Raw genomic sequence first — 57,671 nt, forward strand, 5'->3', positions numbered from 1 at the left:
GGAGTTGCCGATGCAGGTGGTGCAGCCGTAGCCGACCAGGTGGTACCCCAGCTTCTCCAGGTAGGGCCACAGGCCCGCCTTCTCGTAGTAGTCGGTGACGACCTGCGAGCCCGGGGCCATCGAGGTCTTCACCCAGGGCTTGGTCTGCAGCCCCTTGTCCACGGCGTTGCGGGCGAGCAGCGCGGCACCCAGCATCACCGAGGGGTTGGAGGTGTTGGTGCAGGAGGTGATGGAAGCGATCACCACGGCACCGTGGTCGAGCTCGAACTCGCCCCGCTCCTCCGAACTGACCTTGACCGGTTTGGAGAACCGGCCGTTCGAGCCGTCGGCGGCCGAGACCAGCTTGGGCCTGTCACCCTCGTCGTGGTGGGTCACGGCGGGCGAGTCGCTGGCGGGGAACGACTCCTCACCGGCCTCGTCCAGGGCGCTGTCGTCCGAGCTGACCGAGACGTACTCGCGCAACGAGTTGCGGAACGAGCTCTTGGACTCCGAGATCGCGATCCGGTCCTGCGGGCGCTTGGGCCCGGCGATGGAAGGAACCACGGTGGAAAGATCAAGCTCCAGATACTCGGAGTACTCGGGCTCGTGGTTCGGGTCGTGCCAGAGCCCCTGCTCCTTGGCGTAGCTTTCCACCAGGTCCAACTGGTCCTGCGGCCGACCGGTGAGCTTGAGGTAGCGCAGCGTCTCCTCGTCGATCGGGAAGATCGCCGCGGTGGAGCCGAACTCGGGGCTCATGTTGCCGATCGTGGCGCGGTTGGCGAGCGGGACGGAGGCGACTCCGGAACCGTAGAACTCGACGAACTTGCCGACCACGCCGTGCTCGCGCAGCATCTCGGTGATCGTCAGCACCACGTCGGTGGCGGTGGCCCCGGGCGGGATGTCGCCGGTGAGCTTGAAGCCGACGACCTTGGGGATGAGCATCGACACCGGCTGGCCCAGCATCGCCGCCTCGGCCTCGATGCCGCCGACGCCCCAGCCGAGCACACCCAGGCCGTTGACCATCGTGGTGTGCGAGTCGGTGCCCACGCAGGTGTCGGGGTAGGCCTGCCCGTTGCGGGCCATCACGCCCCGGGCCAGGTGCTCGATGTTGACCTGGTGGACGATGCCGGTCCCCGGCGGGACGACCTTGAACTCGTCGAAGGCGTTCTGCCCCCAGCGCAGGAACTGGTAGCGCTCCTTGTTGCGGCCGTACTCGAACTCGACGTTGCGCTCGAAGGCGTCCGGTTTGCCGAAGACGTCGATCACCACCGAGTGGTCGATGACCAGCTCGGCGGGAGCCAGCGGGTTCACCGAGGAGGCCTGCCCGCCCAGCTCGACGACCGCCTCGCGCATGGTGGCGAGATCGACCACGCAGGGGACACCGGTGAAGTCCTGCATGATCACCCTGCCCGGGGTGAACTGGATCTCGGTGTCCGGCTCGGCCGCGGGGTCCCAGTTGCCGAGCGCGCGTACGTGATCGGCGGTGATGTTGACACCGTCCTCGGTACGCAGCAGGTTCTCCAGCAGGATCTTGAGGCTGTACGGCAGCCGCTGCGCACCGTCGACCGCGTTGAGCCGGAACACCTCGTACGAGGAGTCGCCGACACGCAACGTGTCGCGGGCGCCGAAGCTGTCCTTGCTCGCAGGTGCAGTCACGTTCCACTCCATCTCGTGACGGGCGTGCGCAAGTTCGGGAACGGCACGGGTCCGTGGAAGTCTCGCGCACTTCGGTGTTCCGTGCGCGCGGACCCTTGCTTCAGGTTAAACAGTACGCTTGTCCTGTATTCATGCTCAAGGCAGGGTCGCCCGGAACGAAGGCCGGAATGTGACCGCACGCTCAATCTCGCCGATTTTTCCGGTGAGGCGCCGCCCGTTCGTGACTCCGTCCGGCGGGCGGGCTTCTCCGGGAGGCTCCGCCTCGGGTGGAGAGGCCGCCCCGGGGTCGATCTTGTGGGGCCGGTGCCGAACGGAGGCCCTCGTTCAGCAGTCCTCGTCCTCCTGTTCCTCCTCGGTGGTCGGCAGCTCCGCGAGCTGGGCACGCAGGGTCCGTGACCACTCCAGGTCCCTGGCGAACGTCGCGTCGTAGTGATCGATTCCGTGCGGCGAATTCATATCGTTGCTCATCCTGTGCGTTGCGTGTTTTTCTCTCACTCTTGTGAGGGTGGGGCGCGGTAGAGCTGTTTGCTTCCAGTGCGGGACTCGTTCGAGGTTACCGGGGCGCACTCGTGGGTAAACCCCTGACGTGCGAAGACTCATGGATGCGGTGGCGGAGGAAGGCGTTTCGAACTCACCGGGCGGCGTGGCCGGAAAACTCACCGGGCGGCGTGGCCGGAAGCGACGGTCGGTGAGGCGGGGCCGGCCCCGTATTCCACAGGAGCTCGCGACGACAGCGGCCTCTCGACTTCGGAAGGTGGGGCGACGATGAAGGCAGTCGTTTACCGGGAACCCTTCTCGGTGGAGATCTCGGAGGTGGCCGAGCCCCGGATCGAACACCCCAACGACGTGCTCGTCAGGGTGACCTCCACGGCGATCTGTGGTTCGGACCTGCACATGTACGAGGGCCGCACGGCGGCCGAACCCGGCATCGTGTTCGGGCACGAGAACATGGGGGTGATCGAGGACGTCGGCAGCGGGGTCGCTTCGTTGATGCGCGGCGACCGCGTGGTCATGCCGTTCAACGTGGCCTGCGGGTTCTGCCGCAACTGCATGGCGGGCAACACGGCGTTCTGCCTCACGGTCAACCCCGGTTTCGCCGGGGGTGCCTACGGCTACGTGGCCATGGGGCCTTACACCGGAGGACAGGCGGAGTACCTGCGCGTTCCTTTCGCCGACTTCAACTGCCTGAAGCTTCCGGCCAACGGGGAGCACGAGACGGACTTCGTGCTGCTGGCCGACATCTTCCCGACCGGGTACCACGGTTGTGAACTGGCGCAGGTGAGCCCGGGTGACACGGTCGCGGTCTACGGTGCCGGTCCCGTGGGACTGATGGCCGCCTATTCCGCGTTGCTGCGGGGAGCCTCCAGGGTCTTCGTGGTCGACCGGATTCCCGAACGGTTGACCAAGGCCGCCGAGATCGGCGCGATCCCGGTGGACTTCACCCGTGGCGATCCGGTCGAGCTCATCAGGGATCAGACCGAGGGGGCCGGTGCCGACAAGGGAATAGACGCGGTCGGTTACCAGGCTCAGGTCTCCGATGCCTCCAGGGAGGAACCCGCCACGGTGCTCAACTCGTTGATCGAGAGCGTCCGTCCCACGGGGCGACTGGGAGTACCGGGGTTGTACGTTCCGTCCGATCCCGGTGGGCCCACCGAGAACGCCAAGCACGGCATGCTCTCGGTGGAGATAGGGCGCATGTTCGAGAAGGGTCAGGTCATGGGGACCGGGCAGTGCAACGTCAAGCGCTACAACCGACAACTGCGGGATCTGATCATCGCCGAGCGGGCCCGACCCAGCTTCGTGGTCTCCCACGAACTGCCGCTGGGGGAGGCTCCCGGTGCCTACGACAAGTTCGACCAGCGTGTGGAGGGCTACACCAAGGTCGTGCTGCACCCCTGAGCACCGTCGTTCCCGATTCCTCCCGACGGGGCGGACTCTCGGGAGGGCGTGACAGCGGTGCCGGTCCTCGGTGGCGGTGAGCACGGTCGAGCGCCCGGCCGGATGCTTCGCGTGGCCGGCGGTCGAGTCCGGCGGCGATCACGTCGAATCGGTTCGCGCCGAAAATTCCGTTCCGCACCACGTGCCGCCGCGGTTTCGCGAGAATCCCACGGGGGCGATCGCCGTAGGGCCGCCCCGGCGGAGAGGCGAGATCGGGAGACTCCACCTTGGACGACATCGCTGACTGGGTCGACGATCGGATGCACTGGCACGCCTATGTCGAAGCGGATGATCCCCGCGGCGGACGCAGCGATCGCACGGAGCGGCTGGCGCGTAGGCCGGATCGCGTGCTGCACACGCCCGACGACGCCGCGGAGTGGGTGGCCGAGATGACCCGTAAACACGCGCTGCGTCGTCGAATACGGTTGCTGGGCGAGCGCGCGTGGGCGGAACTGGCCGATGAGGACCAGATCAGCCGGGACCTCGAACGTGACCTGGAAGTGCTGTGCCACGGTCATTCGCTGCACACCGACGTCCCGCGCGAGAGCGACTGGCTGCGGCTGCACGTCGAGGCGGTCGACGACGGTGAGTGCGGACTCACCTGCCGGTGACGGTCCGACTTCTCGGTGGACAATCCCAGCGCCTCGGCCACGAGCGGCCTCGGTCACCTTCGCGGTCGAGAACCGGGCCTTCCTGCGACGGGTGGTGCGTTACCTGCTCGACGCCGGCATCGACCAGTTCCTCGATCCGGGCTCGGGTGTTCCACGGCGGGCAATGTCCACGGGATCGCCGGTGAGCGCGATCCGCGGGTACGAATGGCCTACGTGGATCACGATCCGGTCGCCGTGGCACACGCCCAGCGGCTGCTGCCGGACTCGCCCAACGTCACGATCACCCAGGGCGACGCGCGGGACGTCACGACGGTGCTGAACGCGCCGGGCGTCGCCGGGCTGCTCGACTTCGACACCCCACCCCGCCGCTCACGCCAACGGTTACGCGGTCGTCGGGTGATGCTGAGACCGGCGCGGTGCGCGGCCCGGAGAGCCACGGTTTCGGGGCCAACCTGGTGTCGTCCCTCGTGGGCGTGAATCGGAACCGCTGGTTCGCGGGCGGCGTGGAGCGGTCTCAAGGCCGCCCGGTACGGCCACCGTTTCTCAGGAGGAGAAGGGGACCGTCGACGCCCGTGCCGGATCGGCGCGACACGCGTCGAGATAGCGGCGAGCGATCAGTTCCACCACTTCGGGGGCCTCCGCCAAGGGTTCCGCCGTCGCCCTGGAGGGCATCTCCCGCAACCACCGGTGGAACAGGCCGGGAGCCAGCAGGTAGGGCGCGACGAACTCCCCGCCGGCCCCCGACGCGCACACTTCGGCCGTGCGCGGGTGCGCCGACGTGACGTAGGTGGCGCGCAGAGGCTCCCCCGCGGGGTGCACCAACCGCCCGAGCAGATCGGCGGCGCGGTCCACGTCCTCGAGCGCGCGCTCGTCGGAGGACCCGGCGGCGGCGAACACCACGGGGTCGCCGGAACGCCAGCCGGCTTCCCGCAACCTGCGCAGCATCGCCCGCGCCAGCTCGGGTGCGGGTCCCAACGGCTCGGCAACCACCACCTCGGCTTCGTGTCCGCTCTCGGCGAGTTGGGCGGGCAGGTCGGTGCGCACGTGGTAACCGGCGGCCAGGAAGGCCGGGACCACGACGACCCGTCCGCTCATCCCGCGCAGTGCTTCGGGCACCGTGGGGCCTACGACATCCACGTTGGCCGTCCTTACGCTGGTTCCCAGCGTTCGCCCGACGGCGTGCGCCAACCGCCGGACCACTCGGCCGCCGCGTGGATCGCGGGTACCGTGTGCCACCAGCAGCAGACCGGCTCCGGTGCTCGGTTCCCCGGCCTTCCGGTGATCGGTGGGGTGGAGGGTGTGCTCGCCGCTCAACCGGTGGCCACCTCGACCACACCGTCTCGGCACCGCACGGGGTAGGTGGGCAGCCGTGTTTCCGGATCGTCCAGACACTGCCCGCTGCGTAGCGAGAACACCTGCTTGTGCATGGGGGAGGCCACCGTCGGTTCTCCCTGCCTGTCGCCGACGATGCCGCGACTGATCACGCCCGCCCCGCTGAACGGGTCCACGTTTCCCAGCGCGAACAGCTCGTCGTCGCCGGTGCGGAACAGTGCCACGGGGTGACCCCGGACGAGAGCCGCGACTCCGAACTCGGTCGGTACCTCCGGTTCCCGGCAGACAGCGTGCCACCTCATGCCGAAACCTCCTCGGTGACGGTTTTCCGCCCGGTCGTCGGGACCGGCATGGGCAGATCGGTCGGTTCCGGTCGGATCTGCCCGCGCTCCTCGGTGAAGCGGATCGTGGGGTCGGGGGAGTCCGGCGCGTTGACGAACGAGACGAACCGCGAGAGTTTCTCGGGGTCGTTGAGCACCGCCCCCCACTCGTCGGTGTAGTTCTCGGTGTGGCGCGCCATGGCGGCCTCGAGGTCCGCCGCGATTCCCAGGCTGTCCTCGACGACCACCTCGCGCACGTGTTCCAGGCCGTTGTCGAAGGACTCGATCCAGCCCGCCGTCCGTTGCAGACGCTCCGCGGTGCGGATGTAGAACATCAGGAATCGGTCGATGACCCGGATCAGGTCCTCGTCGGTCAGGTCGGAGGCCAGCAGCTCGGCGTGCCTGGGGCTGAACCCGCCGTTGCCGCCCACGTAGAGGTTCCAGCCCCGCTCGGTGGCGATCACCCCGAAGTCCTTCGACCTCGCCTCGGCACACTCCCTGGCGCAGCCGGAGACCCCCGCCTTGATCTTGTGCGGGGCTCGCAACCCCCGGTAGCGCATCTCCAACCTGATGGCCATGGTCACCGAATCCTGCACCCCGTAACGACACCAGTCGGTGCCCACGCAGGACTTCACGGTTCGCAGGGCCTTGCCGTAGGCGTGGCCGGACTCGAAACCGGCCTCCACCAGCCTGCGCCATATCTCGGGCAGCTGCTCCACCCTGGCCCCGAACATGTCTATGCGCTGACCTCCTGTGATCTTGGTGTAGAGACCGAACTCGGTGGCCACCTGCCCCAGCGTGATCAGCTTGTCCGGGGTGATCTCGCCACCCGGCACGCGTGGAACGACGGAGTAGGTGCCGTTGCGCTGCATGTTGGCGAGGAAGCGGTCGTTGGTGTCCTGCAACCCGGCCTGTTCGTCGTCGAGGATGTGCGAGGTGGTCGAACCGGCGAGGATGGAGGCCACCGCGGGCTTGCAGATGTCACACCCCCGCCCGGTGCCGTACTCGGCTATCAGCCGGGAGAAGGTCGTGATCCCGGTGGCACGAACGATCTCGAACAGCTCCGAACGGGACTGCGGGAAGTGCTCGCACAGCGCGTCGGAGGTCGCCACGCCCGCTTCGTCCAGTAGGTTCTTCAGCATGGGGACGCAGGACCCGCAGCCGGTGCCCGCTTTGGTGCACGACTTGATGCCGGCCACGTCCTCGACGGCTCCGGAGGAGATGACCTCGGTGATGTCCGTTTTACGGACGTTGTGGCAGGAGCACACGGTCGCCTCGTCCGGAAGTGCTCCCGCCGTCGGCCCGCCGGACTGGGACGCCGGCAACAGCAGCTGCTCGGGTGGCCCGGGAAGGGGACCGCCCGTGAGCGGTCGGAGAACGTCATAGGCCCCGGCGTCACCGACCAGTACGCCACCGAGCAGGGTGGTGGCGTCGTCGTCCAGCACGAGTTTGGCGTAGGTGCCCTGCGCGTTGTTGGCGTAGACGACCTCCAGCGCGCCCTCGGAAGTCCCGTGGGCGTCACCGAAGCTGGCCACGTCCACGCCGACGAGCTTCAACTTGGTCGCACCGTCGGCGCCCTCGAACTCGGCGGTGCCTCCTCCGGTCAGTTGTTCGGCCACCGCCGTGGCCATCCGGTAGCCGGGGGCGACCAGTCCGTGGCACTGCCCCCGAACCGCGGCGCACTCCCCGATGGCCCAGACGTGTGGATCCTCGGTCCGGCAGCCACCGTCCACGAGGAAACCACCGCGTTCACCGCGAGGTAGCCCGGAGGAGTCGGCGAGTTCGTCGCGGGGCCGGATTCCCGCCGAGAACACCAGCAGCCCGGTGTCGATCTCGGTGCCGTCGGTCAGCTCCACCGAGCCGACCCCACCGTGTTCTCCGGCGTGGACGCTCGCGGTGGCCACCCCGGTGTGCACCTCTATCCCCAGGTCACCGACGAGTCGGGCCAGCACCGCTCCGCCGCCCTCGTCGACCTGGACCGGCATGAGTCTCGGCGCCACCTCCACCACGTGGGGCCGCATCCCGAGGGTCCGCAGCGCGTCGGCCGCCTCCAGCCCCAGCAGGCCACCGCCCACCACCACACCGTCGGTGCCGGGCGAGGCCGCCGCGCGGATCCCGTCGAGGTCCTCCAACGTGCGGTACACGTGGCACCCCGGGAGGTCGGCGCCCGGTACCGGAGGCACGAAGGGGCGTGATCCGGTGGCGAGCACCAGCGCGTCGTAGTGCAGGGAGTCGCCGGTGGTGATGCTGACCCTGCGCTCGGTACGGTCGATGGCGGTGGCCCCCACCCCGGTGAGCAGCTCCACCCGCCGATCCCGCCGTGTCTCCGGGGTGAGCAGGCTCAGACCCTCGGCGGTGGTCTCGGCCATGTACGAGGACAGCGCCACCCGGTCGTAGGCCGGATGCGCCTCCTCGCCGAGCACCACGATTCGCCAGTTCTCCGCCGTGTCGCGTTCGCGGATCTCCTCGATCAGTCGGTGGCCGACCATGCCGTGACCGATGATGACCAGTGTCTTGTTCATGCCGCACCCTCCTGTGTCGGGGAGTCGGTTCCGGTGGGGACGTGTCCGCTCGACGAGGCGGCCAGCGCCCCGCAGAGCTCGCGCACGGCACCGACGCAGCTTCCGCAGCCGGTGGTGGCACGCGTGGCCGAGGCCAGCGCGGGCACGTCTCTGGCTCCGTCGTGGAACGCCGCCGTCAGCGCGGAGCGGGAGACGTTGTTGCAGTGGCAGAGCACCGGGTCGAGCGTCGTGTGTCCCGCGGCCTCGAAACGGGTGGGTGAGCCGAGCAGCGTGGCCAGCCGGTCCGGGGGGACCGGCATGCCGGTCTCGTAGAGCTGGCTCAGCTTGGCGATCGCCTCCGGCAGCCCGACCAGCGTGGCGGCGAGGACCCGGTCCTCCCGCAGCGCCAGCCGTGCGTAACGGCGGCGCTTCGGGTCGTTGATCGTGACGTGCTCGACCCGCCGGGACTCCCCGGTGAGCAGTTCCGGATCGCCGATACAGGCCAGTTCGAGGCCGGCGCCACGAGCGCGCAGGAGCTCGCCGCCTCCCCGGTGGGAACCGGCCCGACCCGTCAACAGGATCCCGGCCAGGTTCTCGGCCTGCTCCCAGTGGCCGTCGAGCGAGTTCGCGTCCCCTCCGGAGGGTTCGGCGCAGCTTCCCAGCGCGTGAACACGCGGGTCGCTGCTTCGCAGTTCCGCGTCGACCACGATTCCCCGGGAGATCCGCAGCCCGGCCTCGTTCGCCAGTGTGGTATCCGGTCGCGTTCCGGTGCGCGGCACCAGCGCGTCGGTGGAGATCGCCTGTCCCGAGGCGAGCACCAGTTTGCCGGGCAGCAGCTCGGCGACCGTCTCACCCGTGAACACGTTCACGCCGTTGTCACGCAGCGTGCTCGCGACGATGTCGGCCGCGGCCCGGTCCACCCGGCTCCGCATCAGATGCTGCCCGCGATGTACCAGGGAGACTTCGTAGCCGCCGAGGGCCAGCGCGTGTGCCGTCTCCACCCCGCTGGGGCCGCCGCCGAGTACGGTCACCACCGCGTCCGATGCCAGTTCGCGGTGCAGCCGGTGGCACTCGAACGGATCGCGCAGCCACCGGATTCCCCTCGTGGCGGAGCCGGTGGTGTCCCCGATCCCCGGCAGGTCCGGTGCCACGGGGCTGGTTCCGGTGGCAAGCACCAGGGTGTCGTAGCCGTGGACCCGTCCGTGCTCGGTTCGCACCACGCGTCGCTGCCGATCGATCCCGGTGACCCGCGTGCCTCGGTGCACCCGCACTGGTTCGGGGTGAGTGGGCAACGCCGCGAGCTCCGGTTCGAGCCCGGCGGAGAGGACGGCGGGCAGCAGGACTGGGTTGTGGGGAGCGTGCTCCCGTGCGTCGAGGACGGTGATGCTTCCGGGGTACCCCTGCTCCAGCAGTCGTTGGACCAGTCGGTGGGACGCCGGGCAGTCTCCGATGATCACCAGCCGGCTCATGTGTCCACCTCCTCGACACCGGAGATCGAAACGGCCGCGACCTTGAACTCGGGAATTCCGCTGCGTGGGTCCAACACGGGGTTCGTGAGCAGGTTCGCGCAACCCGTGCCGGGGTAGTGGATCGGCAGGAACAGGGTGTCCTGCCGCATCGAGCCGTCCAGCCTCGCGCGGGCGAGGGCAGTGCCGCGAGCGGAGCTCACGCGTGCCAGTTGTCCGTCGTGGACCCCGGTTCGGGCCGCGGTGTCCGGATGCAGTCGTACGAACGACTCGGGTTCCGCCTCGGAGAGTTCCTCGACACGGCGGGTCTGCTCGCCGGTCTGGTAGTGCCCGGATGTCCTGCCGGTGGTGGCGACCAGCGGGTACTCGTGGTCGGTGGATTCGGCGGGACCGTGCCAGTCCACCGCCGTGAAACGCGCCCTGCCGTCCGGGTGCGCGAACGAGTCCAGGAACAGCCGGGGGGTTCCCGGGTGTGGCGAGCCCCCTTCGGGCTCGGCCGGGCACGGCCAGTGCAGTGGCTCCCCCGAGTCGAGGCGCTCGTAGTCGATGCCCGAGTAGTCGGCGGGACCGCCTGCCGAGGCCCGCGCCAGTTCGTCGAAGACCGCGCTCGCACGGGTCGGGAAACTCGTCTCCGATCGCCCGAGGCGGACGGCCAGCCCGCTGAGGACTTCCAGGTCGGACCTCGCCCGGCCGGGTGGGGGAAGCAGTGCCCGTCTGCGCAGCACTCTTCCCTCGAGGTTGGTCATGGTTCCTTCCTCCTCGGCCCACTGCGTGACGGGCAGCACCACGTCCGCCATTCGAGTGGTCTCGGAGGGAAGGAAGTCGGCGACCACGAGCAGGTCCAACCTCGACAGCTGCGCTCGTGCGAGTCCGGCGTGCGGAGCGGAGAGCACCGGATTGGCGCCGAACACGAGAAGCGCCCGGATGCCTCCCGCCGTTCCTGCGGATTCCAGCAACCGGGTGGCCGGTATCCCCGGGCCGGGCAGGCTCTCCTCAGCGACCCCCCACACTCCGGCGACATGCGCGCGGGCACCGGGGTCGGTGATGAGGCGGTAACCGGGCAACTGGTCGGCCTTCTGCCCGTGCTCCCTGCCACCCTGTCCGTTCCCCTGGCCGGTCAGGCAGCCGTACCCGCTGCCGGTCACACCGGGCAGCCCCAGTGCGAGCGCGAGGTTGATGAACCCGGCCACCGTGTCGGCACCGTCGCCGTGCTGTTCGGCTCCCCTGCCGGTGAGCACATAGGCGCGCCGCGCCCCGGCCAGCATCCGAACGGCCTGCCGCTGCGCGGAGGCGGGAACCCCCGTCACCCGTTCGACCCGTTCCGGCCACCAGCCGACCGCTCGGGCCCACGCCTGTTCGAAGCCGGTGGTGCGGCGTGCCGTGTACTCGGCGTCGTGCCACCCTTCGCTCACGGCGATGTGCAGCAGTCCCAGCGCCAGCGCCAGGTCGGTTCCGGGGCGCGGCCGCAGGTGCAGCTTCGCCCGTTCGGCCGTGGCGCTGCGACGCGGATCGATCACCACCAGTTCGGCCCCTTCGAGGTGCTGCATCAGCGGCGGCATGGTCTCGGCGGGATTGCCGCCCGCCAGCAGGATCACCTCGGCCTCGTCGAGGTCGGTGACCGGGAACGGTAGTCCCCGGTCCACCCCGAAAGCGGCGTTGCCCGCCGTCGCCGCGGCGGCCATGCAGAACCGGCCGTTGTAGTCGATGCGGCTGGTTCCCAGCGCCAGCCGCGCGAACTTCCCGAGGGAGTACGCCTTCTCGTTGGTCAGTCCCCCGCCGCCGAAGACGCCGACGGCGTCCGGGCCGTACTCGGAGGCGAGGTCGCGGAGCTTCGCGGCGACCAGGTCGAGAGCGTCGTCCCAGTCCGTGGCAACCAGCTCGCCGTGCTCGTTGCGCAGCAGTGGTTCGTACAGCCGGTCGGCACTCCCGAGTACCTCGGGGGCGGTCCAGCCCTTGCGGCAGAGACCACCGCGGTTGACGGGGAACCACGAGGGGGAGACCGACACCGCGCCCGTGTCGCCGGTCAGTTCCGTGCCGCACTGCAACGCGCAGTACGGGCAGTGAGTAGCCACGTGGTGTTCGGCCATTCGCCGCCTCCCGTTCTCCCCGCACGGTCGCCGTAGCCTGCGGATTCGTTGAAGGAGTCTAGGAAGACAGTGTTTCCTCGCCCCGGGATTCCTGTTGCGCTTCGGAAAAGGTGAGTTACCCGAAGTTCACGGCGCCGGACGGAGGTTGTGCGTTCGAGTCGACCGGTGCGGTGTCGAGAGAGGGGCGACCTGACGGCGCCCCCGGAGAGAGACGTGGGACCGTGGTGGACGTGGCCGAGTGGAACGAGGAAGACGCGGCGGCTTGGCAGCGGGCGTGTGAACTGGTCGCGGCCGCGCGCAGGATCACGGTGTTGACCGGAGCGGGTATCTCCACCGGGGCCGGCATCCCGGACTTCCGTGGCCCCGACGGGGTGTGGACGCGCGATCCGGAGGCGCAGCGCCTCAGCGACATCGACAGCTACCTGGCCGACCCCGAGGTCCGCCGTGCGGCCTGGCGTAGTCGTGCGCGGCATCCCGCTTGGGAGGCCGAGCCCGGACCGGCTCACCACGCTCTCACCGGGCTGGCGAACTCGGGGAGGCTCCGTGCGCTGCTGACGCAGAACATAGACGAGCTCCACCAGCGTGCCGGCCTCGATCCCGAGCTCGTGCTGGAGCTGCACGGCTCGATGTTCGGCACCGTGTGCCTGGACTGCTCCGAGAGGGGAACCATGCGTGCCGCGCTGAGCCGGGTGGCGGCGGGTGAGCAGGACCCGCCCTGCCGAAGTTGCGGCGGTATTCTCAAGTCGGCGACCGTCTCCTTCGGGCAGGCCCTGGACCCGGAGGTGGTTCGGGCGGGGCAGCGGGCCGCGATGGACTGCGACCTCTTTCTGGCGGTGGGTACCTCGTTGACGGTGCACCCCGCGGCCGGTTTCGCCGAACTGGCGGTACGGGCGGGCGCGGACCTCATCGTCTGCAACGCGGAGCCGACCCCCTACGACGGTCAGGCGGCGGCCGTACTGCGCGGTGACCTCGACGAGACACTGCCCCGGTTGCTCTCCGTTCCCACGGTGCCTAACTCCCGCCCACTGCGTACCTGGGCCGATCCCAGCACCTGGTGATTCCCGGGGCGGTTCCGGAAGAGCCCTGGTAGGGCACTGCCGTGTGCCGACCGCTCACGTGCGGTCTTCCGCCCACGCTTTCCCACACATGAGCGGTGGGGCCCTTCGCCCCGCCGCCCCCTCTTCTCCAGGCTTGTTCCGCGGGGTTTCCGCGTGACGGGGCGCTGGTGTCCCACTCGCGGGTGAGTACGGGCGTGTCGCTCCGCTTGATCCGAATCAGACTCGGGTGCTCGTGGCATATTCCGTGATCGAACCCCCGCTCGGTGCGGTGGTTCCCATCGTCGAACGGATGTCCTCGACTCCTCGGGAGGGAGCGGCCATGATGCGATCCCGCGGTGGTGGTAGTCCTGCGGGAACCGGTGCTGCCGGGAGGCGCGGCGGCTCCCGTTCGGGGGCGTCCGTGTCGTGCCGTGTCCTCGTGCCGCTGTTGGTCCTCCTGCTGGGGGGAGCCGTGCCCGGCACCGGGCTCTCGGAGCCTCCGCGACCACCGGATCAGGAGCGGCAGCGGCTCCGGGAGGAACGTGCCGAGGTACGCCACAACGCCGACCGGGTGCGCGAATTGGCGGTCAGACTCGCCGAGGTCGAATCCGAGTTGGCCGGACTCTCCGCCGAGGTCGAAAGTGCTCTGGAGCGGGCGAACAAGGCCCGGGTGGATCTGCGGCGTGCCGAGCGTTCTCTCACCCGGTCCGAGGGAGCGGCGCGGGCCGCCGAGGCCGCCTCCGAACTCGCCGCGCGACGTCTGGTCCGGCATCGCGAGCGAGTGGACGAGTTCATCGAGGGCAGTTACAAGCAGGGAAGCCTGGTGGGATCGATCCCCGCGTTCGTGGGGGCGGACAGTGCCGGTGAGGCACTCGATCGGGCGAGTTTGCTCCGGGCATTGGCCCGATCTCAGCTGGATGTCCTGGAGGAATTGCGCGAGGCTCGCATAGCCAGGGCGAACAGGGACGCCGCCACGCGGGACGCGGTTCGTACGGCCGAGCGAAAGCACCGCGCGGCGGAGCGGGCCCGTGTCGCGGCCGAAGCGGCCCGTCGCAGGGCGGTGGCCGCTCGTAACGCCCGGCGTGCCGACCTGGCCGAGCTGCGCGCCGAACGCCAGCGGGCCCGACGTCGCCTGAACGCCGCGCGCGCCGAGGTGAGCACGCTCGAGGAACGCCGCGACAGGCGTCTCCGTCGTGGGCGGGCGGGTGCCGACGGGGCGCCGGCGTCACCCGGGGCCACCTCCTCCTCGAGCGGAGACGGGACCGAGGAGCCGAACACCTCGCCACGGGTGGAAACGGTGGTGTCGAGGGCGCTTTCCCAGCGGGGGGTCACCTACGCGTGGGGTGGTGGCAGTGCCGACGGGCCGAGCCGGGGGATACGCGACGGTGGTGTGGCCGATGCTCACGGGGACTACCGCAAGGTCGGGTTCGACTGCTCGGGGCTGATGGTCTATGCCTTCGCCGGGGTGGGGATACGGTTGCCGCACTACAGCGGTTATCAGTACCGAGCGGGTACTCGCCTGCCGCTGGCCCGTAAACAGCGCGGGGACATGTTGTTCTGGCGTGACGAGGGCGGTGTGCACCACGTGGCGTTGTATCTGGGTGACGGGCGGATGGTCGAGGCGCCCCACTCGGGTGCTCACGTCCGGGTGACCGGGGTGAGGTATTCCGGGATCGCGCCCTACGTGGTGCGCTTGCTCTGAAGCGGCGACCGGCCGTTTCCCGGACTCGGGGTGCGACCGGTCCCGATGAGGCGAGTCGGATCGTTCCGTGGCGGTGGGGCGGTCTCGACGGCCGCACGCGACGAACGGGGACACGCCGCGTGGCCCTCCGGTCGGGGAGCCGCGTCGGAGGCGTGCCCCGATCCTTACTCGTCCGCGTTGGCCGTGCGCAGCGTCCGCATCGCGGCGGCCAGTTGTTCGGAGGCCTCGGGGCCGAGCGGCCCGAGAACGGTGCGGCGCAGGATCTCGGCGCAGGCGTGTTTCGCCGACTCCGCGGTCACGCGGCCGTGGTCGGTCAGCGCCACGTAGGTGACGCGACGGTCGGTGTCGCAGGGCTGTCTGCGTATCAGGTCCGCCGCTGCCAGCCGGTCCGCCACCTTGGTGAACCCGCCGCTGCTCAGCGCCGCCTCCTTGGCCAGTTTGGTCATCGGCATGCGGCAGTCCGGTGAGCGCACGAGCCTGAGGAGGATGTCGAAGGCACCCGGGGTGAGCCCGAACCGTTCGCCGATCTCGGACATGATCCGCTCCTGCGTCACGTGATACCCCTCGATCACGAGCCCCCACCAGGTGACGATCTCGTCGTCCCGCGTCTCCTGGCCCGCCGTGTCGGGACTGGCGGCGGTGATGTCCTCGGTTCCCACCTGGCTGCCTTTCTTCGCGTATCCGTTTCGCCCCGCAGTCTAGCGGTCTCAACGGTAAGTCTCTCTAAAAAACTTCTTGCATGGAAGATGTTTTATGGTAGTATTCTTCTTGGAAGAAGATAAAGCGTCGGGCGGGTCCCGACGTCGGAGAGTGAAGGAGTCCTGCCGATGAGCAGTCCGGTCAAGCTGGCGGTCGTCTACTACTCGGCCACCGGTGTCGTCGCGGAGATCGCCAACGCCCTGGTGTCCGAGGCCGAGGCGGCCGGCGCCGAGGTTCGGCTGCGACGAGTCGCCGAACTCGCCCCCGAGGAAGCCATCGACTCCAACCCCGCCTGGCGTGCCAACCTCGAGGCGACCCGCGCGATCGCCGAGGTGACCCCGGACGATCTGGTGTGGGCGGACGCGGTGATCTTCGGTTCTCCCACGCGCTACGGCAACATCGCGGCGCAGTTGAAGCAGTTCATCGATTCGCTGGGGCCGCAGTGGCAGCAGGGGCTGCTCGCGGACAAGGTCTACAGCGGGTTCACCTCCACGTCGACCAAGCACGGTGGCCAGGAATCCACCCTGCTGGCGTTGTACAACAGCGTGCACCACTTCGGCGGCATCCTGGTCGGCCCCGGCTACACCGACGGGTCGAAGTTCGTCGACGGCAATCCCTACGGGACCGGCCACGTCGACGGGCAGGGCCAGTTCAAGGTCGACGGCGAGACGCGGCAGGCCGCGGCTGTGCAGGCGCGCCGCGTCGTCAACATCGCCCGTGCCCTGCGGGACGGTGCGGCCTGATTCTCCGGCCGAGAAGCTCCCGGGAACCGGGACGAACCGGAGTGACGCGGTGTGTTCGTGCCGGTCTCACCGGTTCCCGGAGGTAGTCGGTAGCCCCACACCCCGACCTCTTCCCCGTCCGGAGGGACGAGATGAGCATCGTCACCAGCGGGTTGCACCACGTGACCGCCATCGCGGGCGATCCGCGGCGCAACGCGGAATTCTACCTGCGCACCTTGGGGTTGCGGATGGTCAAGATCACCGTGAACTTCGACGATCCGGGCACCTACCATCTCTATTACGGTGACGAGTCCGGACGTCCGGGGACGTTGATGACGTTCTTCCCGTTCCACGGGGCGCCACCCGGCAAGCAGGGCAACGGCCAGGCGACCGCGACCGCGTTCTCCGTGCCCGAGCACTCCATCGGTTGGTGGCACCGTCGGCTCAACGAGGCCGGAGTGGAGATCGACGGGGTGGGGCAGCGACCGGGCGAGGACGTGTTGACCTTCCGGGACCCGGACGGTCTGACCCTGTCACTGGTCGCGCGCCCGCAGCCCGATCCCCGGGAACCCTGGGAAAACGGTCTCGTGCCTCCCGAACACGGCATTCGGGGGCTGCACTCCGTCACGCTCTCCGTCGACAGCGAGGACGCCACCGTGAGCATGCTTACCGAAATGGGGCTGTCTCTGGCCGAGCAGCAGGACAACCGCTTCCGGTTCGCGGCGGGGGAAGGTGGCCCGGGGCCTACGTGGATGTGCTGGTGCGTCCCCGCGCGGAGCGCGGTCTCGTAGCGGCCGGTACCGTGCACCACGTCGCCTGGCGAGCGCCGGACGAGGCGACGCAGGCGGCTTGGCGTTCGGAACTGGCCGACAACGGCGTTTCGGTGACTTCCGTGCTGGACCGGCAGTACTTCCGGTCCGTCTACTTCCGGGAACCCGGTGGGACGTTGCTGGAGATCGCCACCGACGAGCCCGGGTTCACCGCCGACGAGCCCCTGCTCGAACTGGGGCGAGCCCTGAAGCTGCCTCCCTGGCTGGAACCCAGCCGGGAGCAGATCGAGGCCGCCCTGCCCGGCCTCGACCTGCCGAGCGAGAACAATCCGCGAAGGTCGGCCCCGTGATCGCCGGTGAACTCCCGTTCCCCCACGAGCTCGTGGAGGGGATTCGGGTTCGCCCGTGCTGCTGATGCCGCACGGTACCGGTGGGACACCGCACGAGATGCTCGCGCTGGGGCGCGGGCTCCACCCCGACGCGGCGTCGCTGGCCCCCGCCGGGAGGGGCTCGGAGAACGGGACCGCGCTGGTTCCGCGGATACGCCGAAGGGGCTTCGATGAGAGGGACATCCTCGTCCGCGCCGAGGAGCTCGCCGGGTTCGTCGAACAGGCCCGCCGCCACTACGGGACGTCCGGTCTCGGGGGCTGGTCGCGGTCGGGTCTCCAACGGAGCCAACATCGCGGCCGCGTTGACCGTGCTGCGTCCGGACGTGCTGACCGAGGCCGTGCTGTTCGCCGGGATGCTGCCCCGCGGCGATCCGCCCTTCTCCCTTTCGGCAGCCGGGGGATGTCCAACGGTGACCACGACCCCATGGCGCCGTCGCCTCGGTGGACCGCCTCGCGGGCACGTTACGCGCGCGTGGTGCCGGGGTGACGGCGCACCACCACCCCGGAGGGCACGAGATCACGGCCGAAGCCCTGCGGCCGGCCGCCGACCGGCTGCGCGAACCGCGCTGAAGCGGGAGAGGCGGATCGTCGCGGTGGTCGATGGGTAATCCCGTCGGTGCCTCCTCGCCCGTGGGGTCCGTCTGACCGGGACTTTCGGGCCGGTGCCGGGGACGGAGCCCCCGGACGGGGCGGCGTGGAGTCACCCCTTTCCGCTAGAAGCGGACAATCGTTGAAGAAGTCGTTTGCCCCGGCGGTACGCCTCCAGGGCCGCGCGCGACGCGGCGTGTCGGTCACACGCCCGCACCAGGCTCTCGCGCACCCCGGGAACCGGAGGGTGTTCCGGAGGGTGCTGCTGCCGTGGTGGTCGCGCGACGTCGTTTCTGATCAGCTCCGCCAGGGCCTCGAGCGCGACCTCGGTCAGTTCTCCGGGCTCGGGGTGGTCCGGATCCACCGCGGCACCTCCGGTGGCAGCGGGGCGCAGTTCGTCGAGGGCCCCCACCACGTGGTAGCCGCGTTCCGCCAGCGCCGAGACGATGCGTTCGGACTGCCCGTCCAGCCATTCGAGGTGCTGCTCCGGTACCTCGAGCGGGCTTCGGGGGCTGCGGTCCCCGAAGATCTCCTCGGCCACTCGCCGTTTCACGTGCTGGTCGTGGGTGGGCCAGTCGATCCGGCCGTTGAGTCGTTCGTTCAGCCGCCGGACGAGTTCGGTCTCGGCCACGCCGAGTGAGCGGTTCCGTTGCCTCACCCTGGTGTCGTAGTCCTCGGGGCGTACTCCGATGAGCTCGGCGAAACGGTGCCAGACGAGGTCCGGGGCGCTGCCCGCAGGCGGTACCGTCACCACGTGCACTCGTTCGGCCGGAATGTCGCGGCCCCATCTGGCCAGGATCTCCGGGACGTCCTGACGGTGCCAGAACAGCTTGCTGAGCATGTCCGGCTCGGCCACCGTGCCCCGCACCCCGGCCACGAACTCGCCGAACGAGATGGTGTGCCGGTTCTTGACGTCCTCCTGCCAGACGGCGGGCAGCTGGCGCCGCAGGTCCCGCACGGTGCAGACCAGGTGTATCTCCGCGAAGGACAGGTCGGCCATCGCGCGTTCGACCTGTTCCGGGGTGGCGGTGCAGAACAGCTCGTGCGAGATCACGACGGTCGAAGTCCCCGCGGCGGCCTGTTTGACCAGGCGTTCCCAGGCGTTCGGCACGTTGTCGTCGAACCAGTCCGCCTGGAACTGCGTGTGCTGCAGATCCATGGCAGCGTGAAAGTGCGCGTCGGGGCGGTCGCCCGGATAGTTCACCCCCGCGCCGCGCAGGGCTTCTCTGTTGTTCCAGAGGATCTCCTGCAGGTAGGTGGTTCCGGTCTTGGGGGAGCCGATGTGTACGTAGACTCGATTGCCGTCGGTATCGTTCATGTGATCATCTTTCGTGCTTTTCTGGAATTGTGGGACAAGCACCGGCAGCATTCGGCACGACCCCGACCCCGGCCAGTGAGGAGATTCGGTATGGGATCCTTGGGAGCTACGATCTGGTTGACCGGACTGCCCGGTGCCGGAAAGTCCACCGTCGCCCAGGCGGTGGCCGAGTACCTGCGGCGGCGCGGTGGACGGGTCCAGGTCCTCGACGGGGACCAGCTGCGGACCAACTTATCGGCGGACCTGGGGTTCAGCCCTGCCGACCGGAACACTCACGTGCGCCGTGCCGGGTTCGTGGCCCAGCTGCTGGCCGCGCACGGTGTCACCGTGCTGGTCCCGGTCATCGCGCCCTACAACGCCGCCAGGGACGACGTGCGCGCCCAGCACGACAGCCTGGGCTGCCCCTACTTCGAGGTGCACGTGGCCACTCCGGTCACCGAGTGTATGCGTCGTGATCCGAAGGGGCTCTACGGCCGTGCGGCCGCGGGAGAGCTGTCCGGTCTCACCGGCTACGACGCCGTCTACGAGGATCCGGTGGCCCCGGACCTGTGGCTGGACACCAGTACCACCGACATCACCGGTGCGCGGGACGCCGTGCTCGAGCTGCTCTCCCGCAGGGTCGGACTCCCGCTGCCCGGATTGGAGACGGTGGGCGAGCGCTGATCGATCCCGGTATTCCGTCCGGTGCCCGGTGGTCCGTCGACCACCGGGCTTTTTCGTGTGCTCACGCTCTTCCCGGCGGACACGGGAGTTCGTCCCCGGCCGGATATTGACCGGCGCTCGTCGCTCGATTATGTTCGCAGGAAGCACGGACGTTCTCTTTGCGAACAATACGCGGGTATCGTGCTGTTCTCCGGTACCGCGCGAAACCGCTGAACGGGGTGGCCAGTGGCACGCATACTGCAGCTCGACACGGCCGTGGCCGAGCTGGTCAACGACGGTGACACCGTCGCGATGGAAGGTTTTACGCATCTCATCCCGATGACGGCCGGGCACGAGATCATCCGCGCAGGCAGGCGGAACCTGACGCTGTGCAGGATGACTCCCGATCTCATCTACGATCAGCTGATCGGTGCCGGGTGCGCGCGCAAGCTCGTGTTCTCCTGGGGCGGAAACCCCGGTGTCGGGTCGCTGCACAGGTTCCGGGACGCGATCCAGAACTCCTGGCCCGTGCCGCTGGAGATCGAGGAGCACAGTCACGCCGGGATGGCCAACCGTTACGTCGCGGGAGCCTCCGGCCTGCCGTTCGCCGTGCTGCGTGGTTACGCGGGAACCGACCTGCCCGCGCACACCGACACGATCAGCACGGTACGCTGTCCGTTCACCGGGGAGGAGCTGGCGGCGGTCGCCGCGCTCAACCCCGACGTCGGCGTCATCCACGCGCAGCGCGCCGACCGGGCGGGCAACGTGCAGTTCTGGGGTATCACGGGAGTGCAGAAGGAAACCGTGCTGGCCTCGGCTCGCTCGCTGGTCACCGTCGAGGAGCTCGTCGACGAACTGCCGGCGCAGCCCGGTGCCGTGGTGCTGCCCAGCTGGGCGGTCACCGCCGTGGCCGAGGTGCCGGGTGGGTCCCATCCCTCCTACGCCCAGGGGTACTCCGAACGGGATAACACCTACTACCAGGACTGGGACGCGATCAGCCGGGACCGCGAACGGTTCCGGCAGTGGCTGGACACCGAGATCCACGGGTCGGAGAGGAGCCCCCGATGAGCGACGAGCTGTCCGAGGTCCCCGCCGCCTCGGAGTTCACCTCGGACGAGATGATGACCGTGGCCGCCTCGCGTTCGCTGCACGACGGGGCGGTGTGCTTCGTGGGGATCGGGCTGCCGAGCACGGCGGCGAACCTGGCACGCCGTACCCACGCCCCCGGTCTGGTTCTGATCTACGAGTCCGGGACGTTGGGCACCAAACCACAGCGGCTACCGCTGTCCATCGGGGACGGAGTACTGGCCGAGACCGCCGATTCCGTGGTCGGAGTCCCCGAGATCTTCAACTACTGGTTGCAACCTGGCCGGGTGGACGTCGGGTTCCTGGGGGGCGCTCAGGTCGACCGGTACGGCAACATCAACACCACGGTGATCGGTGACGACTACGACTCCCCCGAGGTTCGGTTGCCGGGAGCGGGCGGCGCTCCGGAGATAGCCACCTCGTGCGGTGAGGTGCTGATCGTGATGCGGCACAGCCCGCGCGCTTTCGTGTCCGATGTGGACTTCATCACCTCGGTGGGACACGGCAGGGACGGCGGGGCCCGCGCGGAGCTGGGGCTGCCGGGACGCGGTCCCGTCAAGGTCATCACCGACCTCGGTGTCCTCCAACCGGATGAACGGACCAACGAGCTGACGCTGACCGATCTGGCTCCCGGAGTAGAGGTGGAGCGGGTTCGCGCGGCGACCGGATGGCCGCTGCGCGTCGCCGAGGAGCTCGGTGCGCAACAACCCCCCACGGATCGGGAACTGCGGATTCTGCGGGAACTGAAGGCAACCCTCGGGAACGGAGAGTCGTCGTGAGCAACGAGGTGTACGTACTCGAAGCGGTCCGCACCCCGGTGGGCCGTTACGGCAAGGGGCTGGCCGAGGTGCGCCCCGACGACCTGGCCGCCCACACCATCAGGGCACTGCTCGACCGGCTCCCCGGGCTGGACCCGGCACGCATCCACGACGTGCTGTTCGGCGACGCCAACGGTGCGGGGGAGGACAACCGCAACGTGGCGCGGATGGCAGGCCTGCTCGCCGGGCTGCCCACCAGCGTCGCGGGAGCCACGGTCAACCGGCTGTGCGGATCGGGCCTGGAAGCGGTGATCGAGGGCAGCCGGATCGTGCAGACCGGTGACGGGGACATCGTGCTGGCCGGGGGAGTCGAATCCATGAGCCGTGCTCCCTGGGTGCTGCCGAAACCGGAACGTGCCTATCCGCGCGGCCACGAGACGTTGCACTCGACCACCCTCGGGTGGCGGATGGTCAACCCCGAGATGCCCTCGGAGTGGACCATCTCGCTCGGCGAGAGCGCGGAACTGCTGGCCGACAGGTACGGGATCGGACGTGCAGAGCAGGACGCCTTCGCCGTGCGCAGTCATCGACGAGCCGCGGCCGCCTGGGAGCGGGGACTCTTCGACGATGAGGTGGTACGGGTTCCGGGGACGGAACTCACCAGGGACGAGGGGATTCGGGCCGACACCTCGGAGGAGGCACTCGGCAAACTCGGTCCCGCTTTCCGCCCGGACGGGACGGTGACCGCCGGGAACTCCTCACCGCTCAACGACGGCTCCGCCGCGGTGCTGCTCGGCAGCCGCGCGGCTGCCACCGAGATCGGAGCCGAACCGCTGGCGCGGATCGTCAGCAGGGGAGTCGCGGGGGTCGACCCGGATGTCTTCGGGATCGGTCCCGTACAGGCCGCGCGCACCGCGCTGGAACGCGCGGGCATCGGCTGGGGCGATCTGACCGCCGTCGAACTCAACGAGGCGTTCGCCGCCCAGTCGTTGGCCTGCCTGGCCGAGTGGCCGGAGCTCGACCCCGAGATAGTCAACCAACGTGGCGGTGCCATCGCTCTCGGACACCCGCTCGGTGCCTCCGGAGCCCGAATCCTGACCACGCTGGCACACCAGCTACGCCGGGCAGGGGGCGGTTGGGGACTGGCCGCCATCTGCATCGGGGTTGGCCAAGGCCTCGCGGTCGTTCTGCACGCGTGAACCGGTAATCATCAGGAGCGAGCATGCCCACCGACTCGATCGGAAAACCGGCGGATCGGTTGATCCTGCCCGAGTACGAGCGCGACGATGCGAGCCATCCCGCGCTGGACACCGAGGAATACCACTCGACTTCCCTGCGCAGCCCGCGTCGCCCGTTGCAGTTGCTGCCGCAGAACCTCACCGAGATCACCGGTCCCGTGCTCGGGCACGAACGAGTCGGTGACACCGACCACGACCTGACCGTGCAGCACGCGGGTGAACCGTTGGGCGAGCGAATCGTGGTCAGTGGTCAGGTGCTCGACTCCGACGGCAAGCCGGTGCCGCACACTCTCGTGGAGGTCTGGCAGGCCAACGCCGCGGGGCGCTACCGGCACGCCGGTGACCGGCACCCGGCCCCGCTGGATCCGAACTTCTCCGGCGCCGGCCGCTGCATGACAGACGAGAACGGCCACTACCGGTTCATGACCATCAAGCCGGGCGCCTACCCGTGGCGCAACCACGACAACGCCTGGCGCCCCGCCCACATACACTTCTCGCTGTTCGGTCGGGCCTTCACCCAACGGCTGATCACTCAGATGTACTTTCCGGGCGATCCGCTGTTCTACCAGGATCCGATTTTCCAGTCGGTACGGGATCCGAAGGCACGGGAACGGATGATCTGCGAGTTCGACCTGGACAGCACGATTCCCGAGTGGGCGCTGTCCTACCACTTCGACATCGTGCTGCGGGGAAGGCACGCCACCCCGTTCGAGGAGGACGAGGACGACGAGGACTGACCGCCCTCTCGTTACTCATCCGGTGAACGGAGGCGCCGAGGTCTCACTGGTCGGACCGCGATGTGGGGTGGGGGGCACGCCACGGTGAAACCTCCCCGCCGGGCACGGCAACCCCGGCGGCCTCCGGCCGCTCGCGGTGGAGCCCGCCCGTCACGTCGAACGAGGCCACCGTTCGTCCGACGAGGTCGGGAAAGCCCGCCCGACCACTTCGAGACGAGTCCCGAGAAAGGCACTGAGCACACCTGCCCGATCCGTCCCATCGGACTCGGCCGGGCAGGCCACTAGACTTTGGAGGTGGTCATGGACCACTCGAACCGGCGTTCGGAGGCGGCGTCCGTCGTACACCCCGCCACGACCCCCTCACAGACCGTCGGGCCGTTCTTCGCGCTGCCCGGCGCCCTGCCGTGGCCCGACGGTCCCGAACTCCTGCCCGCGGGCAGCCCCGGGGCGACGTTGCTGCGAGGCAGGCTGCTGGACGGGATTGGGGACCCCGTGCCCGACGGATTGATCGAGATCTGGCAGGCCGATGAGCGGGGTCGGTTCGCGCACCCGGACGACCCCAGGGGAACTTCCACCGACTTTCCCGGTTTCGGGCGGTGCGCCACCGGCCCGGACGGCGAGTTCTGGTTCCGCACCGTCAAGCCCGCCTCGCTGCCCACACCGGATGGAAGCGAGGAGGCGCCCCACGTCAACGTCACCGTACTGGCCCGCGGGTTGTTGGCCCGGGTCGTGACCCGGATCTACTTCCCCGACGAACCGACGGCCAACGCCGCCGACCCCGTGTTGTCCGCTGTCGATCCGGCTCGCCGGGATACGCTGGTCGCGACGGCAGAGGCCGACGGCTACCGCTTCGACATCCGGTTGCAGGGTGATGACGAGACCATTTTCTTTGCGGTCTGAGACCGCCACTGGACTGTTCACCCCCACGTTCGTCACCGAACGCTTCGGGGAGAGTGCCGGGGCTCGCGCCTGGCTGGCCGCCATGCTCGAATTCGAGAGCGCGCTGGTGCTGGCCCAGGCCGACGTGGGGCTGATCCCCACCCGGGCCGCCGAGGAGATCTCCCGTCGGTGTGTGGTCGAGGAGTTCGACATCGACTCGATCGCGCGACGCGCTGCGGAGTCGGCGACCCCCGTCATCCCACTGGTCAAGGATCTCACCGACCGGGTCGATGCGGAGGCGGCCAGGTACGTGCACCGGGGCGCCACCAGCCAGGACGTGGTGGACACCGCCGCGATGCTGGTGGCCCGCGACGCGCTGCGGCTGTCACTGGACGAGTTGCGCGTCGTCGCGGGGGAGTGCGCCCGCCTGGCCGAGGAGCACCGCAACACCCTGATGACCGGACGCACGCTGCTGCAGCAGGCACTGCCGACCACGTTCGGCCGGAAAGCCGCAGGGTGGTTGACGGCCGTGGTCGAGGCGGCGGAGGGGCTGGACCGGGTGCGGAGCGATCGGCTGGCCGTGCAGTTCGGGGGGCCGGTCGGGACCCTCGCGACCCTCGGTTCCCACGGCACGCGGGTGGCCGCCGCGCTGGCCGGACGGCTCGGCCTGGCCGAACCCACCCTGCCGTGGCACACCGATCGGACCCGGGTCGCGGAGCTCGCCACCTCGTTGGGAACGGTGGCGGGCACGCTGGGCAACATCGCCCTGGACATCGAGCTGGGAGCCCAGACGGAGGTGGGGGAGTTCACCGAGGGGCGCTCCGGCGGTTCCTCGGCGATGCCGCACAAGCGCAACCCCGTCCGCGCCGTCCGGGTCACCGCCGCGGCCCGCAGAGTACCGGGGCTCGTGGCGAGTCTGCTGAGCGCGGTGCCGCAGGAGCACGAGCGGGCGGCGGGAGCCTGGCAGTCCGAGTGGGAGCCGTTCGGCGAACTGCTTCGACTGGTCGGTTCGGCCGCTTCGACCACCGGCGAGATGCTGGGCGAGCTCAGGGTGGACGAGGACAGGATGCGCTCCAACCTGGAACTCTCCGGGGGACTACTGCTCGCGGAACGGGTTTCCACCGCGCTTTCCGAGCACATCGGCCCCGGTAGAGCCGCGGAACTGGTGAGCGAGCTCTCCGGGCGAGTCACCCGGAACGGCACCACCCTGCGTGCCGAGCTGTTGGTGGACGAGACCACGCGTGCCGTGCTGTCCGAGCGGGAAGTGGTGGAACTGACCGAGCCCGGTGACTACCTCGGTTCGGCCGACGAGTTCGTGGATCGGGCCCTCGCCGCTTACACGAGCTGGAAGGAGAAGACTACCGGTGATTCCGGACTATGAACTGACGGGCCCGCCCAACGCCCCCGTGCTGGTGCTGTCCAACTCGTTGGGAACCGACCGGACCATGTGGGACGAGCAGCTGCCCGAACTGTCCTCCCGCTTTCGGGTGCTGCGTTACGACCAGCGCGGGCATGGCAAGACCCCCGCCACCCCGGGTCCCTACGAGCTCGAAACGCTCGGCCGGGACGTGCTCGACCTGCTCGACCATCTCGAGATCGTCCGGGTGCGCTTCGCCGGTGTTTCCCTCGGCGGTATGACAGGCATGTGGTTGGCCGCCAACGCCCCGGAACGGATCGAGCGGCTCGCCCTGCTGTGCACTTCGGCCGCGCTCGGCACGCCCGAGGACTGGCGCGAGCGAGCCGCGTTCGTGCGTGCCAACGGCACGGGGGCGATGGTCGACTCCACCCTCGGCCGCTGGTTCACGGCGGAACTGTCCTCCAGGCGGGACGTGGTGGCCAAGTACGGCGGAATGGTGGCCACCACCGACGACGAGAGCTACGCCGGTTGCTGTGAAGCCATCGCCGGGATGACTCTGGAGGGGCGGCTCGGCGGGATCACCGCTCCCACCCTCGTGGTGGCGGGATATGATGATCCGGCGACACCGCCCGAACACGCCGAACGCATCGCGGCCGGCATCCCGAACGCGCGGCTGGCGGTGCTGGAGCGCGCCGCGCACCTGGCCAACGTCGAACAGGCCGAGCGGGTCAACCGCCTGCTCGTCGAGCACTTCGCATCGGAGGGCGAGCCCATGTCCACCGCCAGCGGCGAAGCCGCCACCGCTCGCACTGGTACGGGTATGGCGGTGCGCAGACAGGTGCTGGGAGACGAGCACGTCGACAGGGCCATCGAGCTGCGGACGGAGTTCACCGAGCCGTTCCAGGACTTCATCACCAGGTACGCCTGGGGCGAGCTCTGGGCCTCGGAGGGTATGGACCGCCCGACCCGCAGCTGCGTGACACTGGCGATCCTGGCCGCCACCGGGTGCCACGACGAGCTCGCCATGCACGTTCGCGCGGCACGCCGCAACGGGGTCGAAGCCTCGACCATCCGAGAGGTGTTGATGCACGTGGCCGTTTACGCCGGCGTGCCCAAAGCCAACAGTGCTTTCGCGTTGGCGGATCGGATTCTCGGTGAGGAAGCCGACGGGAACGGTGCTTGAGACCGATGCGGGGGTGGTGGCTATGGACTCCGACGCCGATTCCGGGGTAGTGGGACCGGTTCAGTCCCTGACACGCGGACTCATGGTGATCCGCGCCTTCGACGAGACACGCCCCGAGATGACGCTCAGCGAGGTCGCTCGTGTCACCGGTCTCTCACGCGCGGCGACCCGTCGCTTCCTGCACACCCTCGTGAGGCTGGGCTACGTCTGGACCGACGGCCGACTGTTCGCGCTGACGCCCCGGGTGCTGGAGCTGGGATTCTCCTACCTGTCGAGCCTCTCGCTGCCGGAGATAGCGCAGCCGCACCTGGAACGGCTGGCGGCCCAGGTCCACGAGTCGGTCTCGGTCTCGGTGCTCGACGGCGACGACATCGTCTACGTCGGGCGGGTGCCCACCTCGCGGATCATGACCGTGGCGATCAACATCGGCACCCGGTTCCCCGCCTACGCCACCTCGATGGGACGGGTACTGCTGGCGAACCTGGCGGACCAGGAGCTCACCGAGTACCTGCGGCGGGTGCGTCCCGAACCGTTGGCGCCGCAGACGCTGACCAGTGTGGGATCGCTCCGGCGGGAGTTGGAGAACATCAGGGAGCAGGGCTGGGCCGTGGTCGACCAGGAGCTCGAAGCCGGGCTGCGTTCTCTCGCGGCGCCGATCCGCGACCGGACCGACAACGTCGTGGCCGCGGTCAACGTCTCCTCCCACGCCAGTAGGACAGGTCCGGAGGAAGCCCGTAACGAGCTGCTGCCACCGTTGCTGGAGACGGCCGCCAGGATCGAGGCGGACCTGCGGGTGGCGCCTCACGCGGGCAGGACGGCTCGCTGACCCGACTCCCGTGGCCACTCGTCTTATCGGTCGGGCCCCGCTGTGGTTCCGGAACGCCTCGCGGGGCGGTCACCCTCTTCCACCGTGCGGTAGACGGTCCCGGCGGCAACGACGGACAGGCTCGCCGCGGTGGGCCTCCCGAGTAGCGAGGGAGTCCGGTCAGGTTCCTCGGACACTCTCCGGACGCGGCGGGTTCTCGGGGGAGCGCTCCTCCTCGGCGAACTGGGTCCGGTACAGCTCCGCGTAGTGGCCACCGCGTTCCAACAACTCCTCGTGCGTTCCCCGCTCGACCACCCTGCCCTCGGCCAGCACCAGAATGCGGTCCGCGCGGCGGATCGTCGCCAGGCGGTGGGCGATGACCACGGAGGTACGTCCCGCCAGTGCCGTGCGCAGCGCGCGCTGCACCGCGGCCTCCGACTCGGAGTCCAGGTGCGCGGTGGCCTCGTCCAGCACCACGATCGGTGGTTGTTTGAGCAGCAACCTGGCGATGGCCAACCGCTGCTTCTCACCTCCCGACAGGCGGTAGCCACGGTCGCCCACCACGGTGTCGAGCCCCTCGGGCAGTTCGCGCAGCAGCTCGTCGAGCTGCGCGGTGCGCAAGGCCCGTCGCAGCTCGCTGTCGTCTGCCGAGGGATTGGCGTAGGCCAGGTTCGCGCGGATCGTGTCGTGGAAGAGGTGAGCCTCCTGGGTGACCATCCCCACCGTGGAATACAACGAGGACAGCGTGACGTCCCGCACGTCGTGCCCCCCGACCCGTACGCTGCCGGAGTCCACTTCGTACAACCGTCCGGCCAGGTGGCTGATCGTGGTCTTGCCCGCCCCGGAGTGCCCCACCAGCGCGATCATCTCTCCCGGCGCCGCCCGGAAGGAGACGTCGTGCAGTACCTGCTGCGCGGCGCCGCTCTCCGGACGTGCCACCGATTCCAGCGAGGCGAGCGAGACCTCCTCCGGCCCGGGGTAGTGGAACGACACGGAGTCGAACTCGAGGCTCGCCGAACCAGCCGGCAGCTCGATCGCGTCCTCGCGCTCCCGGATCATCGGTGGCAGGTCCAGCACCTCGAAGACGCGGTGGAAGCTGACCAGTGCCGTCATCACATCGACGTGCACGTTGGACAGTGAGGTCAGCGGGCCGTATAGTCGGGTGAGCAGCGTCGTCAGCGCAACCAGGGTTCCCAGTTGGAGCGATCCGCCGATCACCAGCGCTCCGCCGAGACCGTAGGCCACGGCCGTGGCCAGTGCGGCGAGCAGGGTGAGCCCCACGAAGAACACCCTGCTGTACATCGCCGAGAGCACCCCGAGATCACGGACCCGAGCGGCTTTGCGGGCGAACTGTTCGGTCTCCTCGTCGGCCCTGCCGTACAGTTTGGTCAACATGGCCCCGCCGACCCCGAACCGCTCCGTCATCAGCGAGCTCATCTCGGCGTCCACGGCCATCTGTTCGCGGGTCACGCGCTGCAGCCGTCTGCCTATCCACCGCACCGGGAACAGGAACAGTGGCAGCAGGGCCAGCGCGATCAGCGTGATCTGCCAGGACAGCGCGAACATCGCGGCCAGTACCAGCACCAGGCTCAGCACGTTCGACACCACCGCGGACAGGGTGCTGGTCAGCGCGCGCTGCGCTCCGATGACATCACTGTTGAGCCTGCTGGTCAGTGCTCCGGTCTGTGCCCTGACGAAGAAGGCGAGCGGCATTCGCTGCACGTGGTCGAACACGTCCCGGCGCAGGTCGTAGATGAGCCCCTCACCCAGGCGGGAGGAGAACCAGCGCTGCACCAGCGTGAGCGCCGCTTCGAGCAGTGCCACCCCCGCCACCGCCCCGGACAGCCAGACGACCGTCCCCATGCGGCCCGGCACGATGCCGCGATCGATGATCGCCTTGAACAGCAGCGGAGTGACCACCCCGAGCACGGCGGTCGCCGCTACCGTGCACAGGAACGGCACTATCACCCGCAGGTAGGGGCGTGCGTACCCCAGGATTCGCTTCGCCAGTCCCGGTGGGAGCCGTTGCCTGGTCACCGAGCTGTCCCTGGTGAGCGAACGCATCGTCGCCCAGCTCACTCCGCCGTTGTCCATGTGAGACCTTCCCTGTCGCCGAAGACGATCCGTCGCACACCTGCGAATTCGAGTCCGTTCGAAGTTGATGTTCGACAGGAGTGAACGTCGGATTTTCCCATTCCTAGTTCGCCGCATCGCCCCGGTGGCGATACTTTTCGTGGTGCCGCTGATGCCGACGTGAGTACTTCGTTCCTGCCGCGCGGCGAACGAATTCCCGTACACCGATCTGTCGTACCGTCCGCGGCTCAGGGCGTAGCATGGTTTTCGGGCCGGTGAGTTCTTGCGATCGGGTGAACCGAAATCGGTCGAGGCTTCGACCGTTACCCGGGCGGGTCCGCTCGGCATTCCTGCCCGTCGATCTGTTTCAGGGAGACGGCCCGCCCGGCGGCCAGCGCGGCGATGCTTATGGCGATCATGAGGGCGAGCCAGGCCGACGCCCCAGCTGATGCGTCTCCGCTCGTGGTGCCCACGAACACCCCGAACAACACAGCGGCGATGCCCGAGAACGCGGCCAGGCTCGCATGCGCAGGCATGCTGGCCGATGTCGGGACGCACGTGCCCAGGCAGCCCACGGCCAGCGCCACAAGCACCACAGGCACCACGCCGGTCACGGGACCGTAGTCCTCGCTGACCACGACGCCGGAGTCCGGCTTCATCAGCTCGAACAACCGGAACAGCCCGACCGTACTCTCGTAGTCACGGTGCTCATGCGAGTGCAACCACGGTCCGCCGGACAACGCCAACAGCACGCTACCCAGGGCCGCGTACAGTATCCGGAAGCGTATCGCCTGCGCATCAGCTACAGCGGAGTCCCGATAGGCGGCGAGCCGGCTCTTGAGCTCCTCGATTTCGTGGTCGCGATCCGATGTATCCGGCGGCATGCGGACATCCTATGTGGCAGCGAGCAGCGCACTGATCCCGAACCATCGGTGTGGAGCGGATTTCCGCACACGGTCGGTGTGCCCCGGAGACGAGCAACGATCAACGCGGAAGCTCTCAGCTATTCGTAAAGCTGTGATCAGGATTGAAGCCGCGCTTGTTTTTTGGTTCGCCTCGTGCGTGCGTGTGGCGACCGAGCGGCTCGAGGTCGAATTCGGCGACCGCGGCCAGCATGTTGAACGACGTTTTGGCCTCGGTTCGGCCGGGGCTTGGATCTTCCCACCGGGTGACAGGCCGATGTCGTGCTCGAGGGGAGGTCGCCGCCGCTCCGTCCTCTGGTGTCAACGCGACGACACGGGCCATCACGACGGCACACGGCCGGGATCGGCCCGCCGTGTCATTATCGCCCCTCCTCCGGCGAACGAGATAGGCCGAGCACGGACAGCGCACCGGTCGGGCAGCGAAGGCCTGCCGTGGCTCGTGCGGCGTGACGGCTGCGCACAGGGTCGCCGCACGAGCCGTACCGGCTATTCCTCGCTGTAGCCCGCGCGTCGTAGGGCGTCTGCCATCGCTCCGCTGCCCGCGCCGCGCTTGCTCCGTTGCTTGCCCGTCCGCTGCTTACCACCGTTTCCGCGCTTCGCGGCGGCCTTGCCGCCCCCACCGGCACCACGGGCCGGTTCACCGGTGCCACCGGTTTCCGCTCCGGAGGCGTCACCGGCGGTGACGTCATCGTCCAGCCGCAGCGTCAGCGAGATGCGCTTGCGGTCCACATCCACCTCGCGGACCTTGACCCGAACCACCTCGCCGGGCTTGACGATCTCTCTCGGGTCGTTGACGAACGACTTGGACATGGCCGAGACGTGCACCAGGCCGTCCTGGTGCACACCGACGTCGACGAACGCGCCGAACGCGGCGACGTTGGTGACCACGCCCTCCAGCACCATGCCGGGCGAGAGGTCGTTGAGCGAGTGAACGTCCTCGGCGAAGTTCGCGGTGCGGAACTCCGGGCGTGGATCGCGACCGGGTTTTTCCAGTTCGGAGATGATGTCGGTCACGGTGGGGACTCCGAAGGAGTCGTCGACGAAGTCCGCCGCCCGCAATCCCCGCAGTGCTCGTTTGTTGCCGATGATTCCCTCCAACGAGCTCCCGGTCGACTCGACGATGCGGTGTACGACCGGATAACTCTCGGGGTGGACGCTCGAGGAGTCCAGCGGGTCGTTGCCGTCGGTGATCCGGAGGAAACCGGCGCACTGCTCGAAGGCCTTCGGGCCGAGCCGGGAGACCTCCCGGAGCTCCTGCCTGGAACGGAACCGCCCGTTGGCCTCGCGGTGCCCCACGATGTTCTCGGCCAGTCCCGCGTTGATGCCGGATACTCGACTCAACAGCGGAGCCGAGGCGGTGTTGACATCCACCCCCACCGCGTTGACGCAGTCCTCCACCACGGCGTCCAGCGACTGCGAGAGCTTCGACTCGGAGACGTCGTGCTGGTACTGTCCGACACCGATCGATTTCGGGTCGATCTTGACCAGTTCCGCGAGCGGGTCCTGCAGTCGCCGTGCGATCGAGACCGCCCCACGCAGCGAGACGTCCACCTCGGGCAGCTCCCGCGAGGCGTAGGCCGAGGCGGAATACACCGAGGCTCCCGCCTCCGAGACCGAGACCCTGACCAGGCCGCCGCGGGACTCGGCCAGTCGTGCCGCGAGCTTGTCCGTCTCTCTGGAGGCCGTCCCGTTGCCCACCGCGAGCAGCCCCACCTCGTGCCGATCGACCAGCCGTTCGAGGGTGGCTACCGCCTCCTCCCAACGTCGCTGCGGTTCGTGCGGGTAGATCGTGGCCGTCTCGGCGAGCTTGCCGGTCGCGTCCACCACGGCCACCTTCACGCCCGTCCGGTAGCCCGGATCCAGCCCGATCGTGGCGCGCGGTCCCGCCGGAGCGGCCAGCAGCAGGTCACGCAGGTTCCCGGCGAAGACGCGGACGGCCTCCTCTTCGGCTCGCTGCCGGAGTCTGCCGCGCAGGTCGATGTCCAGGTGGACCATGATGCGGGTGCGCCACGCCCAGCGCACGGTTTCGCGCAACCACGTGTCAGCGGCGCGGCCCCGGTCGTCGATGCCGAACCGCTCGGCGATGCGTCGCTCGTAGTCGCTCGCCCCCTCGGGATCGGCGTTCTCGGGGTCGAAGTCGAGATTGAGTTCGAGGACCTCCTCCTTCTCACCGCGGAACAGCGCCAGGACGCGATGGGAGGGCAACGTCCGCAGCGACTCGGCGAAGTCGAAGTAGTCGGTGAACTTCGAGCCGCTGTCCGTCGCCCCGGAGCGAACCGTCGAGGACAGCCGCCCCCGTTGCCAGGCCAGTTCACGCAGCTGCCCGATGAGGTCGCCGTCCTCGGCGAATCGTTCCACCAGGATGGAGCGAGCCCCCGTCAGCGCGCTCGCCGCGTCCGGAACTCCGTTGTCGGCGTTCACGTAGGCCGCGGCCAGGAGCTGCGGATCCTGCGTGGGGTCGTCCAGCAGGCTCGTGGCGAGCGGCTCCAGCCCCGCCTCCCTGGCGACCTGCGCCTTGGTTCGGCGCTTGGGCTTGAACGGCAGGTACAGATCCTCCAGCCGAGCCTTGGAGTCGGCGGCTATGATCCGAGCGTGGAGCTCGTCGTCGAGTTTGTCCTGCTTGCGGATCTCCTCGAGGATCGTGTCGCGCCGTTGTTCCATCTCGCGCAGATAGCGCAGTCGCTGCTCCAGCGTACGCAGCTGCTCGTCGTCGAGCGCCCCGGTGGCCTCCTTGCGGTAGCGGGCGACGAACGGCACCGTCGCCCCGTCGTCCAACAGCCGCACGGCGGCCTCGACCTGCTCGGCACCCACGCCGAGCTCGTCGGCGATCCTTTGGTGAATCGACGTCGTCACGATCCTGTTCAGCCCTTCGACCGGCCTTGATCCCTTGTTGTGATGAGCATTCTCGCCCATCCGCATCCGATGGTTACCGGCCAGGGCTCACCCGACGCGGAGTATCACCCGGTCGGGGGTCATCGAGCTGGAAACGACCCGTCAGCGGCTTGTGTCAGCGGCTCGCGGACTCCGGAACCAGTGCTCTGGCCGCGCGGGCGATGGCCGTCGAGTCTATCCCCACCTGGGAGAGCAGTTCGGCGGGTTTCCCGGAGCCGGGCATACCGGTGACCGCCAGCTTCGTCACGGGGGCGCTGGCTCCCGTGTCGGCCAGCGCGGCCAGCACCGCGTCTCCGAGCCCGCCCTCGGGCCAGTGGTCCTCCACCGTGACCAGCCCCTCGGTCTCCTCGGCCGCCCGGCGCAGCGTTTCGGTGTCGGTCGGTTTGATCGAGTACAGGTCCACTACACGGGCCCGAATCCCCTCCTCGGCCAGCCGGTCGGCGGCCTCCACCGCCTCGTGCAACGTCACGCCCGCTCCGACGAGCGTCACGTGGTCTCCCTCCCGGACCGTCCGGGAACCGCCGATGGGGAACTCCTCATCCGGGCCGTAGATGACCGGCGAGGCCCCGCGGCTGGCTCGCAGGTAGCAGATGCCTTCCCGGTCGGCCATCGGTTCCAGCAGGCGGGCCGTCTGGTTCGCGTCGCACGGGTAGAGCACGGTGCTGCCGTGCACCGCACGCATGGCGGCGAGATCCTCCAGGGCCATCTGGGAGGGACCGTCCTCGCCGATCGCCGTTCCGGCATGCGAGCCCATCAGGTTCAGCGACGCGCGGCTGATCGAGGCCATTCGGATGAAGTCGTAGGCACGACTCAGGAACGCCGCGAACGTGGAGGCGAACGGTACCCATCCCCGCGCCTGCATCCCCACCGCCGTCGCCAACATCTGCTGTTCGGCGATGTACATCTCGAAGTACCGCTCCGGATAGGCCTCGCGGAACTGCTCCGAGTGCGTGGAGTTGGACACCTCCCCGTCCATCGCCACCACATCGCCCCGGCGGGAGCCCAGGGCCCGCAATCCCTGGCCGTAAGCCTTGCGGGTGGCCACGGAGTTCCCCACCTCGAAGCGGGCCGTCTCCCCATCAGTGGGGGAGAAGGTGCGTGAACCACCCACGGTGTCGGGGGCTGACACCTTCACGCGTAGGTCCCGCACCCCGCCGAGCTCCTCGATGGCGGTTGCCGGGTCCTGCAGCGGTTTGCCGTGCTTGCCCGGCAGGTTCTCCACCTCGCTGGCGCCTTTGCCCTTGCTGGTGCGTGCCACGACGGCCGTCGGCCGTCCCGAGGTGGCCTCCGCCTCGGTCAGTGCCGCTTCTATCCGTTCCGGATCGTGTCCGTCCACCTCGACGGTGTGCCAGCCGATGGCGCGGGCGCGTGCCGAGTACGCGCCCAGGTCCCAGCCGTGCATGGTCTCACCGGTTTGCCCGAGGCGGTTGACGTCGACCAGGGCGACTATGTTGTCCAGCCGGTAGAACGCGGCGTGTTCGAACGCCTCCCATATCGACCCCTCGGCCATCTCGCTGTCGCCGCACAGCACCCACACGCGGTTGTTCAGCTCGTCCAGCCTGGCCGCGGTGAGCGCGAGCCCCACGCCGAACGGCAGCCCCTGTCCGAGTGAGCCTGTGGCCACGTCCACCCACGGCAGGGCGGGGGTGGGATGCCCCTCCAGCCTGCTGCCGAATTCGCGGAACGTCAGCAACTCGGCGTCGTCGATGGCTCCGGCCGCCTTGAAACAGGAGTACAGCAGGGGAGAGGCGTGTCCCTTCGAGAACACGAGGTGGTCGTTGGCGGGGGTCTCCGGGCGATCGAAGTCCAGTCTCAGGTGGCCGTCCAGCAGTGCCGCCATCAGGTCGGCGGCCGACATCGAGGAGGTGGGATGTCCGGACCCGGCCGCGTCAGCGGCTCTGATCGAATCCACTCGCAGCTGTTGCGCCAGTTCGTTCCTGAATTTCGTCCGTTCCACACGCCCCGGATTCCCGGCTGCCCGCGGTGACAAACCCGCGGGTCGTGAGCCCGTCTCCGGATCCCGGTGACGCCTGGGACGAGGAGCGGGTCCGATCCCCGGTGGTCCGGCGGGTGGGCCTCACTCCCCGGTGGAGGGTCCGCCCGAATTTGCGCACCGCGTCGTGCGGGTTTGCAATCGGGAGCCACACGATACCTGGAGTAGGAGGCGCGCCATGGATATGGTCCTAGCGCAAGGAACCGGGTTCAACGTCCTCGACAGCCTGCAGAGCGGGTTCACCCAACTGATCAGCTATCTTCCGCAGTTGATCGGCGCGCTTCTCGTGCTGGTGATCGGTTACATCGTCGCGAGAATCCTTCGAGCCGTCATAACCCGGCTGCTGCGCCGTTTCCACCTGGACGACAGGATGTCCCGTGCCGGCCAGGGGGCCCGCTACGTGGAGCGGCTCAGCCCCAGAGGAAGTCCTTCCCGGTTGATCGGGACCGTCGCTTTCGCCGTGATCATGTTGTTCGTGCTCTCCTCGGCGATCGGCACGCTCGGCATCCCCGCGTTGACCGGCTTCATGAACGTGGTACTGGGCTACCTTCCCCGCGTGATCGCCGCACTGGCCATTTTCCTGGTCGCGGCGGCCGTGGCCGGAGCCGTGGGCACGTTGGTGGGACGCACCCTGGGGGACACCCCCGGCGGCCGCATGGCACGAACCGCCGCCCCCGCCCTGGTGATGGCGATCGGCGTGTTCATGATTCTGACCCAGCTCCGCATCGCCCCGGTGATCGTCACCGTGACTTATGTCGCCCTGGTCGGGGCCATAGCGCTCGGATCCGCCCTGGCCTTCGGTCTGGGAGGCCGGGAGGCCGCCGCGGAGATGATCAATTCCAGCTACCGGCGCAACTTCCGAAGCGCCGAGCGGGAAACCCCCGCCGAGGAGACCGAGACCAACGAGCCGTCCCAGAACTGGAGCGTGCGCGGAGCGGGAGCGGCCACCCAGTCGCAGGGGGCTTCCGCGGAGACCGAGCGGGGCGACGACAGCGGCGGCTCCTACCGGGCGACCTGAGGGAAGGAGGTGGTTATGGTGTCCACACCCCACCACGACCCCGAATCCGCCGGGCAGAGCGCGGCACCCGAATTGTCGGGAAGGAACGTGGTCGACCGCGACGGCACACGGCTGGGCAAACTGGAACAGGTCTATCTCGGACCGGAGAGTGGCTCGCCAACGTGGGGAGTGGTGCGGGCGGGCAGCAGGCAACGCTTCGTCCCCCTGCACGATGCCGACCCCGAAGGGGGTGCCGTGCGCATCACGGCGAGTAAACGCCAGGTGCGTTCGGCTCCCACCGCCAGCGCGGACGCCGAGCTGCGGCCGGAGTTCGAGGGCAGGCTCTCCGAGCACTACGCGGGGGCGTCCAACACCGCTCGTGGCTCGGTGCTGAGCGTGCGCCGCAGTCGTGGTGTGCTCAGCGGGGTGCTGCTGGTTCTGCTGGGGATGTGGACCGGGCTGGTCCCGTTCGTCGGCCCCTACTTCGGTTACGGCTTCGGCAACGCGCAGCCGTGGAGTTTCACCCTCGATCGGCTGTGGCTCTGCGTGCTTCCGGCCGTGGCCATCCTGCTCGGCGGTCTGCTACTCGTCCCCACCGGGAACCGGTTCCTGGCGAGCGGGGCCAGCCTGCTGGCGATGGCCGGGGGAGCGTGGTTGCTCGTCGGCCCCAGCCTGAGCAGGTTGTGGGGGACCGAGGGAGTGGCGACTCCGATCGGGGCTCCCCTCGGCTCCCCGGGGATGTGGGTGGCGGCCCAACTCGGCTTCTTCTTCGCCGTGGGAGCGCTGGTCGTGGCGACGGCGGCGATGGCGTTCGGGCGGCTGACCGTGCGTTCCATCAAGGACTGAGTGTCCTCCTCAGGAGCGGGGTGCACTGGAGGTTGCACTTTGAGTGACTTCCTTCGGTTCCCAAGTCACTCAATCGGACGAGGTCAGCAGACCTGCGCCGTGTCTGTCGGCGATCTACGCTGACGACAATGAACGCTCTCATCAGCTGCGCCGAGTAGGAGGTGGTCATGGCTGCGCTCCCGGACCGTGCCCGCCCCACTCGGCAGTCAGCGCGATCGTTCGAGGTTGTGCTGCCCGGGCAGCTGCCCGAGGCGGACGAGGTGCTGGCGCGGGCCCAGTCGGAGAACTTCACGGTGGCCGCCGGAGTGCTTCCCTACCGGATCCGGCAACACCTGATGGCGTTGTACGGGTTCGCTCGGCTCGTGGACTACGCGGGCGACGAGGCTTGCGGCCCTAGGGAGGGGTTGCTCGATCTGCTGGAGGCGGACCTGGGGCGCGCCTACGAGGGCACGCCGCGGCTTCCGCTGCTGCGTGCGTTCGCGCCGACGCTGCGCGCCTGCGGCATCCCCCGCGAGGTTCCCGCCCGTCTGATCGAGGCGAACCGGCGGGACCAGCATGTACGCCGGTATTCGACCTTCGGGGAACTGCTCGACTACTGCGTCTACGCGGCCAACCCCATCGGCGAACTGGTGCTCTACATCTTCGGCCGCGCCGAGCCGGAACTGATCCGACTGTCCGACCGCATCTGTTCCGCGTTGCAGATCCTCGAACACTGCCAGGACATCACCGAGGATTTCCGTCAGGACAGAGTGTACATGCCCTCCGAGGACCTGAGCGCGTTCGGATGCGACGAATCCGACCTGGCCGCTCCCACCGCCTCGGCCGAGCTGCGCGGTCTGGTCTGGTTCGAAGTGGACCGCGCCGTGGAGATGCTGCGCGCCGGACAACCGTTGATCGCCCGGCTCTCGGGGCTCGCCCGCATGACGGTGGCCGGTTACGTGGCGGGCGGAATGGCCACGGCACGCGCTTTCCGGCCCGCCGGCCACGATCCCCTGGCCGTGGATATCCGTCCCAACCGGACGAGGATGCTCGCCGAATGGGCCCGGTTGTCGGTGGCGCCGACCACGGGACTCGGGCACGACCGGGTTCGCGACGCCTACCGGTACTGCGAGCGGATGACCCGGACCCAGGCACGCAACTTCTACTACGGAATACGGCTGCTGCCGCCGGTCAAGCGCAGGGCCCTCTCCGCCGTGTACGCCTTCGCCCGTCGGGTGGACGACATCGGCGACGGTTCACTGCCGGACGAGCAGAAGCTGCGGCGTCTGCGGCAGGCGAGGCTGGATCTCGATGAGGTTCGGCCGGATGCCAAGGATCCCGTGCTGACGGCGTTGGCGGATGCGGGCCGGCGGCTCCCGCTGCCGTTGCGGGCCTTCCATGAACTCGTCGACGGGTGCGAGGCGGACGTGCGGGGGACCCGTTACGAGACCTTCGAACAGCTCACGCACTACTGCCGCTGCGTCGCCGGTTCGGTGGGTAGGCTCTCGCTGGGAGTGTTCGGGCACGAGGTCACCGGCACGGCCGCCCAGCGTGCCGACGCGCTCGGGGTGGCCCTGCAGCTGACCAACATCCTGCGAGATCTGCTGGAGGATCGACGGAACGGCCGGATCTATCTGCCTGCGGAGGATCTGCGTGATTTCGGCGTCTCGCTCGAACTGGACTCACGGGGAATGTTCACCGACTCCCCGCACGATCTGGCCGAGCTGGTGCGGTTCCAGGTCCGACGTATCGAGCGGTGGTACGCCGAGGGGCTGCGCCTGCTGCCCATGCTCGACCACCGCAGTCGCGCCTGCTGCGCGGCGATGGCCGGTATCTACCACGAACTGCTGCGACACATGTGGAACGATCCCGGATCGGTGACGCGGGGCAGAATCAGCCTGCCCGCTTGGCAGAAGGCGAGCGTGGCCACACGTTCCCTGGCGGGGATGACGTCATGACCCCTGGTCGGGTAGTGATCATCGGTGGTGGCCTGGCCGGTGTCTCCGCCGCGTTCGGCTGCCGTGACGCCGGTTTCGACGTCACCCTGCTGGAATCGCGCTCCCGGCTGGGCGGAGCGACCTACTCGTTCCAGCGGGGCGAACTCACCGTCGACACCGGGCAGCACGTCTTCCTGCGCTGCTACACCGAGTACCTGGAGCTGCTGCGTCGGCTCGGCACGCTGGACAGGGTGCGGATCCAGCCGAGATTCCGGGTGCCGGTGGTGACCCCCCGAGGAGCCACCTGGACACTGCGGCGTGGCGCGCTTCCCGCTCCCGGACACCTGTTGCCCGCGCTGGCCGGGCACCGTGCGCTGTCCCCACGGGAACGCTTCACCGCCGCACGAACCGCGTTGGCGCTGCGCGGGCTGGACCCGGACGATCCCGAGCTGGACGGAACCGATTTCGAGAGTTGGCTGCGCTCCCGAGGGGAGTCGGACCGCTCCGTGACGAACCTGTGGGGGCTGTTCTGCGTCGCCGCTCTGAACTCCCAGCCGGGTGAGGCCTCGTTGGCCCAGGCGGTCAAGGTGTTCCGCACCGGCATGCTGGACAGCACCACCGGCGGCGACATCGGAGTGATTCGACGTCCGCTGGGCGAAGTGCACGGCGATCCCGCCGAGCGGAAGCTGCGCGAGGCCGGAGCGGTGCCATTGACCCGGCACAAGGCTCTGGAGGTGTCCGGTACCTCGGGGAACTTCCTGGTCCGCGTGAGCGGCGAGAGCGAGTACGAGCTGACGGCCGACGCCGTCATCCTGGCTGTGCCGCACACGGCCGCTGCCAGGTTGCTGGGGCAGTGGACCCTGCCGACCAGCGCCGATTTCACCGGGCTGTCGCGCGCTCCCATCGTCAACGTGCACGCTCACTTCGACCGCGAGGTGACCGAGCTGCCGATGGCCGCGGCGCTGCACTCACCGGTGCAGTGGTTGTTCGACCGGACCGAAGCCTCCGACGTGGGGCACGGCCAGTACCTGGTGATCTCGCTGTCGGCGGCCCACGAACAGATCAAGGCCCGCTCAGCGGCGTTGCGCGAACGCTACCTGCCGGAGTTGCGGAGGCTGTTCCCCGCCGCGGAAGGGGCGCGCCTGCTGGACTTCTTCATCACCAGAGAGCCCGCGGCCACGTTTCTGCCCGCACCGGGAGCACGTTCGCTGCGCCCGGCCGCGCGTACGACCGAGCACGGGCTGGTGCTGGCCGGTGCTTGGACCGACACCGGTTGGCCGGACACCCTCGAAGGGGCCGTACGGAGCGGAAACACCGCGGCCCGCGTGGTCAGCGGGACCGTCGATCGCCACGGCGATGTGGCGTGGAGGTGACGCATGACAGTGACAATGCCGTCCGCGCTGTCCACCGCCCGGGAATCCATCGACTCACACCTGCGGCGCGCCGTCGGTAGGCTGGACCCCGACACCCGCAGGGTCAGCGAGTACCACTTCGGATGGGTCGACGCCGACGGGGCCGAGGACTCCCGGCCGGGCAAGGCGTTGCGCCCGGCACTGGTGCTGCTGTCGGCCCGTGCGGTCAACGGCGTCGAACACCGCGCCTCCCACGGAGCGGCCGCCGTCGAACTGGTGCACAACTTCTCACTGCTGCACGACGACCTGATGGACGGCGACATCTCCCGGCGGCACCGCCCGACCGCCTGGACCGTTTTCGGACGCTCCGCCGCGTTGTTGGCGGGTGACGCGCTGCTCGGTCTCGCCAACGACGTGATGCTGGAAACCGACTCGCCGCGGGCGCTGTGGGCCGCCCGTGAGCTGGCAGGCACCGTCCGGGAACTCATCGCCGGGCAGGCCGCCGATCTGGACTTCGAGCAACGCGCCGAGGTCGGGTTCGATGAGTGCCTGCGCATGGTCGCGGGCAAGACGGCCGCGCTGATCGCGTGCTCCTGCTCCGTCGGCGCCCTGCTGGCCGGGGCGCCCGAACACACCGTGCGACGGCTGCGCGGTTTCGGCTTCGAGCTCGGAATGGCCTTCCAGCTCGTCGACGACCTGCTCGGGATATGGGGTGATCCCGGGGAAACCGGGAAACCGGTGCTTTCCGACCTGCGTTCCCGCAAGAAGTCGATGCCGGTGGTGCACGCGCTCAACTCGGACGGCGAGGCCGGCCGTCGGCTGCGCGAGCTCTACCGGCAACCCGAGCAGCTCACCGAGCACCAGGTGGAGCAGGCGGCCGAGTTGTTGCGTGTCGCCGGTTCGGAGGACTGGACCAGGAACGAAACGGAACGCAGGCTGGCCGTCGCCCACCGACAGCTCCGCGAGGCGGACTGCCAAGGAACGACCGAAGGACTGACCGAACTCGCCGATTTCGTTCTCCGGAGGAAGCAGTGACCGGATCTCTGCGCCAGAACAGCGACGTCCGTGAAGCAGGCGGAACCGTCGAGGAGACGGCGCCGCCGCACGCACGGACCTCGGCCGGGAGCCTCGGCTCCGAGTGGCACGGCCCGGCCTCGCGGGAACAGCGGCGTGGTTGGGAAGAGGCTCTCCGGGCAGGGCGCGACCACCTGATGAGGCTGCAGCACGAACAGGGCTGGTGGAAGGGTGAACTGCAGACCAACGTGACCATGGACGCCGAGGATCTGATGCTGCGGCAGTTCCTCGGGATTCGTGAGGAGCAGGATACCGCCGACGCGGCGCGCTGGATCCGGTCCCAACAGCGTGAGGACGGGACCTGGGCCGCTTTTCACGGGGGGCCTGGCGAACTGTCCGCCACCGTGGAAGCCTACGTCGCGCTCAAACTGGCCGGCGACGGCGTGGACGAGGAGCACATGGCCGCCGCGCGGCGCTGGATCCTGCGGTGCGGCGGTATCGAGAGCACTCGCGTGTTCACCCGGATGTGGCTGGCCATGTTCGGCCAGTGGTCCTGGGACGAGCTGCCCGCCATGCCGCCGGAGATCGTGATGCTGCCGAGCTGGGTGCCGCTGAACCTGGCAGACTGGGGCTGCTGGGCTCGCCAGACCATCGTTCCGCTGACCGTGGTCAACACGTTGCGCCCCGTGCGTGAGTTGGGGGTCGGCACCGCGGAGCTGCGCACCGGCGGACCGGTGGGACGGGTGCGCGAGGACGCGGGGACCTCGCGGTGGGAGACGGTGTTCAACGCGCTGGACCGGGTGCTGCACGTCTACCAGCGCCACCCGTTGCGTCCGCTGCGACGGCAGGCCATGAGTCGGGCGGCCGAGTGGATAGTGGCACGGCAGGAGGCGGACGGTTCGTGGGGTGGTATCCAGCCTCCCTGGGTGTATTCCCTGATCGCGCTGCACCTGCTCGGTTACCAGCTCGACCACCCGGTTATGCGGACCGGTCTCCAGGGGTTGGAGGGATTCCTGATCAGGCAGGAATCGGAACGGGGCACACTCCGCAGGTTGGAGGCCTGCCAATCGCCGGTCTGGGACACCGTGCTGAGCATCCAGGCCCTGCACGACGCGGGGGTGCCGGACGACGATCCCTCGATCCGGGACGCCGTCGAGTTCGTCCGTGCCGAGGAGATAACGGTTCGCGGTGACTGGGCCGTACGACGCCCCGAACTGCCGGCCGGGGGCGGCTGGGCCTTCGAGTTCGAGAACGACGGCTACCCCGACATCGACGACACCGCGGAGGTACTGCTCGCCTTCACGCGCACCGGCTACATCGAGCAGGATCGCATCTCCGCCGCCGTGGACAGAGGCAGGCGTTGGTTGCGCGGTATGCAGTCCCGTGGCGGGGGATGGGGCGCCTTCGACGCCGACAACACCCGCTGGTTGGTGAACAAGTTGCCGTTCTGCGACTTCGGGGCGGTCATCGATCCGCCCTCGGCCGACGTGACAGCGCACGTGGTCGAGGCGCTGGCCCACCTCGGCGATACCGACGACCGGGTCGTGCGGGACGGTGTGCGCTGGCTGTTCGAGAATCAGGAGAACGACGGCTCCTGGTACGGACGCTGGGGAGCCAACCACGTCTACGGCACCGGTGCCGTGGTTCCCGCACTGGTCAGCGCCGGCATTCCGCCTGAGCACTGCGCACTCAGGCGGGCGGTGCGCTGGTTGGAGCGGCACCAGAATTCCGACGGTGGTTGGGGTGAGGACCTGCGGTCCTACACCGATCCCTCCTGGATCGGCAGAGGCGAGTCCACCCCCTCGCAAACAGCGTGGGCGCTGCTGGCGCTGCTGGCGGTGGGACGTCACGACACCGACCCGGTGCGGCGGGGGGTCGCTTTCCTGGCCGAGGCCCAGCGGGAGGACGGCAGCTGGGAGGAACCGCAGTTCACCGGTACGGGCTTTCCGGGTGACTTCTACATCAACTACCACCTCTACCGACAGCTGTTCCCCGTGACCGCCCTCGGGCGGTACCGCCAAGCCGTGACCGTCGAATAGGTGCCCGCCATGACATCGGATCTGCTCGTGTGCACACCGCTGCGAGTGGAGGCCCGCGCGTTGCGCCACCTGGGCACTGACCGGGTACTGCGAACCGGATACGGCCGGCGACGCAGTGTCCGCGCCGCGGCCGGACTCGCCGGACACGAGTTCGACGCCCTCGCCGTGGCGGGACTGGCCGGTGGACTGGATCCGCGTCTGCGCAGCGGTGACGTGGTCGTGGGAACCGAGGTCGCGGAGCGGGGAGCCACCGGCCGGTGTCGTTCCCACCGTCCCGAAGCGCTGGCCGCGGAGCTGCGCGGCCTCGGGCTGCGTGTATGGCTCGGTCCGGTGCTGACCAGCCGGCGTCTGGTACTCGGCGCCGCGCGCGCCGAGACGGCACGTGGCGGCGCCCTGGTCGTGGACATGGAATCGGAGGTGTTGGCGGCAGCGGCGTCCGAGCGCCCCTGGGTGGTAGTGCGCGTCGTGCTCGACACCGCTCGACAACCGTTGCTGGGGCCCGGCTCGCCTGTCCGGCTGTCGAGGGCGCTGCGGCGGTTACGTGCCACCGGTCTCCCGTTGCTCCGCTGGGCGGAGGCCGTCGCGGGAGCCGGTTCGCTGGATGCTGTCCGATCTCGCCGAAGCAGAGAGGTGCCGTAATGGGTATCCCGGTCCGTCAAGCGGCCAAGGTAGGTGCCTACCTGGTCAAACAAAAGATTCTGCGACGCAAGAAGTTCGCGTTGACCCTCGAACTGGAGCCGTTGTTCGCGTGCAATCTGGCCTGTGCCGGTTGCGGTAAGATCCAGCACCCGGCCAATGTGCTCAAGCAGCGGATGCCGGTGGAGCAGGCGCTGTCCGCCGTCGAGGAGTGCGGGGCTCCCGTGGTCTCCATCGCCGGTGGCGAGCCACTGATGCACCCCGAGATAGAGGTGCTCGTCAGCGAACTCGTCAAGCGCAAGAAGTTCGTGTACCTGTGCACCAACGCGTTGCTCATGCCGCGCAAGATCGACAAGATCGAGCCGTCCCCCTATTTCTCGTGGGCGGTGCACATCGACGGGTTGGAGGAGCGCCACGACGCGTCGGTGAGCAAGCAGGGAGTGTTCGCCCAGGCCGTGGACAACATCAAGGACGCCCAGCGCCGCGGTTTCCGGGTGACGACGAACAGCACGTTCTTCAGCACCGACACCCCCAAGACGGTCATCGACGTGCTGGACTACCTCAACGACGAGCTCAACGTCGACCAGATGATGCTGTCTCCGGCCTATGCTTACGACAAAGCGCCCGACCAGGACCACTTCCTGGGGGTGGAGGAGACCAGGGAGCTGTTCAAGAAGGCCTTCGCCGACGGCAGGCGCAAGAAGTGGCGGTTGAACCACTCCCCGCTGTTCCTGGACTTCCTGGAGGGCAAGCGTGACTTCGCCTGCACCGCCTGGGCCATCCCCTCGTACTCGTTGTACGGCTGGCAACGTCCCTGCTACCTCATGGCCGACGGCTACGCGCAGTCCTACCGCGAGCTGATCGAGGAGACGGACTGGGAGTCCTACGGGCGGGGAAGAGATTCCCGCTGCGCCAATTGCATGGCACACTGCGGCTACGAACCCACCGCGGTGATGGCGACGATGGGGTCGCTGCGGGAATCGCTGCGGGCGATGCGCGGCTGAGCCGCCGACGGGATGTGTCGGTGGCCACTGGTCGCGGTGAAGCGCTGTGGTCACCAGTTACACTGGTCCACAGCGCCAAGTCCTGTCGCGCGACTCGTCGAACTCCCAACAGCGCGATGCAGCCGTCCACGGCGCCGGTGCGGGGTTCCCCGATCCTGCCCGGGCCGCGTGAGGTAACCATGCACGATCCGACGACCGTCCAGCTGGACGGGCTCCGGACGCACCTCCTGCACGCGGGCAAGAAGTTGTTGGAGACCACTCTTGCTCCGCTCGGGTTGTTCTACCTGCTGCTCCAGCTCACCGATCTGACTGGTGGGCTGCTCGCGGCGCTCGGATGGGCGGTCGCGGCGGTGGTGTGCCGACTGGTGCTCCGTGCGCCGGTGCCGGCGGTGCTGCTGTTGACCACCTCACTGCTGGTCGTGCGCACCGTGGTCGGGGTCGTTTCGCAGAGCACCTTCCTGTACTTCCTGCAGCCGAGTCTGCAGAACTTCCTCATAGCCGGGGTGCTGTTGGCCACGCTGCCGTTCGAGCGGACCTTCCTCGCACGGTTGGCCGACGACTTCTGCGTCTTCCCGCCCGCTCTGGCGGGGCACGCCGTGCTGCGGCGCTTCTTCCGTCGTGTCTCGTTGCTGTGGGCCGCCGTGTTCACCGCGAACGGGGTTGCGGCGCTCTGGATGCTCGCCCAGCACACCGTTGGGCAGTTCCTGCTGGTGAGCACCGTCGGTTCCTACGGGCTCGTCGCCGCCGCGGCGCTGGTGTCGTTGCTGTGGTTGCGCAGGGAACTGCGCGGTCACGGGATCCGGCTTCGGATCGGCGGCGGAGCGTCGACGCTGTTGCCCGGCCTGCCGCGCCCGGCCTGGGCTCCTCCCGGGGCAGGGGTTCGCTGACGGGACCCCCCGGTAGAACGGACCCGGCGATGCCGAGGAGGGCGGACCACCGCTACGGCGGGGCCGCCCTCGCGCGGACGACCAGGACGGTCATTCCCTTCCCCCGAACAGACGGTTCAGCCGCTCGAAAGTGGTGGGCATTCCCCCCTGGATCCGCGCCGCCGCCCCCAGCCAACGCGGCACGAAGCTCTCCCGTCCTCCTCGTTCGATCGCGCGCACCGTACGTGAGGCCACCAGCTCGGCCGAGACCTGGCGCGGGAACCCGCGCTCGTAAGGTCTGCCGCGTCGCCGGAAGAACGGAGTGCGCACCGCACCGGGAAGTATCGTGGTGACCACGACCCCGGAGTCGTTCGTCTCTTGCCGGAGCCCCGCCGCGAAGGCGCGAAGCCCCGCCTTGGTGGCCGAGTAGACCGCCTCGTCACCCACGCCGACAGCGGCTATCGACGAGACGAAGACCACGTGTCCACCGCCACGCTGTCGCATCGCGGGCAGCATCAGGCGGGTCAACTCCAGCGGGGCCGCCAGGTTCACTGTGAGCAACCGGTGGACCTCCTCGCCCGACATGGTGGTGAACCGCCCCGCCCAGCCGACGCCGGCGTTGTTGATCAGGACGTCGGCATCCGTGGCTCGTTCGGCCACCCGGGTGAGTTCTCCCGGGACGCTCAGGTCGGCGGCCACCGCCCGAGCTCCGGTGGCCTCCGCCACGTGCCGCAGCGTCCGCTCGTGACGCCCGACCAGGATCAGCTCGCAACCGCGCTCGGCCAGCGCCCTTGCGGTGGCCGCGCCGATTCCGGAGGAGCCCCCGGTCAGCAGTACCCTTCGCCCGTCGAGACCGGACCGCATCAGCTCAACCCCATGTCACGGTTCCATCACTGTCGATGGACTCGTTGTCCTCTATCTCCCGTCGCAACGCCTCACCGCGGTGCGTGAGCAGCACGATCCCGCCGATGATCGCCACGGCGGCCGCGGCCTGGCCGCCCAACACCGCCGGGGTGGCGACCACTCTCTCGCCGAACCAGCCGATCCCTATCGCCACGCCTACCAGCGGGTCCACGGTGGTGATCACCGCGAGGGCGGGCGAGATAAGTTTGCCCTGCTGGAACGCGTTCTGACTCAGCAGGAAACCGCACGGACCGACGAGGCACACCGCGTAGAGCACCCAGTGCTGGAAGGGTTCGACGAAGCCACCGGCACGGAACTGGCTCGCCACCACCTTCATCAACGCGGCGGTCACCCCGTAGATCACACCGGTGGCCAACGCCAGCGCGATCACCCGGATCTCGCCGGGGAAACGCGAGGCGGCCAACAGGCACACTACGGTGATCACACCCAACACGACCGCCAGCGGGATCGCCTGCGGCTCGATCGTCTCGTCCCCGCCCGCGGGGCGTGCCAGCAGTAGGAACGCCGAGAGACCGCTCATGCAGCCGAGCGCTCCCAGCACGACGATCCGGTCGAGCTTGCGGTGGGCCAGCCAGGCAGCGTGCAGGGCTGCGAACAACACGCTGGTCACCAACAGAGGTTGAACCAACATCAGCGGACCGTAGGCCAGCGCCACGACCTGCAGGGACAGTCCCACGATCACCGTGCCGACGCTGGCCAGCCAGATCGGCTTGCGCACCAGCTCGAACAGCAGGCGGGGATTGAGGGTGCGGATGTTGGGGACCTGCTTGGTGGCACGCTGCTGCACCGCGCTGGCCATACCGAAACTCGCCGCTCCCACCAGCGCCGCAGGAACGGCCACCGTGAACCAGGCTCCCGTTCCCGTCATCGCCGCGCTTCTTCCCGTGTGGTCTCCGGCTGGGTAGCGGTGCCGGATCGGTCCCGCAGCTCCTCGAAGCACTCCCGCAGCCGTTCGGCCACGAGGGAGGGCAGCCACTCCAGGCGGGCGTCAGCGGTGATCCCGATCCCGACCGTCTCCCCCCAGTTGATCAGACCGATCGCCGTTCCCACCCCGGGGGCCAGTGGAAGGATCGGCAGCACTTCCGCCACCAGCGCTCCCCACACCCGGGGTGGACGCCGCGATCCCGGCATCGCCGATACCAGGGCGTTGAAGAAGCGACGCTGGTAGATCGACCGGACGACCAACCGGTGCAGGGGAGTGGGAAGCGCTCCCAACACGGCCATGGCGATGCCAGCGGCGGCCGGTTGCCCGTCGTGCTGGCCAGCCAGCAGTCGTTCCGAGACCTCCCGCAAGCGTTGTTCCGCGCTCATCGGGCCGACCGGAAGGTCCACCGAGACCGCGACGGTGTGGTTGCCGAACATCCCCGCGCCCGACGAGTCCCGCGGTGAACGCGTGGTGCGCGGCACCATCACCCGCACGTACTGTCCCGTGGTCGTGCCGGTCCGTTCGGCGAGTGTGCGGTGCAGCGCCTCCGCCGTCAGGCCGATCAGCAACACGCTGGTGGGAATCCCGCGGGCGCGTGCCCGCGCGCGTACTTCGCTCGCGGGCAACTCGGCGGTGCCGAACACGCGGGCCGAGGTGCTGTCACCGTCGAGCGGACTCCGGGGAGCCGGTCCAGCGGCGGCAAGACCGCACAGACCGCGTACGACTGTCAGGGCCTCGTGCGTCCGGGACCGCACGAGGGAGCGCAGGCGGGGAATCGAGACCGGCCGCTTCGACGTCCGGCCGTGGGGGCGCGGTGCCCGCTCCACGTCCTCGGGGGCGTCACGCAGCAGCCGCACGAGCGTGTTCGTGACCGCGATGCCGTCCCCCAGGGCGTGGTGCAGCTTCGCGAGGATCAGCGTCTCGTCGCCGCTGCGCAGTACCATCAGCTGCCAGGGAGGCCTGTCGGTCGGTACCGCCGCCGTGAAGAACTCGCGCACCACCTCCTCGCGGTCGCCGGTGGTGCGGTGTTCGAGATGTTCCCACGGCTCGATCGTGCGGGCCGTGTACCAGCGGGGACCACGCGAGCCCCGTTCGACGAGCACGCTGTGCAACATCGGCAGCGTGCGGGCGCGCCGTTCGATCAGCCCGGCCAGGTAGTCGGCCCACTGGCCCGCGGTTCGCTCCTCGGGGCCGCCCCGCAGCCGCAGTATGGCACCGGTCTGCTGCGCGACAACGGCATTCGCGGCATGTACGAAGAACCGGTCGGAGTGGTGCAATCGGCGTGCCCCCCGGTGCCGGGGAAGCTCGGTGAGCGCGGCCACCTGCTGGGTGAGATCACCCGCCGTTGCCTGCTCCAGGACACGCTGCTCGTCCCGGCGCAACCGTTCGGGGGTCGTGGCGAACTCGCGCAGCGTCACCGCCAACGATTCCGAGGTCGGGCACAGCTCGGCCAGGCCGGCTCGCGCCATGAGTTCGGCGTTGGCTCGCCCGTGACCGGCGATCGGCTCGAACATGATCATCGTTCGGCCGCACGCCATCGTCTCCAGCGCGGTGGCTCCACCCGCGTTCGAGACCACCACGTCCGCCGCCGCCGTCAGATCGGGCATGTCCTCGACCCAGCCCAGCGGCAGCAGTTTCCCCGCCGCCTCGTCGCGCTCCGACAGCCGCCCACGCAGCTCTTCGTTGCGACCGCAGGCCACGATCACCAGGTCCACCGCCGGTTCGGCCAGCGCCGTGTCCACCGCACGCTCCACCGAGCCGAACGAGAGCGAGCCGCATGCGATCAGAACCTGGAAGCCCTCGGCGGGCAGCCCGAGCTCCAGCCTGGCCCCGTGCCGTTCCCCGGGGCGGAACGCGCTGGTCACCGGAGGAACGCTCACGGCACCCGTGGCGTCGGGTTGCGCGCGGTACAGCGCTCGTAGGCTGGTCTCGCTCATCACGTAGTGCAGGTCGATCTCGGGGTACACCCAGAAGGGGTGGGGGCAGAAGTCCGAGACGAACGCCGCGATCGGTACTCGCGCCTCGCCACGGCGACGCATTCGGTCCAGCCCGGCGGTGGCCATCGGATAGGTCGAGATCACCAGGTCGGGTTGCCAACGCCGCATCCGGCGGCGCAGCAACGGGCCGACCCAGGCGCCCACGAAGCGGCGGGAAGCGGTGGCGAACCACCGCCACCGCCACAGCGCGTCGTAGAACAGGTTGTACAGCCAGGGAGTCGACTCGACGTTGCGAACGTAGATCCACCGAAACAGCGGCCCGACACCGGGCCCCATCACCCGCAGCGTGTCCAGGCGGGTGATCTCGCATCCGGGCCAGAGCCGCCGCGCGGCCTCCTCGACGGCCCGGGCCGTCGCATTGTGCCCCTCGCCGATATCGGCACTGACCAGCAGTATTCGTTCAGGGGGGCGACGATTCGGCTCGTGGGAGGTCACCTGCCAAAGTCCTTCCGCAGCTCTCGGTGTCTCGTCGAAGGTTAACGGCGGTGCCGCGCCTCGGCTCGCCGGAAGCGCGTGCCGTCCTACCGGCAAGACCGTATCGTCCGCGGACACGGTTGGCGATCACGTGAATTCAGTGAGTCGCCATCATAGCCGGTGGCCCGAGCGTCAGTCCTGTCGCGGCAGCTCCGACACCGGCGCGACGTCGAGCCCCGCCCTGCCGACCTTGGCGGCCCCACCCGGGGAACCAATACCGGTAGCGGTGAAGAATTCGGCGTTCGCCGTGGTGTAGCCGGCCCACTCCTCGGGGACATCGTCCTCGTAGTAGATGGCCTCCACCGGGCACACCGGCTCGCACGCGCCGCAGTCGATGCATTCGTCGGGGTGGATGTAGAGCATCCGGTCGCCCTCGTAGATGCAGTCCACGGGGCACTCGTCGATGCAGGACCTGTCCAGCACATCCACGCACGGTTGAGTGATTACGTAGGTCACGGTCAGTCCCCCGTAGGCGGTGAATCGGTTCCGGCCGCCACGGGTACCCGATTACGGCGCTTTCGACGCTTCGTCGGAGATCGACCGCCGGCTGCCGCGGAGGCGATTGATACGTTGTCCGGGGCGGGAGCCCGGGCATCGCCGCGATCGAGCAGGCGTTCGTGGGGCCTCGAGTGGGCGTGAGGAATGAGCAGGACTTCCAGAGGCGGGCGCTCGCGGGAGCAGCGTCAACAGCAGATCGTCGACTACGTGCTGGAACGCGGTTCGGCCAGTGCGGCGGAACTCGCCGAGCTCGTCGGCGTGAGCCTGATGACGGTGCACCGTGATCTCGATGAACTGGCCAGGCGTGGCCTGCTGCGAAAATTCCACGGTGGTGTCTCCGCGCAGCCCTCCACCGTCTTCGAGGGCAGTTCGGAGTACCGGATGGGAGCCAACCGGGAGCTCAAGGACGCGATCGCGAGGACGGCGCTACGGCTGGTCGAACCGGGCGCTTCCATCCTGCTCGACGACTCCACGACCGCGTTGACGCTGGCGGGCATGTTGGGGGGAGTCGGCCCGTTGACGGTCGCCACCAACTACCTTCCGGCCATCCAGGAACTCAAGTCCCTCCCCGAGGTGCACCTGATCTGCCTCGGCGGCAACTACTCGGCCACCCACGACTCCTTCCTGGGGCTGCCGTGCATCGAGGCGGTGGGTGCGTTGTCGGTGGACATGGCCTTCGTTTCCACCTCGGCGATGAACGCGACGATGACCTTCCACCAGGAGCACGAGCTGGTGCAGGTCAAACGCGCCATGCTCGCCGCGGCCGCCAGTAACGTGCTGCTGATGGACTCCAGCAAGATGCCGCGCAAGGCGCTGCACCGCATGGCTCCGTTGCGGGACTACGACAAGCTGGTCGTCGACGACGGAGTCGATCCCGAACTGCTCGCCGCCGTCGGTGACGTGATCGACATCGACGTGGCTCCCACCGGCGGTCCCTGACGGGCCTTCTCCGGAACCGTTGCACGCCGGGTGAACGGTTACGGGGCGACGAACGCGGCCTGCCGCCGGGACGACGGACCTCCGAGTTCGGCCGGATCAGCCGGTGGCCGAGCGGAACATGTCGGCCAGATCGGGGGGAAGCTGCGCGACGGTGTCCTCGATCTCCTCATCCGGTATCCAGCGCAGCAGGACCTCGAACACCGCCTCCACCCTTCGCTCCACCTCGTCGAGGTCCACGGTGTCGATCTCGCCGCTGACCTGGTCGAGGAAGGTGTCCTTGTCGAAGGCGACCGCCTGCCCGCCGAACCCGTAGAGCTCCTCGCGGAGTTCGGGGGGCAGGGCCGGGGCGAGGTCGTTGAGCTGGCCCGCCGCCAGTCGTTCGGAAAGCGCGCGTATCGACGCGCGTGCCAGCCGATCCGCCTCGGTGCCGTCGGCCAGCTCGGCACGTCGCCCGACCTGGCCGAGAAAGCTGGTCATGGTCGGACCGGCCGGTTCGGGGTGCGTCATGACCCACCTTTCCTCCGTCCGGACGGCCGGACGGCTCGCGTCAGTGGCGCCTGGCCAGCGTGATCCCGTCGCTGATCGGCAGCATGGTCAGCTCCACACGCTGGTCCCGCAGCGCGTACCGGTTGAACTCGTGGATCGCGTGGGCGGTCTCGTCCCGCCGCTCGTCGAGAACACGTCCACCGGCCAGCACGTTGTCCACGACGATGAATCCACCGGGTCGGGTGCGGGGGACGATCTCGTTCCAGTACGCGATGTAGCCGGTCTTGTCCGCGTCGATGAAGCTCAGGTCGATCACGGGATCGCTCTCCAGCGCACGCAGTGTCCGGAGCGCCGGAGCCAACCGCAGTTCGATGCGTTCGGACACTCCGGCCCGGTGCCAGAAGTACCGAGCCACATCGGTGTACTCGGTGCTCACGTCGCAGCACAGTAGCCGACCGTCCTTGCTGAGCCCGCGTGCGATGGCCAGGGCGGAGTAGCCGGTGAACGTGCCCACCTCCACCGCGTACTCTGCCCGGAGCGCCTTGGCGAGCAGTGTCAACAGCGAGGCCTGCTCCGGTGAGATCTGCATGTCCGCACTCTCGGGAAGCAATCGCCGCGTGTCCTCGATAAGTTCACGCTGCAGGGCGTCGGGTCGGGGACCGTGTTCCAGCAGGTACTCGTGCAGTTGCTCGTCGAGCTGGGCCGACTTGCGCGTCACGACGCCGACGCTACCCGCGAGGAGCAGTTCCGCAACTCATCGAGGGTTTCTCGGCCCCACCCGACGGCGGCGGCACGGGAAGACATCGTCCGTTCGTCTCCGGCTCCGTTTTACCGGAGCGCCTCGCCGGCTTCGCGAACTCGCGTGCCGAGGCGGGGCTGTTTACGCTGACACACGAGTACCGCGCTCACAGCCGGACGGGCCCGAAAGGCAGGCGTGATCGTCGCCATGAGCAGACTGACGCGGCCGACCAAACAGTCCAGCAGGGCTTATCGAACCGCTGCGGCCCAGGCGAACGAGGTCGACCAGCGGCTGCAACTGGCCTCCGGTATGCGCAGGCAGATGAACAAGGTCTTTCCGACGCACTGGTCGTTCCTGCTCGGCGAGATAGCCCTCTACACCTTCATCCTGCTGCTGGTGACCGGAACGTACCTGGCGTACTTCTTCGATCCCTCGATGGCCGAGGTGACCTATCAGGGAACGTTCACCAACCTGCGGGGCGTCGAGATGTCCCGGGCCTACGAGTCGGCACTGGACATTTCGTTCGAGGTACGCGGCGGAATGTTCGCGCGGCAGATCCACCACTGGGCCGCGCTGCTGTTCCTGGCGGCGATCGTGGCGCACATGTTCCGCATCTTTTTCACCGGTGCCTTCCGCAGACCGCGTGAAACCAACTGGGTCATCGGAATCCTGCTCTTCATCACCGGAATGTTCGAGGGCTTCACCGGATACTCGTTGCCGGACGACCTCCTGTCCGGTACCGGGGTGCGCATCGCCTCGGGGATCACGCTCTCCATTCCCCTGATCGGGACCTGGCTGCACTGGTTGCTCTTCGGTGGCGAGTTCGCCGGTGACGAGATCATCCCCCGCTTCTACATGATCCACATATTCCTGTTGCCGGGGATCATCCTCGGGCTGATCGCCGTCCACCTGGCACTGGTGTGGTACCAGAAGCACACCCAGTTCCCGGGGGTCCGCCGTTCGGAGGGCAATGTGGTGGGAGTGCGGATCATGCCGGTCTTCGCGGTGAAGGCGGGCGGTTTCTTCGCCGTTGTCGTGGGGGTTACGGCCATCATGGGCGGTGTGTTCCAGATCAATCCGATCTGGAACCTCGGCCCCTACGTGGCTTCGATGGTCTCCGCCGCCTCGCAACCCGACTGGTACATGATCTGGACCGACGGCATGGGGCGGTTGTGGCCACCCTGGGAGGTCTACCTGTGGGGGCAGGCGACCATACCGGCGCCGTTCTTCCCGCTGGTCCTCGGGTTGACCGCGGTGTTCACGCTGGCCCTGGCCTACCCGTTCCTGGAGCGCAAGCTCTCCGGTGACGACGCGCACCACAATCTGTTGCAACGGCCCAGGGATGTGCCGGTGCGCACCGGGCTGGGGGCCATGGCGATCACCTTTTTCCTGATCGTGCTGCTCAGCGGTGTCAACGACATCATCGCGTTCAAGTTCGACATCATCCTGGGAGCCACGACCTGGATGGGACGCATCGGCGTGTTGTTGGGGCCACCCGCCGCCTACTACATCGCCTATCGGATATGCGTCGGGCTGCAGCGGGCCGACCGGGAGGTGCTCGAACACGGTATCGAGACGGGCATCGTCAAGCGGCTGCCGCACGGCGAGGTCATAGAACTGCACCAGCCACTCGGCCCCACCGATGAGCACGGCCATCCCGAACCGTTGTCCTACCAGGGAGCGCCGGTACCCAAGAAGATGAACAAGCTGGGCGCGGCGGGGCGGCCTCTCCCCGGCAGCCTGTTGTGGCCCGACCCTCCGGAGGAGACCGAACAGTTGCGCGAGGCGGAACGACGTGCCGAGGAGGAGCCGGAACAGCCTCAGCCGCGAGAGCCGGAGCTGCCCGGCGGACACCCCCGAGACGTCACGGAGTGATTCCGTTCGCGCCCAGCGGGCAGGGCGTGTCCCACGGACGGACGGGGCCCGCTCAAGGGACTATCGTCGCTGGACATCTCCGCGACTCGGGTCCACAGTAATGGTGCGGACCCTCCGAACCGGCCGCGCACGGTTGTCGACGAGTCCTCGAGCGAACGGCACGGGGCCGCCAGGGGTCGACGTGGCCGGCCGGGGGACCGTTTGCCACAGCGAACGGTGGAGGTGATCGAGATGACGCAAGCCGGTTCCATCGAAGGGCACCCGGATCTCCTCGAGATGCGGGCACGCTACGAGGAGGCGAGCGAAACCCCGCAGGGGCAGCTGTTGGAGGGAGCGACGCTGCTCGCGGGAGTCTACCTGGCGATCTCACCGTGGGTGATCCAGTTCAGCGCCACCAGCTTCGACGTGGCGATCGGCAACCTGGTCGTCGGTCTCACGGTGGCGGTACTGGCACTCGGGTTCGCTTCCGCCTACAGCCGTACTCACACGGTTTCGTGGGTGGTCCCGCTGCTGGGAGCGTGGGCCGTCATCGCCCCGTTCGTCATTCTGGGCAGCGGAGTCGGCCTGGGTATGCTGCTCAGTAACGTGATCACCGGTGGCGTGATCGTACTGCTCGGTGTGGGACTGAGTTCGTTGGTGCTGATGCGCAGTCGGCGCTGAGGTGTCGAGAGAGCTGAGGTGTCGAGAGGGGAGTGGCCGGTCCGGTGCGGGACTACCCGTCGGACCGGCCGCTGGGTCGGGGGTGATCCCGTTCGCGGGAGGCGTGCACGATGACCACCGGGCACCGGGCGTGGTGGGTGCACCTGTGACTCACCGACCCCAGTAGGGCCCCGACGAAGCCGCCGTGCCCACGACTCCCGACCACCAGCAGTTCGGCGCCCTCGGCGGTGTCGAGCAGTACCTGCGCCGAGTCGCCCTGCTTGACGCTGGTGCGGACCCGTGGTGGGTTGCCGCGGCGGTCCACGGCGGTGTCCACGGCGTCCTCCACCGTCACGCTGGCCGCGTTCTCGAACTCCCTGGGGGGAACGGCCCCGCCCTCCCAGCTGTAGAACGCCGGGTACTCCCAGGCTGTGACGGCTTCGACGACGGCCCCGGTCAGTTCGGCCTGTCCGAGAGCCCAGTCCAGGGCGGCCAACGAGGGGGCCGAGCCGTCGATGCCGACGACGATCCTGTTCTCTTCGCTCATCACGCATCGCCCATCCCGGCGGAAGCGGTCATGGTTTCGTCGGCGTGTTCGGGTGCTCTCCCCGAATGTCCCATTCCGCGGCTCTCGCCGCTCGTCCACGCGAGTCGCTCACGCGAGGCGGCGGGCCGAATGACGTCGAACCGATATGAAAGTGTGATCTGAAACGTTCGCGGGTACGTTCACGATACCGGCGGACTACCACCGTGCCCCGGACACAGCGGGGCCGCGTCCGGTGATCCCGGCGCCGTGTTCCGGTCGACCACCCGGTCACGGCACGCACGGGACCGGGTGGAACGTGGATCCGCTCGGAGCTGGAGTGCTCGCTCCTGCGAGTACCGCCGATCGGAAAGCGGATCGTGCGACCGATCGGGATCGTCCCTCTGGCACGGTTGTTGGGAGAGCCCGTTGACGAACAGAACGACCGGCACACCTCCGTGGAGTGTCATAGCCCATGACACCGATCGACTCAGGCAGGCCGTGCACGAGCTCGACACCGGTCGGTCCTTGTCATCCGGACAGGAGCTCACCCACGAGCTGCTGCGTACGGTCACCCTGATCGGGGACAGACTCACCGCGCTGCTGGACGCGCTGGCCAAGCGCCACGAGAATCCCGGCGTGCCGGAGCAGGGCACCGCTCACATCGCACTGGACCAGGCCGCGGCCGCGGCCGCGGATCTGGGGTACTGTGCGCGCCGCGCGGCGCGCACGCTCGACGAGGACTTCTGATCGGCCGCTACGCGAGCGTTCTCGGACCCTGGCCCTGTCGACAGGCTTCCGCGTCAGCTCGGTGGAGCTTCGTGAGTGTCGGTGGGCGACGTGCAGGTCCCACGAGTGGCGGTCGCGGCGCCTGCCGTGCCGGAGAAACACCGGACCGCCGACCCGCTCCCCCCGCGGACAGGACAGAGCACTGTCGAGGTCTCCGGAGCGGCGCGGTTCGGGTTCGTTTCGCGGCCCCGTACAGGGCCGCCGCTGAACCACACCAACCGAGGCACCTCCGGCTCTCCGGGATGGGCCGCCGCACCTGCCGGGCAGTGTCCCCGGAACCGGGATCGGTGACCGTGCGCGACGCGTGTGTGCGTCGCCACCGAAGACGGGTTACTCTCCCCGACGTCCGATTCGCGCGACGGCGACCCAGCGAGCAACGGAGTCAGCATGGTCGGCTTCTCCAACGGGAGTTCCACACGTAACGCTCTACCACTGCGCAGGTTGCGGGCTCCCGACTGGGCACGACAGGAGGGGACGTGGCGTGCGGCACGCCCCTCGCTGATCGCGGCGGC

General features: G+C 68.8%; 49 protein-coding genes and 2 pseudogenes (2 of these 51 cut by a window edge). 31 read left to right on the top strand and 20 right to left on the bottom strand.

What is annotated here, in order from left to right; translation table 11 throughout:
• Positions 1-1,635: the 5' portion of an aconitate hydratase gene (locus BLQ75_RS18750; protein WP_092604077.1), read on the bottom strand. 1,173 nt of this gene lie to the left of the window's left edge; only the first 1,635 of its 2,808 coding nucleotides appear in the window; the start codon lies at positions 1,633-1,635; its stop codon lies beyond the left edge, outside the window.
• A gap of 324 nt (positions 1,636-1,959) precedes the next feature.
• Entirely contained in the window at positions 1,960-2,091 is a 132-nt protein-coding gene (locus BLQ75_RS24525; protein WP_280137856.1) for a hypothetical protein, read from the bottom strand.
• Positions 2,092-2,400: 309 nt separating this feature from the next.
• Here BLQ75_RS24525 and BLQ75_RS18755 point away from each other — a divergent pair, with 309 nt between their 5' ends.
• The 3 genes and pseudogenes from BLQ75_RS18755 (at position 2,401) to BLQ75_RS24300 (ending at position 4,661) form a co-directional block, all read left to right on the top strand.
• A complete protein-coding gene (locus BLQ75_RS18755) occupies positions 2,401-3,534 on the top strand; it encodes a glutathione-independent formaldehyde dehydrogenase (RefSeq protein ID WP_092603990.1) in 1,134 nt (377 codons plus the stop codon).
• 266 nt (positions 3,535-3,800) lie between these two features.
• Positions 3,801-4,184, top strand: coding sequence for a hypothetical protein (locus BLQ75_RS24295; protein WP_244515711.1), 384 nt, complete (start codon positions 3,801-3,803; stop codon positions 4,182-4,184).
• Between the two features lie 94 nt (positions 4,185-4,278).
• Positions 4,279-4,661, top strand: a pseudogene (locus tag BLQ75_RS24300) (SAM-dependent methyltransferase).
• 66 nt (positions 4,662-4,727) lie between these two features.
• Here BLQ75_RS24300 and BLQ75_RS18765 read toward each other — a convergent pair.
• The 5 genes from BLQ75_RS18765 to BLQ75_RS18785 form a co-directional block, all read right to left on the bottom strand.
• The gene (locus BLQ75_RS18765) at positions 4,728-5,429 is read right to left on the bottom strand and encodes a sirohydrochlorin chelatase (RefSeq protein ID WP_092604078.1); all 702 of its coding nucleotides are present in this window, start codon (positions 5,427-5,429) and stop codon (positions 4,728-4,730) included.
• A 65-nt stretch (positions 5,430-5,494) separates the two neighbouring features.
• The gene (nirD, locus tag BLQ75_RS18770) at positions 5,495-5,818 is read right to left on the bottom strand and encodes a nitrite reductase small subunit NirD (RefSeq protein WP_092603991.1); all 324 of its coding nucleotides are present in this window, start codon (positions 5,816-5,818) and stop codon (positions 5,495-5,497) included.
• Complete coding sequence (nirB, locus tag BLQ75_RS18775) at positions 5,815-8,358, bottom strand: nitrite reductase large subunit NirB (protein WP_092603992.1); 2,544 nt, start codon at positions 8,356-8,358, stop codon at positions 5,815-5,817. Before nirB ends, nirD begins: the two co-directional genes overlap by 4 nt.
• Positions 8,355-9,806 (bottom strand): FAD-dependent oxidoreductase, encoded by a 1,452-nt coding sequence (locus BLQ75_RS18780; RefSeq protein WP_092603993.1) that lies wholly within the window; start codon positions 9,804-9,806, stop codon positions 8,355-8,357. The genes nirB and BLQ75_RS18780 overlap by 4 nt, the downstream gene beginning before the upstream one ends.
• Positions 9,803-11,890: a molybdopterin oxidoreductase family protein gene (locus BLQ75_RS18785; protein ID WP_092603994.1), complete on the bottom strand. Its 2,088-nt coding sequence runs from the start codon at positions 11,888-11,890 to the stop codon at positions 9,803-9,805. The genes BLQ75_RS18780 and BLQ75_RS18785 overlap by 4 nt, the downstream gene beginning before the upstream one ends.
• Positions 11,891-12,114: 224 nt before the next feature.
• Between BLQ75_RS18785 and BLQ75_RS18790 the strand changes: the two genes are divergently transcribed.
• Both BLQ75_RS18790 and BLQ75_RS18795 read left to right on the top strand, forming a co-directional pair.
• Positions 12,115-12,948, top strand: a complete 834-nt coding sequence (locus tag BLQ75_RS18790) for an SIR2 family NAD-dependent protein deacylase (RefSeq protein WP_425286471.1) — start codon at positions 12,115-12,117, stop codon at positions 12,946-12,948.
• Between the two features lie 418 nt (positions 12,949-13,366).
• Positions 13,367-14,629: an NlpC/P60 family protein gene (locus BLQ75_RS18795; RefSeq protein ID WP_170837569.1), complete on the top strand. Its 1,263-nt coding sequence runs from the start codon at positions 13,367-13,369 to the stop codon at positions 14,627-14,629.
• Between the two features lie 164 nt (positions 14,630-14,793).
• Here the strand turns inward: BLQ75_RS18795 and BLQ75_RS18800 are convergent, their stop codons facing one another.
• Positions 14,794-15,288 carry a MarR family winged helix-turn-helix transcriptional regulator gene (locus BLQ75_RS18800; protein ID WP_211481465.1) on the bottom strand — a complete coding sequence of 165 codons (495 nt, stop codon included), beginning with the start codon at positions 15,286-15,288 and terminating at the stop codon, positions 14,794-14,796.
• A 168-nt stretch (positions 15,289-15,456) separates the two neighbouring features.
• Between BLQ75_RS18800 and wrbA the strand changes: the two genes are divergently transcribed.
• From wrbA to BLQ75_RS24530, 3 genes and pseudogenes are all read left to right on the top strand, one after another.
• Positions 15,457-16,071 (top strand): NAD(P)H:quinone oxidoreductase, encoded by a 615-nt coding sequence (gene wrbA, locus BLQ75_RS18805; protein WP_092603996.1) that lies wholly within the window; start codon positions 15,457-15,459, stop codon positions 16,069-16,071.
• Between the two features lie 131 nt (positions 16,072-16,202).
• Positions 16,203-17,170 (top strand): annotated as a pseudogene (locus BLQ75_RS24575) (ring-cleaving dioxygenase).
• Between the two features lie 480 nt (positions 17,171-17,650).
• Complete coding sequence (locus BLQ75_RS24530) at positions 17,651-17,779, top strand: hypothetical protein (protein WP_280137857.1); 129 nt, start codon at positions 17,651-17,653, stop codon at positions 17,777-17,779.
• A gap of 130 nt (positions 17,780-17,909) precedes the next feature.
• On the opposite strand, the gene BLQ75_RS18820 is transcribed toward BLQ75_RS24530, so the two are convergent.
• Positions 17,910-19,115 carry a hypothetical protein gene (locus BLQ75_RS18820; RefSeq protein ID WP_092603997.1) on the bottom strand — a complete coding sequence of 402 codons (1,206 nt, stop codon included), beginning with the start codon at positions 19,113-19,115 and terminating at the stop codon, positions 17,910-17,912.
• Positions 19,116-19,205: 90 nt separating this feature from the next.
• On the opposite strand from BLQ75_RS18820, the gene cysC reads away from it, so the two are divergent.
• From cysC to BLQ75_RS18865, 9 genes are all read left to right on the top strand, one after another.
• Positions 19,206-19,778 (top strand): adenylyl-sulfate kinase, encoded by a 573-nt coding sequence (cysC, locus tag BLQ75_RS18825; protein ID WP_092603998.1) that lies wholly within the window; start codon positions 19,206-19,208, stop codon positions 19,776-19,778.
• A 225-nt stretch (positions 19,779-20,003) separates the two neighbouring features.
• On the top strand, positions 20,004-20,825 hold the full coding sequence (locus tag BLQ75_RS18830) for a CoA transferase subunit A (RefSeq protein WP_092603999.1): 822 nt from the start codon (positions 20,004-20,006) through the stop codon (positions 20,823-20,825).
• Positions 20,822-21,622: a CoA-transferase subunit beta gene (locus BLQ75_RS18835; RefSeq protein WP_092604000.1), complete on the top strand. Its 801-nt coding sequence runs from the start codon at positions 20,822-20,824 to the stop codon at positions 21,620-21,622. The genes BLQ75_RS18830 and BLQ75_RS18835 overlap by 4 nt, the downstream gene beginning before the upstream one ends.
• Positions 21,619-22,800, top strand: coding sequence for a thiolase family protein (locus BLQ75_RS18840; protein ID WP_244515714.1), 1,182 nt, complete (start codon positions 21,619-21,621; stop codon positions 22,798-22,800). The genes BLQ75_RS18835 and BLQ75_RS18840 overlap by 4 nt, the downstream gene beginning before the upstream one ends.
• Positions 22,801-22,823: 23 nt before the next feature.
• Complete coding sequence (pcaH, locus tag BLQ75_RS18845) at positions 22,824-23,576, top strand: protocatechuate 3,4-dioxygenase subunit beta (RefSeq protein ID WP_092604002.1); 753 nt, start codon at positions 22,824-22,826, stop codon at positions 23,574-23,576.
• A 300-nt stretch (positions 23,577-23,876) separates the two neighbouring features.
• Positions 23,877-24,476 (top strand): protocatechuate 3,4-dioxygenase subunit alpha, encoded by a 600-nt coding sequence (pcaG, locus tag BLQ75_RS18850; protein ID WP_092604003.1) that lies wholly within the window; start codon positions 23,877-23,879, stop codon positions 24,474-24,476.
• Positions 24,466-25,836, top strand: a complete 1,371-nt coding sequence (gene pcaB / locus BLQ75_RS18855; RefSeq protein WP_244515715.1) for a 3-carboxy-cis,cis-muconate cycloisomerase — start codon at positions 24,466-24,468, stop codon at positions 25,834-25,836. The genes pcaG and pcaB overlap by 11 nt, the downstream gene beginning before the upstream one ends.
• Positions 25,820-26,995, top strand: a complete 1,176-nt coding sequence (pcaDC, locus tag BLQ75_RS18860; protein WP_092604005.1) for a bifunctional 3-oxoadipate enol-lactonase/4-carboxymuconolactone decarboxylase PcaDC — start codon at positions 25,820-25,822, stop codon at positions 26,993-26,995. Before pcaB ends, pcaDC begins: the two co-directional genes overlap by 17 nt.
• Before the next feature lie 22 nt (positions 26,996-27,017).
• Positions 27,018-27,821: an IclR family transcriptional regulator gene (locus BLQ75_RS18865; protein ID WP_092604006.1), complete on the top strand. Its 804-nt coding sequence runs from the start codon at positions 27,018-27,020 to the stop codon at positions 27,819-27,821.
• A gap of 159 nt (positions 27,822-27,980) precedes the next feature.
• Here the strand turns inward: BLQ75_RS18865 and BLQ75_RS18870 are convergent, their stop codons facing one another.
• The 4 genes from BLQ75_RS18870 to BLQ75_RS18885 all read right to left on the bottom strand — a co-directional run bounded on the left by BLQ75_RS18870 (position 27,981) and on the right by BLQ75_RS18885 (position 35,645).
• Positions 27,981-29,894 carry an ABC transporter ATP-binding protein gene (locus BLQ75_RS18870; protein ID WP_092604007.1) on the bottom strand — a complete coding sequence of 638 codons (1,914 nt, stop codon included), beginning with the start codon at positions 29,892-29,894 and terminating at the stop codon, positions 27,981-27,983.
• Between the two features lie 302 nt (positions 29,895-30,196).
• Complete coding sequence (locus tag BLQ75_RS18875; RefSeq protein WP_092604008.1) at positions 30,197-30,757, bottom strand: hypothetical protein; 561 nt, start codon at positions 30,755-30,757, stop codon at positions 30,197-30,199.
• Positions 30,758-31,282: 525 nt separating this feature from the next.
• Positions 31,283-33,709 carry a Tex family protein gene (locus tag BLQ75_RS18880; RefSeq protein ID WP_170837570.1) on the bottom strand — a complete coding sequence of 809 codons (2,427 nt, stop codon included), beginning with the start codon at positions 33,707-33,709 and terminating at the stop codon, positions 31,283-31,285.
• 94 nt (positions 33,710-33,803) lie between these two features.
• Positions 33,804-35,645, bottom strand: a complete 1,842-nt coding sequence (locus BLQ75_RS18885; protein ID WP_092604010.1) for a transketolase — start codon at positions 35,643-35,645, stop codon at positions 33,804-33,806.
• 214 nt (positions 35,646-35,859) lie between these two features.
• Here BLQ75_RS18885 and BLQ75_RS18890 point away from each other — a divergent pair, with 214 nt between their 5' ends.
• The 9 genes from BLQ75_RS18890 (at position 35,860) to BLQ75_RS18930 (ending at position 46,372) form a co-directional block, all read left to right on the top strand.
• Positions 35,860-36,699: a mechanosensitive ion channel family protein gene (locus BLQ75_RS18890; protein WP_092604011.1), complete on the top strand. Its 840-nt coding sequence runs from the start codon at positions 35,860-35,862 to the stop codon at positions 36,697-36,699.
• Between the two features lie 15 nt (positions 36,700-36,714).
• Positions 36,715-37,524 carry a PRC-barrel domain-containing protein gene (locus BLQ75_RS18895; protein ID WP_244515719.1) on the top strand — a complete coding sequence of 270 codons (810 nt, stop codon included), beginning with the start codon at positions 36,715-36,717 and terminating at the stop codon, positions 37,522-37,524.
• 167 nt (positions 37,525-37,691) lie between these two features.
• Positions 37,692-39,461 (top strand): squalene synthase HpnC, encoded by a 1,770-nt coding sequence (gene hpnC / locus BLQ75_RS18900; protein WP_092604012.1) that lies wholly within the window; start codon positions 37,692-37,694, stop codon positions 39,459-39,461.
• On the top strand, positions 39,458-40,813 hold the full coding sequence (gene hpnE / locus BLQ75_RS18905) for a hydroxysqualene dehydroxylase HpnE (RefSeq protein ID WP_092604013.1): 1,356 nt from the start codon (positions 39,458-39,460) through the stop codon (positions 40,811-40,813). The genes hpnC and hpnE overlap by 4 nt, the downstream gene beginning before the upstream one ends.
• Positions 40,814-40,816: 3 nt before the next feature.
• Positions 40,817-41,827: a polyprenyl synthetase family protein gene (locus BLQ75_RS18910; protein WP_092604014.1), complete on the top strand. Its 1,011-nt coding sequence runs from the start codon at positions 40,817-40,819 to the stop codon at positions 41,825-41,827.
• The gene (shc, locus tag BLQ75_RS18915) at positions 41,824-43,845 is read left to right on the top strand and encodes a squalene--hopene cyclase (RefSeq protein ID WP_244515720.1); all 2,022 of its coding nucleotides are present in this window, start codon (positions 41,824-41,826) and stop codon (positions 43,843-43,845) included. The genes BLQ75_RS18910 and shc overlap by 4 nt, the downstream gene beginning before the upstream one ends.
• A gap of 9 nt (positions 43,846-43,854) precedes the next feature.
• Positions 43,855-44,484 (top strand): phosphorylase family protein, encoded by a 630-nt coding sequence (locus BLQ75_RS18920; RefSeq protein ID WP_092604015.1) that lies wholly within the window; start codon positions 43,855-43,857, stop codon positions 44,482-44,484.
• Positions 44,484-45,485 (top strand): adenosyl-hopene transferase HpnH, encoded by a 1,002-nt coding sequence (gene hpnH / locus BLQ75_RS18925; RefSeq protein ID WP_092604016.1) that lies wholly within the window; start codon positions 44,484-44,486, stop codon positions 45,483-45,485. The genes BLQ75_RS18920 and hpnH overlap by 1 nt, the downstream gene beginning before the upstream one ends.
• A 179-nt stretch (positions 45,486-45,664) precedes the next feature.
• A complete protein-coding gene (locus BLQ75_RS18930) occupies positions 45,665-46,372 on the top strand; it encodes a VC0807 family protein (RefSeq protein WP_244515722.1) in 708 nt (235 codons plus the stop codon).
• 90 nt (positions 46,373-46,462) lie between these two features.
• On the opposite strand, the gene BLQ75_RS18935 is transcribed toward BLQ75_RS18930, so the two are convergent.
• The 4 genes from BLQ75_RS18935 to fdxA form a co-directional block, all read right to left on the bottom strand.
• The gene (locus BLQ75_RS18935; RefSeq protein WP_092604017.1) at positions 46,463-47,215 is read right to left on the bottom strand and encodes an SDR family NAD(P)-dependent oxidoreductase; all 753 of its coding nucleotides are present in this window, start codon (positions 47,213-47,215) and stop codon (positions 46,463-46,465) included.
• 4 nt (positions 47,216-47,219) lie between these two features.
• Positions 47,220-48,143, bottom strand: a complete 924-nt coding sequence (locus BLQ75_RS18940; RefSeq protein ID WP_092604018.1) for a DMT family transporter — start codon at positions 48,141-48,143, stop codon at positions 47,220-47,222.
• Positions 48,140-50,632 (bottom strand): MGDG synthase family glycosyltransferase, encoded by a 2,493-nt coding sequence (locus BLQ75_RS18945; RefSeq protein ID WP_092604019.1) that lies wholly within the window; start codon positions 50,630-50,632, stop codon positions 48,140-48,142. The genes BLQ75_RS18940 and BLQ75_RS18945 overlap by 4 nt, the downstream gene beginning before the upstream one ends.
• Positions 50,633-50,803: 171 nt before the next feature.
• On the bottom strand, positions 50,804-51,127 hold the full coding sequence (fdxA, locus tag BLQ75_RS18950) for a ferredoxin (protein ID WP_092604020.1): 324 nt from the start codon (positions 51,125-51,127) through the stop codon (positions 50,804-50,806).
• Between the two features lie 186 nt (positions 51,128-51,313).
• Here fdxA and BLQ75_RS18955 point away from each other — a divergent pair, with 186 nt between their 5' ends.
• Entirely contained in the window at positions 51,314-52,108 is a 795-nt protein-coding gene (locus BLQ75_RS18955) for a DeoR/GlpR family DNA-binding transcription regulator (protein WP_092604021.1), read from the top strand.
• 96 nt (positions 52,109-52,204) lie between these two features.
• On the opposite strand, the gene BLQ75_RS18960 is transcribed toward BLQ75_RS18955, so the two are convergent.
• On the bottom strand, positions 52,205-52,615 hold the full coding sequence (locus BLQ75_RS18960; protein WP_092604022.1) for a DUF2267 domain-containing protein: 411 nt from the start codon (positions 52,613-52,615) through the stop codon (positions 52,205-52,207).
• A 40-nt stretch (positions 52,616-52,655) separates the two neighbouring features.
• The gene (locus BLQ75_RS18965) at positions 52,656-53,312 is read right to left on the bottom strand and encodes an O-methyltransferase (RefSeq protein ID WP_092604023.1); all 657 of its coding nucleotides are present in this window, start codon (positions 53,310-53,312) and stop codon (positions 52,656-52,658) included.
• 228 nt (positions 53,313-53,540) lie between these two features.
• Here BLQ75_RS18965 and qcrB point away from each other — a divergent pair, with 228 nt between their 5' ends.
• Both qcrB and BLQ75_RS18975 read left to right on the top strand, forming a co-directional pair.
• Complete coding sequence (qcrB, locus tag BLQ75_RS18970; RefSeq protein ID WP_092604083.1) at positions 53,541-55,208, top strand: cytochrome bc1 complex cytochrome b subunit; 1,668 nt, start codon at positions 53,541-53,543, stop codon at positions 55,206-55,208.
• Positions 55,209-55,439: 231 nt separating this feature from the next.
• Positions 55,440-55,868: an SPW repeat protein gene (locus tag BLQ75_RS18975; protein ID WP_244515723.1), complete on the top strand. Its 429-nt coding sequence runs from the start codon at positions 55,440-55,442 to the stop codon at positions 55,866-55,868.
• Positions 55,869-55,920: 52 nt separating this feature from the next.
• Here the strand turns inward: BLQ75_RS18975 and BLQ75_RS18980 are convergent, their stop codons facing one another.
• Positions 55,921-56,394, bottom strand: coding sequence for a universal stress protein (locus BLQ75_RS18980; protein WP_092604024.1), 474 nt, complete (start codon positions 56,392-56,394; stop codon positions 55,921-55,923).
• A gap of 405 nt (positions 56,395-56,799) precedes the next feature.
• On the opposite strand from BLQ75_RS18980, the gene BLQ75_RS18985 reads away from it, so the two are divergent.
• Together BLQ75_RS18985 and BLQ75_RS18990 are read left to right on the top strand one after the other, a co-directional pair.
• A complete protein-coding gene (locus tag BLQ75_RS18985) occupies positions 56,800-57,120 on the top strand; it encodes a hypothetical protein (protein ID WP_092604025.1) in 321 nt (106 codons plus the stop codon).
• Between the two features lie 426 nt (positions 57,121-57,546).
• On the top strand, positions 57,547-57,671 hold the 5' portion of the coding sequence (locus BLQ75_RS18990) for a Rieske (2Fe-2S) protein (protein ID WP_092604085.1). The gene runs 895 nt beyond the window's last position; 125 of the gene's 1,020 nt are visible here — the first part of the coding sequence; the start codon lies at positions 57,547-57,549; its stop codon lies beyond the right edge, outside the window.

The sequence above is a fragment of the Actinopolyspora xinjiangensis genome, from assembly GCF_900104475.1.
In the GTDB taxonomy this organism is placed as follows: Bacteria; Actinomycetota; Actinomycetes; order Mycobacteriales; family Pseudonocardiaceae; genus Actinopolyspora; species Actinopolyspora xinjiangensis.

Coding starts and splice junctions, on each gene's coding strand:
- BLQ75_RS24525 (WP_280137856.1), bottom strand. CDS start 2,091: ATGAATTCGCCGCACGGAATCGATCACTACGACGCGACGTTCGCCAGG.
- BLQ75_RS18755 (WP_092603990.1), top strand. CDS start 2,401: ATGAAGGCAGTCGTTTACCGGGAACCCTTCTCGGTGGAGATCTCGGAG.
- nirD (WP_092603991.1), bottom strand. CDS start 5,818: ATGAGGTGGCACGCTGTCTGCCGGGAACCGGAGGTACCGACCGAGTTC.
- nirB (WP_092603992.1), bottom strand. CDS start 8,358: ATGAACAAGACACTGGTCATCATCGGTCACGGCATGGTCGGCCACCGA.
- BLQ75_RS18780 (WP_092603993.1), bottom strand. CDS start 9,806: ATGAGCCGGCTGGTGATCATCGGAGACTGCCCGGCGTCCCACCGACTG.
- BLQ75_RS18785 (WP_092603994.1), bottom strand. CDS start 11,890: ATGGCCGAACACCACGTGGCTACTCACTGCCCGTACTGCGCGTTGCAG.
- wrbA (WP_092603996.1), top strand. CDS start 15,457: ATGAGCAGTCCGGTCAAGCTGGCGGTCGTCTACTACTCGGCCACCGGT.
- BLQ75_RS18820 (WP_092603997.1), bottom strand. CDS start 19,115: ATGAACGATACCGACGGCAATCGAGTCTACGTACACATCGGCTCCCCC.
- cysC (WP_092603998.1), top strand. CDS start 19,206: ATGGGATCCTTGGGAGCTACGATCTGGTTGACCGGACTGCCCGGTGCC.
- BLQ75_RS18835 (WP_092604000.1), top strand. CDS start 20,822: ATGAGCGACGAGCTGTCCGAGGTCCCCGCCGCCTCGGAGTTCACCTCG.
- pcaH (WP_092604002.1), top strand. CDS start 22,824: ATGCCCACCGACTCGATCGGAAAACCGGCGGATCGGTTGATCCTGCCC.
- pcaG (WP_092604003.1), top strand. CDS start 23,877: ATGGACCACTCGAACCGGCGTTCGGAGGCGGCGTCCGTCGTACACCCC.
- BLQ75_RS18865 (WP_092604006.1), top strand. CDS start 27,018: ATGGACTCCGACGCCGATTCCGGGGTAGTGGGACCGGTTCAGTCCCTG.
- BLQ75_RS18870 (WP_092604007.1), bottom strand. CDS start 29,894: ATGGACAACGGCGGAGTGAGCTGGGCGACGATGCGTTCGCTCACCAGG.
- BLQ75_RS18875 (WP_092604008.1), bottom strand. CDS start 30,757: ATGCCGCCGGATACATCGGATCGCGACCACGAAATCGAGGAGCTCAAG.
- BLQ75_RS18880 (WP_170837570.1), bottom strand. CDS start 33,709: ATGGGCGAGAATGCTCATCACAACAAGGGATCAAGGCCGGTCGAAGGG.
- BLQ75_RS18890 (WP_092604011.1), top strand. CDS start 35,860: ATGGATATGGTCCTAGCGCAAGGAACCGGGTTCAACGTCCTCGACAGC.
- BLQ75_RS18895 (WP_244515719.1), top strand. CDS start 36,715: ATGGTGTCCACACCCCACCACGACCCCGAATCCGCCGGGCAGAGCGCG.
- hpnC (WP_092604012.1), top strand. CDS start 37,692: ATGGCTGCGCTCCCGGACCGTGCCCGCCCCACTCGGCAGTCAGCGCGA.
- hpnE (WP_092604013.1), top strand. CDS start 39,458: ATGACCCCTGGTCGGGTAGTGATCATCGGTGGTGGCCTGGCCGGTGTC.
- BLQ75_RS18910 (WP_092604014.1), top strand. CDS start 40,817: ATGACAGTGACAATGCCGTCCGCGCTGTCCACCGCCCGGGAATCCATC.
- BLQ75_RS18920 (WP_092604015.1), top strand. CDS start 43,855: ATGACATCGGATCTGCTCGTGTGCACACCGCTGCGAGTGGAGGCCCGC.
- hpnH (WP_092604016.1), top strand. CDS start 44,484: ATGGGTATCCCGGTCCGTCAAGCGGCCAAGGTAGGTGCCTACCTGGTC.
- BLQ75_RS18930 (WP_244515722.1), top strand. CDS start 45,665: ATGCACGATCCGACGACCGTCCAGCTGGACGGGCTCCGGACGCACCTC.
- BLQ75_RS18935 (WP_092604017.1), bottom strand. CDS start 47,215: ATGCGGTCCGGTCTCGACGGGCGAAGGGTACTGCTGACCGGGGGCTCC.
- BLQ75_RS18940 (WP_092604018.1), bottom strand. CDS start 48,143: ATGACGGGAACGGGAGCCTGGTTCACGGTGGCCGTTCCTGCGGCGCTG.
- BLQ75_RS18955 (WP_092604021.1), top strand. CDS start 51,314: ATGAGCAGGACTTCCAGAGGCGGGCGCTCGCGGGAGCAGCGTCAACAG.
- BLQ75_RS18960 (WP_092604022.1), bottom strand. CDS start 52,615: ATGACGCACCCCGAACCGGCCGGTCCGACCATGACCAGCTTTCTCGGC.
- qcrB (WP_092604083.1), top strand. CDS start 53,541: ATGAGCAGACTGACGCGGCCGACCAAACAGTCCAGCAGGGCTTATCGA.
- BLQ75_RS18975 (WP_244515723.1), top strand. CDS start 55,440: ATGACGCAAGCCGGTTCCATCGAAGGGCACCCGGATCTCCTCGAGATG.
- BLQ75_RS18980 (WP_092604024.1), bottom strand. CDS start 56,394: ATGAGCGAAGAGAACAGGATCGTCGTCGGCATCGACGGCTCGGCCCCC.